Origin of the sequence: Acinetobacter gandensis, assembly GCF_001678755.1 — a bacterium.
Lineage (GTDB): Bacteria > Pseudomonadota > Gammaproteobacteria > Pseudomonadales > Moraxellaceae > Acinetobacter > Acinetobacter gandensis.
On record NZ_LZDS01000030.1, the window covers coordinates 1 to 57671 of the forward strand.

Genomic DNA, 57671 nt, shown 5'->3' on the forward strand with positions numbered 1-57671 from the left:
TGACTTAGGCTCATCTATTAGCGAAAGGTCCGAAGATCCCCTCCTTTCCCCCGTAGGGCGTATGCGGTATTAGCAGTCGTTTCCAACTGTTGTCCCCCACTAATAGGCAGATTCCTAAGCATTACTCACCCGTCCGCCGCTGAATCCAGGAGCAAGCTCCCTTCATCCGCTCGACTTGCATGTGTTAAGCCTGCCGCCAGCGTTCAATCTGAGCCATGATCAAACTCTTCAGTTTAAAATCAATAGTGCTTTATTCAAAACACCAAATCTGGCTCATCAATTTTCTGACATTAATTTCTCAAATAAACTTCGAGTAATTTCTACCATCAATCAATGAAAATAATTTCGACTGATCAACTAGTAAAAATCCACACAAGTTGTTCTTCATAATCTCTTAATGATCTTCTTGCTAATTCGTCACCAGCAAGCTAGGTCGGCTATATTACTCTCTATCTCTAGAAAGTCAACCAGTAATGAAAATTATTTTTAAACTTTCTTTCTAAAACCTAACTTAATCAATCTTAGCTAAGTCACTGTTTTATCAGAAGTTTTAATCTTCATCACCGCCGATGGATGTGCATTCTACAGCATTTCTTACCCAACGCAACACCTTTTTTGAATTAATTTACACATATGTCGGTTTTTTGGACACATATCTGATCTTTTGTATTATTATCACCCGATATACCCAATATTTTTTATAATTAAGCGTATATACACCACATTTTCATTAAATATTATTTACGACTCGGCATGGCTTATTTAAAAAAAATAGCTTTGATGATTGGTATTACATTCTGTATATCACTCTCACACGCTACTCCCGCTTCAAATATTTTTAACACGACATTTTCCATATTAAGTTATGCTAAGTGGGAAACCAATTCACCCAAGCTGTGTGTGATTAACAATTCTGGACTTATTGCAGACTTTAAACGAAATGCTCCCACGCATAGTAATTATAGAATCCAACCAATTTCCGTGAATGAAATTGCAAATAGTCATTGCCAAATTTTATTTTTTTCCAATCTCTCCGCAAAAGATGAACAAAGCATTTTAAACAATCATGTAAATTTTCCCGCCCTTTCCATTAGTAATAATAATATTGAATGTGAAAATGGTAGCGCCTTTTGCTTATATCGGAAAAATCAGGGTTATGCTTTCAAAATTAATATGGATAGTTTGACTCAATCCCAAGTACATATTGATCCTCGTGTTTTATTACTGGCCAAGTCATCGGAGTCAGCTGAATGAAACAACTCTATAATCCAATTACATTACATCAATTATTTACTCGCTCCCAACTAACCATATTTGCTTTAACATTTTCAATTTGTTCTGCTATTTTTTTGGTGATATCAACCTATACCATGCATACATATGCAAAAAATGGCTTAACAAATTTATCCAATGCGATTAATGAACGTATTCAGCCAGCTGTTGTTTTTAACGACCAAAGCACCATGAATCAAATTTTAAATGAATATACTCAGCAATACCCTATACGTTCTATTGAAATAAAAAACACTCAAAACACCCGACTTGCACACGCAGAACAAGCAGATATCAGTACTTTTTCAAGCCAATATATTTTAGATTATGTCTTTTTTAGTCAACCACTACGTTTAAACATCAATCACGACAAAAAGAATTATGGTGAATTAATTGTTTATGGTAATTCCTCAGACTTGGTGAGTTTCTTTCATAAGATACTTTTAGGACTGTTGCTCGGCTTCATTTTATTACTTGCTACAGTTTTCTGGTCTGTTAATTCTGTTTATCAATACCTAATGCAATCTATTCGCGCAATTGTTGAATCCGCACAAACAATTAGCATTAAAAAGAATTACAACATGCGAGTATCAAACTCCGATATTCAAGAGTTGCAAGCACTTAGTACAGCATTTAATGGTTTATTAAGCGAAATAGAGCAATCAAACCAAACCCTAATGTCTGAAAATGACAAGTTGCTACACTTATCTCGTCATGATGCACTCACAAAACTACCGAATCGCATCTATTTTTATGAAAAGCTTTTTGAACTTTTTGATCAAGATAAAGATGCAGCAGTTTTTTTCTTGGATATAAATGATTTTAAATCTGTAAATGATCAATTTGGTCATCTAGCTGGCGATGCTATATTACGTGCTTCTTCGCATTGCGTTAAACAAGCACTACCTAATGATGCATTTATTGCGCGACTAGGTGGGGATGAATTTGCGATTATTGTTAATGGACTGGATTCAGCGCAAGAACTAGAAATGTATTGCCGTAAAATTCATGACTGCTACACCTCAACGTTTGTGTTCGATCAACACCATATTTCTTTAAATGCAAGCATCGGTGTTGCTTTGGCACAAAAAGCTAAATCACCTGAAGATTTGATTGCAGATGCTGATCGCGCCATGTACAACGCGAAAAAAACCACCGATAATTGGTCGATTGCATCACAACAACACAGTGTATAGGAAAGGTTATGTATAAAAACGCATTTAAATTATTTTTCATTATTGCATTTACCGCTTCCTTAACTGCCTGCATGAGCTTGGGCAACTTAAGCTATAAACAAGCACGTATGCTAAAGAAAGAAGGTTTCGTTTTAACACAAGATGGTTGGTCTTTAGCTCTACCTGAAAAGTTATTATTTAATTTTGATGATTACCAAATTCAACCACATCAAAAAGCCAATCTAACCAAACTTGCAACCCAGTTAAATAAGTATGAACTTGATAAAATTAAATTTATTGGGCATACCGATAATGTAGGTCAAGCCAGTTACAACCAGCAACTCTCTGAAAAACGTGCGCAAAGCGTTGCTAACATTTTCTTAGAACATGGATATAAATCCAAAAATGTTCAAATTATTGGTCGCGGTGCAGATCAACCACTGGTTGCAAATGATAGTGAAGTAAATCGTGCCACTAACCGCCGTGTCAATGTCACTATTATTCCTTAAGTATCAGACATAAATATAAAAAGCCCTACTTAGGGCTTTTTTTCGAGCTTAGATTTATTATTAAATTTTAGACATAAAAAAACCGCTTAACGCGGTATCTTTAATTGACCATTTTCATTAAAAAATTGGTCGGAGCAGTAGGATTCGAACCTACGACCCCCTGGTCCCAAACCAGGTGCACTACCAGGCTGTGCTATGCTCCGAATTGGGGTGAATGATGGGATTCGAACCCACGACAACCGGAATCACAATCCGGGGCTCTACCAACTGAGCTACATCCACCGTCACAACAAGTTTTCAAGTTCTAGTATCAGAACACCATAAATGGCGCGCCTGACAGGATTCGAACCTGTGACCATCCGCTTAGAAGGCGGATGCTCTATCCAACTGAGCTACAGGCGCATTACCGATGACATAGAATCACGCGATTTTTGCCTTGAGAAATTGGTCGGAGCAGTAGGATTCGAACCTACGACCCCCTGGTCCCAAACCAGGTGCACTACCAGGCTGTGCTATGCTCCGTTTCATCTCAGCTTTCGCTGTATCGCATATCTTGCGGTACGGTGTGCATTCTAGGCGTGACGTCGATTGACGTCAACACCTATATTCAAAAAAAGATAAAAAATCATTTCAAGCGATTATTTATCAAGCATTTTAATCATTTTTCAAACAAATTTCAGCGTTTTAAACTGGCACTGAAATTCAACATACGATCTAAAGGTAATTTCGCACGTTCAGCCAATGCTGGATCCACGAATATTTCTTGATCGCCTTTTTGTAAAACTTCTAAAATTCCATCCAATTCATTCATCGCCATCCAAGGGCAATGCGCACATGAGCGACATGTTGCCCCCTCACCTGCTGTAGGAGCTTCAATTAGAATTTTATTCGGAACTGCCTGTTGCATTTTGTAGAAAATACCGCGATCTGTTGCAACAATTAATCGCTCGTGCGGTAAGGTTTGTGCGGCTTTGATTAATTGTGATGTACTGCCTACCGCGTCTGCAATATCAACCACAGATTCAGGTGACTCTGGATGCACTAATACAGCTGCATTTGGGTACAAAGCTTTCATATTCGCGATGCCTCGTGCACGAAATTCTTCATGCACAATGCAAGCCCCATCCCATAACAACATGTCAGCACCAGTTTTCTTTTGGATGTAGCGACCTAAATGCTGATCGGGTGCCCAAATAATTTTTTCACCGAGGCTATCTAAATGTTCAATGATTTCAACAGCACAGCTTGACGTCACCACCCAATCTGCACGTGCTTTCACGGCCGCAGAGGTATTGGCATACACCACCACGGTATGATCAGGATGTGCATCACAAAATTGTGTAAATTCATCCACCGGACAACCTAAATCGAGTGAACAAGTCGCCTCTAAAGTAGGCATCAGTACCGTCTTTTCCGGTGATAAAATTTTTGAAGTTTCCCCCATAAATTTAACACCGGCAACCACCAAAGTTGTTGCAGGATGGTCACGACCAAAACGTGCCATTTCAAGTGAATCAGAGACACAACCACCAGTTAATTCGGCCAACTCTTGTACTTCAGGATCACAATAATAGTGGGCAACAAGGACAGCATTACGCTTTTTGAGTTCTGCTTTGATTAATTCAAATTTTTCAAGTTTTGCGTCTTCAGTTAAACCATGTGCTTTGACCTCACCTAAACGATCTAGATGTGCCTGAACAATCGATTTTGCCTCATTTGCAATTAAGTTACTTGCATCATTCATAACAACGTCTTCTCTATCCTTAAAGCCTGCATATTTACAGGTGCTTTACAACTAACCGACATAGATGGCTTATGGCTATTTTTGACCGGTCATTAAAAAGTTCCAATTATAAAAAAGCCTCACAACGGAGGCTTTTCAAAAACATCAAATCACTTATGAACGGTAGTCTGCATTGATCTTCACATAGTCATATGACAGATCACAGGTATATACCGTATCTTTTTCATTGCCGCGCCCAAGATCAACACGAATCGTGATCTCTGATTTCGACATTTCTGCTGCACCCGCTTCTTCAGTATAGTCTGCAGCTGCACCACCATCTTTACAGATTTGCACATCACCTAACCAAACTTGAATTTTTTCAACATCAAGATTTGGCACACCTGCATAACCGATAGCTGCCAAAATACGTCCCCAGTTAGGATCAGATGCGAAAATTGCAGTTTTAACCAATGGCGAATGTGCAATGCTATATGCAATATCACAGCACTCTTGTGTATTTACACCACCTTCAACAGCAACAGTAATAAATTTGGTTGCACCCTCACCATCACGTATGATGAGCTGTGCGAGTCGTTTCATCACACGTGTTAAAACATCTAGTACCACAGCATAACGTGAATCTGATTCACTACTAATTTCAGCACCACCTGCTTGACCTGTCGCTATTAAGATACAAGAGTCGTTTGTTGATGTATCACCATCTACCGTAATACGGTTAAAAGACAGGTTTACTGTAGTTTTTAATAACTTTTGAACCAGCTCACGGCTGATCGGCACATCGGTTGCAACATAACTCAACATGGTCGCCATATTGGGACGAATCATGCCTGCACCTTTAGAAATACCGGTCATGGTGTATAGTACGCCATCAAGCTCGAACTGCTCAGACGCACCCTTCGGCGTCGTATCTGTAGTCATAATGCCTGTTGCCGCATCTAACCATGCATCTTCTTTCAAACTGTCTAATGCCGGCTGTAAACCTTGCACTAAACGTTCAATTGGTAACTGCTCACCGATTACACCAGTAGAAAATGGAAGCACTTCGGTCTGCTTTACCCCTGCAAGTTCTGCAAGTTTGGCACAAGTTGCTTCAGCATTGGTCATACCCAGTTTGCCTGTACCTGCATTTGCATTACCGGTATTAATTACAAGATAACGTGGATTACCAACTTGCAAATGTGCTTTAGATAAATGTACTGGCGCTGCACAGAATGCATTTTGCGTGAATACACCCGCAACATTAGAACCTTCAGCAAATTCAAAAATAACAAGGTCACGTCGGTTCTGATAGCGTACATACGCTTCTGCCGAACCAATTTTCACACCTTTCACCACATGCATCTGTGGCATAGATACGTCACCAACTGCCATTTTCAACGTCCAATATTACGAGTTATAAAAAAATACAGCTTAGTTCAAAATTGAGAAAAAATCGAGCATAAGCACTGTTTTGCTGCAATTTTATTAGCGCCAGTTATAAGCACAAAAAAACCAGTCAAAAGACTGGTTTTTAATACTTGCTGTAATTAGTTACGGGCAAGTTGCGATTGAGATGCTTCATTTAGCAAAGCTTGCTTCGCTTTTTGTTGACTTGCTGCAGACAATGCAGGGTTTTCAGCAACAATACGGTCAGCATTCGCTGCATTTGCTGCTGCAATTTTAGCTGTTTGCAAAACGATTGGACGATTTGGGTTTGCAAATGTATAGCGAATACCAGTACGTGGGCTTGCTACAGTCACTTGTCCATCAGTACCAACTTGTACTTGAGTTGATGTTGGCCCAATTGCCTGCTGAACTTTTTCTACAGAAGTGGTCTGAGGAGCGTTTGCAAATGCAAAAGTAGGCAGAGCCAAAGCAGCAATCATGAACGGTTTTAGTACTTTTTTCATTGTCTTTTCCGTTTTACGGTTATTGATACAGAAACTAAATAACATTTAATACGATGAACTGCAAATACTATTCAGGTCAGGGTAAAAAGTCTGTACAAAAAAACAGAGCCTCTTGGCTCTGTTTTTCTCTGTGTTTTAGATTTTACCGTGACACAATTTGTATTTCAGACCTGAACCACATGGACAAGGTGAATTACGGCTTTCAGGCGGAATAATCACTTGTTCTGCTGGGGTAAATTGTGCTTCAACAATGTCGTCACCGTTTGCTTCCGCCAATAAATTATCGAAATCATTATGTGATAACTGAAGATTCATCGATTCAGCTTGTGCCTGCTTTTGAGCTTCCATTTCTGCTAGCTCTTCAGCGGTTGGCACATGAATTCGAGATAAATCCGTCACGACGTCAGATTTGATAACCGCGAGCATATTTACGAATAAATTAAATGCTTCTTTTTTGTATTCTTGCTCAGGGTTTTTCTGTGCATAGCCGCGTAAATGAATCCCTTGACGTAAGTAATCCATGGCCGCCAAATGCTCTTTCCAATGACGATCCAGTGAATTCAACATGAAATGACGTTCAAGCATCGCTGCAGTTTCGTCACCCATTTGTGCACGACGTGAACGGTAGTGCTGAATCACTTCATCACTAATACGCTCAACCAAAGCTTCTTCATCTAAACGACGATCTTGTTCTAACCATTGTGAAATAGGCAATTCGATTGACATATCTTCACGTAGAGCTTTTTCGAGACCTTCAATATCCCACTGATCGTGAATCGATTCAGGTGGAATGTAGATTTCGATCATGCCTTTGGTTACATCATGAATCATCGACTCGATATAATCTTGTAAAGACGGTTCAACAAGAATTTCATCACGCTGAGAGTAAATAATCTTACGTTGCTCGTTATTCACGTCATCGTATTTCAATAGATTTTTACGAATATCGAAGTTACGTGCTTCAACTTTACGTTGGGCATTTTCAATTGAGCGAGACACCATTTTATGTTCAATGGCTTCGTCTTCTTTCAAGCCCATAGCACGCATCATTGCAACAACACGGTCACCCGCGAAAATACGCATCAAATCATCTTCAAGTGATAAGTAGAAGCGCGAAACACCTGGGTCACCTTGACGACCCGCACGACCACGCAACTGGTTATCAATACGACGAGATTCGTGACGCTCTGAACCAATAATGTGTAAACCGCCAGATGCCAATACTGCATCATGGTTGTCTTCCCACTCAGCTTTTAAACGTGCTTCATCTGCTGCTGTTGGTTCTTCAATTTTGGCCAATAACGCTTTCCAGTTACCGCCTAAAAGAATATCGGTACCACGACCAGCCATGTTAGTCGCAATGGTCACTGCACGTGGTGAACCTGCTTGCGCAATAATATCGGCTTCACGTTCGTGTTGTTTTGCATTCAGTACTTCATGTTGAATGCCCGCTTCTTTCAATTTATCTGAAAGAATTTCAGAGGCTTCAATTGTTGCTGTACCAATCAAAATTGGTGCAACACCTGCTTCATGCACACGTTGAATTTCTTGAATAATGGCGTTGTATTTGCCTTCACGATTTAAATAAATTAAGTCGTTTTGATCATTACGGATCATTGGACGATGGGTTGGAATAAGTACCACATCCAAACCATAAATTTCTTTCATTTCCGCAGCTTCAGTATCCGCAGTACCTGTCATACCCGATAGCTTTTTATATAAGCGGAAATAGTTCTGGAACGTTGTCGTTGCTAAAGTTTGGTTTTCAGGTTGAATTTCCAAACCTTCTTTTGCTTCAACTGCTTGGTGTAAGCCTTCAGACCAACGACGGCCCGGCATGGTACGACCAGTATTTTCATCGACAATGATTACTTCGCCATCATTGATAATGTAGTGCACGTTGCGTTGATATAAATAATGCGCGCGGATTGCAGCAGAAACGTGGTGCACCAAGTTCAAATTCGCAGATGAATACAGACTTTCACCTTCAGCCAACAGACCCATTTGAATCAATTCAGCTTCAACAGTTTCATAACCGACTTCGGTCATTTCTACAGAGCGTTGTTTTTCATCAATCCAGAAGTGACCGCCATCTGGCACTTTCTCTTCTTTCTGCGCATGCAATTTTGGTGGAATGCTATTAATTGCCGCATAGAGCTGAGATGAGTCTTCGCTTTGACCAGAAATGATCAACGGCGTACGTGCTTCATCAATTAAAATTGAATCGACTTCATCGATAATGGCATAGGTTAAGCTACGTTGCTTTTTCTCAGCCGCCGAGAACACCATATTGTCACGTAAATAATCAAAACCAAATTCGTTATTTGTACCGTAAGTGATGTCAGCACGATAAGCTTGCGCTTTTTCAGTTGGATCTTGCATTGAGTAAATAATACCAATGCTTAAGCCCAAGAATTCGAACAATGGACGGTTTAGCTCAGCATCACGTTGCGCCAAGTAATCGTTCACCGTAATGACGTGAACACCTTCGCCGCTAATTGCATTGAGATAACAAGCCAAGGTACCCATAAGGGTCTTACCTTCACCTGTACGCATTTCTGCAATTTTACCTTCGTGAAGTGTAATACCACCAATCAACTGAACGTCGTAATGGCGCATCCCCATGACACGTTTTGCAGCTTCACGACATACAGCAAAAGCTTCTGCTAATAATTTATCAAGGCTTTCACCTTTTTTATAACGTTCTTTGAATTCTTCGGTTTTTGCAGATAAGTCTGCATCGCTTAGAACAGATATCGTCGGCTCGAGCGCATTGATCTTCTCTACGATTTTACGCATGCGTTTGAGTTCGCGCTCATTTTTGGTACCGAAGATTCCTCCGATCAGACTTGCCAACATGAATTAACTCTCTAAATCTTGCTTGTCAAATGAATATGTTTTCTTAGTCGTTATTATGGTGCTAGAAATTCGAAGTACAAGGGTTTTGCACAAAAACCCTTTAAATATTCTGCGCGCGGGCTCTAGCCCCGAAGACTTAAGGCAAGCTAATGTAGCAAATTTTAAACATACAACATAGTGACTCAGACGAGTGAGCATTGATAAATTTCGATCATCAGCGTAGCTTGTTATGAAATAAATTCATAAAGAAATAAAAAACACTATTTTTCATCATAAAAAAATTACTGCATATTGAATCTCAAGTTAAACAGATTCAATAAATACGGGGATTTCCATGACGATTCGTTTAGGTGACATTGCACCAGATTTCACACAAGACTCAAGCGAAGGCATAATTAATTTTTATGATTTTTTAGGGGATAGCTGGGGAATTTTATTTTCACATCCTGCCGATTACACCCCAGTATGCACAACTGAACTTGGTTTTACGGCAAAACTTAAAGATGAGTTTAGCAAACGAGGTGTTAAAGCCATTGCATTGTCTGTTGATGATGTTGAGTCTCACAAAGGTTGGATTCAAGACATCAATACCACACAAAATACTACAGTTAATTTTCCAATCATTGCCGACCAAGACCGTAAAGTTTCTACGCTGTATGATTTTATCCACCCAAATGCCAGCGAAACACTAACAGTTCGTTCTTTGGTCATCATTGATCCAAACAAAAAAGTACGTTTAATTATTACCTACCCAGCGTCTACAGGTCGTAATTTCCACGAAATTTTACGCGTGGTAGATTCACTACAACTGACGGACAACCATAAAGTTGCTACACCTGCCAATTGGCAACATGGAGATGAAGTAGTGATTGTGCCTTCGCTAAAAGATGAAGAAGAAATTAAACAACGCTTCCCTAAAGGCTATAAAACTGTAACACCGTACCTTCGCTTAACACCACAACCTGAAACAAAATAAGACATTGTCTTATTTTGTCATAAGACAAGCGCAGTACATTTTAACTCAAGTATTTACGCCCATATAACTCATATACTTACAAGTACAGGACTAATATGACGAGCCATGTCCTGATTTGTTCAAGCCTGTCTGATGACGGGCTTTTTTATTTTGCGCAAAAAATCAAATTACAAAATCAAGTTGGCGTTTATTTCACAGTCCGTTTATAAATACGCCTAAACATCTTAAGAATAATTATTGTGATCTATAATATTCATCATTTGCACTGTGGAAGTATGTGCCCTGTTTGTGGTCCACTGTTTGGTCAGTTTACATTTCGTGCAAACCTCGTTTGTCATTGCCTACTGATCGAAACACACCATGGTCTAGTATTAATAGATACAGGAATTGGCCTACAAGACTACCAAAATCCACAAGCCAGATTAGGCAAAATCGTTTCACGTATCGGTGGGATTGAATATAACCAAGATCTTTCCGCAATTGCACAAATTCAAAAACTAGGTTTTAAACCTGAAGATGTACGACACATCATAGTTTCTCACTTAGACTTTGACCATGCCGGCGGTATTTCTGACTTTCCATATGCGACCGTACATGTACTGGCAAGTGAATATAATGCCACACAAAATTTAAAATCATTAAAAGCGAAGATTCGCTATCGAACCCAACAATTTCAACAACACCGTTATTGGAATTTTATCGAACCAAATACTACGGATAGTTGGTTTAATCTAACGCAGGCGCATGGCTTAAATCTATTCCAAGATGAAATTTTAATGATTCCACTGTTAGGTCATACCGCAGGCCACAGTGGTATTGCTATCAAGCAGCCTGATGGTTGGTTATTATTTTGCGGTGATGCCTATTATTCACATCAGCAACTTGATCCATCTTTTCATTCGGTCAGTCTAAATCAACTTGAACGTACCTTTGCAACAGATAATCAATTAAGACTTTCTAACCTCAGTAAAATTCAGCAACTTGCACAAGCTCAACCAGAGATTGAAATCATTTGTGCACATGATCCGATCGAATTGGCGCGTTATCAAAGGGTGAAAGGATGAATAAATTTGCCTGTATTTTACTGTCCAGTTGTACGCTCAGTGCTTGTATGACTTCCACGGCTCTACCAGAGCATGAACGTCCGCCCAACTGGGGAACGGTTCTATTGAAGGAGCATAATTTTTATCAAATTAGCCCAATGCTCTACCGAAGTGAACAGCCATCTAAAGAACTCGTACCGATACTAGAAGCACAAAACATTGATGTGATTATTAACTTACGTTCACGGCATATTGACCCAGAAATTGTACAAAGCCCAGCGGTGAATTATGTACACATTCCAATTTACACTTGGCAAATTAGTCGAGATGACTTACTGCAAGTGATGCAACATATACAGCAAGCAAAACAGAAAAATCAAAAAGTACTGATTCATTGTTATCACGGTTCAGACCGTACCGGTGTCAGCGTGGCGATGTACCGTATTATTTTTGAAGGTTGAACAATTGAAGCAGCCAAACAAGAAATGAAACATGGTGGTTATGGCTATCACCCCATTTGGAAAAACATCGATCCACTTTTAAATGCTGAAAATGTAAAATGGATTCAGCAAAAACTGCTGAATCCATCTTAAATACACCCAGTTAAACGCCTGTCTTAACGTTTATCGAGCGGTACCCAATCAATCACCCATGCAGATTTCATATTCAAACTTGCATCGTTATTAATTTTTTTACGTGTTGCATCAGCTGCATCACGGTTTTTAGATGGCCCCACCATAATTCGAATCCCTTTTGATGTTGGACTCTTGGTGACTTTATAACCTTTGGCACGTAGTTTTGCAGCCACAGCATCAGCATTGGCTTCATTTGCCGCAAGCGCCACTTGAACCATCCACTGCTTATCGCCATTTTCCAATAAATCACGGGCTTTTTCAGCTTCCGCTTTTTTCTTAGCTTCGGCTTTACGCTTTTCTTCAGCCTTTTCTTTTTCTTCAGCTTTACGTTTTTCTTCAGCTTTTTGCTTTTCAGCTGCGGCCTTTTTCTCAGCAGCTTTCTTCTCAGCTTCTGCATTTGCTTTACGTTCAGCTTCTTTTTTTGCTTCAGCTTGACGTTTTTCTTCAGCTTTTTGCTTTTCCGCCGCTAACCGAGCTTGATCAGACTTTTGCTGTGCTGACTGAGTCTCGGACTTTTTTTGAGCCGCCAATTTTTCCTCAGCGATACGCTTTTGTTTGGCTTTTTCATCTTCAATCAGTTCAGGTGGAATATTGTCTGAGCTTTGCTGCGCAGAACGGTGTGCATTTAAAGCCGCATATTCTTCTGCAGCTTTACGCGCAGCATCTGCTTCGGCTTGTTGTTGCATCGCTAAAAATTCAGCTGCACGTGCTTCTTGTTCCGCAACCGATTTTTCACGCGTACGACGTTGTTCTTCAAGCAAACGCTTTTCAGTTTCAACATCCACAGTCAAAGACGACATTTTTGAGCCTTGGCCCTGTTGTTGCACTTGAGCCATTTCAGGAGCTTGGTTCTGATTATGATGTATTTCTTCTTTGCCTTTCAGCAATAGCGCACCCAACAGCACACCACCACCTAATAAAACAACGCCACCCATCCAACGCTGTTTGTTATTCATTGACATTCTTCCAGATACTCCCATACCGCTTCTAAGGTATGAAATGAACCACATACCAGAATCAGCTGATTATTTTTTGATTCTTCAAGCGCTGACTTAAAAGCTAATTTTACACTGTCGTAATGTTGCACGACCTGATTCTGTAACGCGTCATCTAATTGTGTGATCTCAGCCGCACGCGGAACAGTTAATTGTGCAATTTTCCACATTCTTACGGTATCTTTCAATAAGTTAACGACAGAATTTATATCTTTATCAGTCAGCATTGAAAAAACGCTAATCACTTCTGAATACTGTTTATTGTAATGAAGGAAATTTCGCAATTGCTTTAACAAAAATTCAACACCGTGCGGATTGTGTCCAGCATCAAAAATCACCGTTTTTCCTGCAATTTCTCGTACTTCAAAACGACCTTGTAATTTGGCATTGATAATGCCTTGAGCAATCGCTTCTTGAGTCACTTCCAAGCCACTGAGCAATATAGCAGCCACGGCAGTAGAAATATTTTCCAGTGCCAAAGACCCAACCGGTAGTTTTAAGGTCGAACCAGAAGATGCAAACATCCAAGACTGACCGTCATTTGCATATTGATAGAAATAATCACGATTGAGCACATGCAAATGCGCATGGCAATCTTCTGTTTTTTTGCGGATAGCTTCAGGCAGTACTTGATCACCGCCAAATACCACAGGAATATCAGGACGAATAATACCGGCTTTTTCAAAAGCAATTTTTTCAATGGTGTCGCCAAGCCAATCGGTATGATCGAGACCAATATTGGTAATCACGGCAACATTTGGATCAACCACATTGACGACATCAAGCCGACCGCCCAGGCCAACTTCGAGTACCCAAACATCACAAGCACGTTGTTTAAAAATAACAAAAGCGGCCAAAGTGGTCGCTTCAAAGAAAGATAAACTTAAATCACATTCACGACGGGCCTGATCAACTACAACAAATGCATCAATCAGGGTTTGATCGTCCACTTCCATACCTTGAAGCTTTACACGTTCATTAAAACGGTAGATATGCGGTGATTGATATAAACCCACATTATAACCTTGCGCATTTAAAATGGCAGCCAATGTCGTTGTGGTTGAGCCTTTCCCATTGGTTCCAGCAACCGTCAAAACTTTGGCATCAGGCTGAGTTACGCCCAATCGTTCTGCAACAGGAATTACCCGCTCCAGTCCTAAATCAATACCCGTAACATGAACATGGCTCCAATAATCGAGCCATGTGTTTAAAGAATCAGTTGCAAGTGGTGCTGTGTTCAAGGCAAATTCATCAATTTCGCTACAATACGATAAACTGTATCACGTAATGCATGACGGTGGACAATTTGATCGACTACACCATGATCAAGCAAGTATTCTGCACGTTGGAACGGTTCTTCCAATTTTTCACGCACAGTTTGCTCAATAACGCGTTTACCTGCGAAACCAATCATTGCTTTTGGTTCAGCCAAATGCACATCACCTAACATTGCAAGAGATGCCGTTACACCGCCGTAAACTGGATGTGTTAATACCACTACATACGGAAGACCTGCATCTTTCATTTTTTGAATTGCAGCTGAAGTACGTGCCATTTGCATTAAAGACAACATGCCCTCTTGCATACGCGCACCGCCTGAAGCAGCAAAACAGATTAATGGTTGTTGTGATTTAATCGCAAGTTCAGCAGCCTGAACAAAACGGTCACCGACAACAGTACCCATTGAACCGCCCATGAAATCAAATTCAAATGCGGTTGCAATCATTGGAATGCCTTTAACCAAACCTTGCATCACCACAAGTGCTTCTGTTTCACCTGTTTTCTTTTGCGCTTCAGCCATACGATCTGGATAAGCTTTGCTATCAACAAATTTCAGCGGATCTTTGGCTTTAAATTCTTGACCCAATTCTGTTTGTACTTGGTCAAAGAACCAATTCAAACGATCGCGGGCTTTCATACGCAAATGTTCATCACATTGAGGACAAACATAAGCATTAAATGACATCGCAGTACGAGTCACCAAAGCATGACACTCAGGGCATTCAATTGTTGGCTCAGTAAATGTCGCCTTTAGTGCTTGTTGTTCATCCGGTACATGAATCCCGGGTACAACACGCTCAGTCCATGGCGTAGATGCGCTTAGAATTTTGCCTGTTTTTGCGTCTTGACTCATACTAACTCATCGAGCGCAGCTCGAAGCTCCTTCACTTTATTCACTGTTTCAATTACAGCTTGTTCTGGTGCTAAGTTTGCAAATTGTTTAACGAAGGCACTACCTACAATGACTGCATCAGCAGCTACACCCATTGCTTTCGCAGATGCAGCATCACTAATACCAAAACCAACACCGACAGGAACATCGGTATATGATTTAATTTTTTGAATACGTGCGGCAGCTTCGGCAACATCAAGTGTTGCAGCGCCTGTCACACCTTTCAAAGATACATAGTAGATAAAACCACTCGCCTGTTTCACAACATGCTGAATACGCTCATCCGTAGATGTCGGCGCAAGCAGGAAGATTTGATTCATATCGTATTTTTTCAATACAACATCAAGATCAGTAGCTTCTTCAGGTGGTAAGTCCACAAGTAACACGCCGTCTACACCACACTCATGTGCATAAGCTACGAATTTTTCATAGCCAATCACTTCGACAGGGTTTAAATATCCCATGAGTACTACGGGTGTTTCAGTATCGTTTTTACGGAACTCTTTCACCATGTTTAAAGCATCTAAAGTATTTGTGCCAGCTGCTAAAGCGCGTTCTGCAGCAAGTGCAATGACTGGGCCATCTGCCATCGGATCAGAAAATGGGAGACCAAGCTCAATCACATCAACACCAGCCTCAACCATTTGATGTAACAATGGAACAGTTACCTGTGGATGAGGGTCACCAGCCATAACATAAGAAACCAAGGCCTTACGCTGTTGAGATTTAAGCGTTCCAAATCGAGTGGCTAAACGTGACATAGGGTTATACTTTCCTTGAATGAATCAAAACTATGATGTGGGTTTTGTAGAAATACAAGACATCGCATTGTAACGCTATTTTTTACCCATTGAACAGGGTATACAATCTTCAGTCGGTATTTCTCATGCAAACATAATTTTCCAGAACAACCCGAAAGCATCATTTACCGATATTTCTGTTTTTTTCACAATGATCAAAGATGCCTAATTTCGGGATTTGATAAAATCCTAAGCATTTAGATTAACTTAATTTTATCTACAAAAAAATGTTATAAATAACAGGCTTAGCTTTTACATTTAAATTTTTCTTAAATAGCAAAACCTGCATTATACTAGCGCCATTCTTTTATTTTTTTATCTCCTATGTCCTCCGATTCACAAGCGAAAGTGCCAGCTCGTGCATTTGCGCTGCTCCCGCTTATTGTTTTTCTCGCCATTTTTTTAGGCAGTGGCATTTATCATTCCATGATTGGAACTGAGTTTGCCTTTTATCAAGTCAAGGCTCCAGTTGCCGCTTTACCTGCGATTGTATTGGCCGTTTTGCTCTATCGTGGCAAACTCAATGACGCCATTGACACCTTTTTGAAAGGTGCTAGCCATCCAAATCTCATACTAATGTTTATGGTATTTATGCTGGCAGGTGCTTTTGCCAGTGTCAGTAGCGCCATTGGTAGTGTGGATGCCACTGTACAATTAGGACTATCAATTATTCCACCCGAATTTGTACTGCCAATGCTGTTTCTCATTGCTGCGTTTATTGCAACAGCGATGGGTACCTCAATGGGAACCATTGCAGCTTGTGCTCCGATCGCTTTCGGTTTTAGCCAAGTAACAGAAATTGAAACCGTCTATGCCATTGGTGCTGTGGTTGGTGGTGCCATGTTTGGTGATAATCTCTCAATGATTTCAGATACCACCATTGCGGCAACCAGTAGTCAAAAAGTTCAGTTAAGAGATAAGTTCAAAGTCAATGTCTGGATCGCAGTGCCTGCCTCAATTGTGAGCTTAATTATTTACCTCATGATTAGTCAGGGCTCGCAAGCAGTGGAGTATAAAACTTTCGATGTTTGGCTTATCTTGCCGTATGTCGCCGTGTTTATTTTGGCATTTTCAAGATTACACGTTTTAGCCGTACTTGCACTGGGCGTGGTGATGTCAGGCTTGATTGGCTTAATTCAACAACCTGACTTTAATTTACTGGGTCTTAATAATTCAATTTATGATGGCTTCACCAGTATGTTTGAAGTTGCCCTGCTTTCGATGTTCTTGGGCGGCATTTCGGCCATTATGCAAAAAGAAGGTGGCTTGGAATGGTTAATTCAACGAATTTACAGCTTGACCCGATTATTTAAGGTGGGACAGCAACGCGCTGGCGAAATTGGCGTAAGTTTCTTGGTTATTTTCTCTAACTTGTTTGTTGCCAATAATACCGTTGCGATTATTTTATCGGGGGATATGGCGCGAGAAGTGGCTAAAGAATATGGTGTAGATCCTAAACGTGCAGCTGCCTTATTAGATATTTTTTCTTGTGTGGTGCAAGGGCTGATTCCCTATGGCGCGCAGTTATTATTGGCCTGTTCAATTGCCAAATTATCACCTGTCGAACTGATTGGTAGTGTGTATTACTGTTGGGTCTTGGCGCTATTTGCCATCTTAGCAATTATATTCCGCTTCCCTCGCTTTAAAACAGCAGCGTAATTTATAGTCATTCAAAGCGGTCAATTGACCGCTTTTTTTATGGCTCAGTGTTAAGGCTGTAATTGTTTCTTGCGCGCCAAGAGTGTCTGTCCACTATGCGACTTATATGCTCTGGCTAAAGCAGACTGATCTGAATACCCCAGTTGCGCAGCGATGTCTGTGAAGCTCATTTTTTGAAGCAGCAACTGTTCACAGCGCTTCATCCGTTCAGTTTCTAATAATTGTTTGAATGAGGTGCGTTGATCCTGCAATTGCCGTTGTAAGGTTCGCACTGACATATGCAATTCATAGGCTAACCATTCTATTTTCGGCGCTTGTTGTTGATGTCTTAAATATTCAGCAATGCTCTGCTGCATATATTGTAGTGGTTGAAAATGTTGTGGTCGTGCTGCAATCGCATCTTCAGCTTGTCGTAGCAACAATTGCATCAATGAAGGATCAGCCAACTCAGACTTCAAATCTAAACTGTCTGCATGTAACACAAAAGAATAATAAGCCGTTGAAAATTCAATTTGGCAGCTATAAAACTTTTCATAATGATAACGTGCCATTTGCGCGGCATGTGCAAACTGTATAACCAATAATTTTAAAGAAGCTGGAAATATTTGTTTGGCCAAATGCGCCATACATGCCGTGGTCAATTCATTCAACATTGAAAATTCAGGGTTATGCAATGGCCACGCTAAAATGATTTGTTTGCCCTGATGCGTCATGTGCATCGGCACAATTTCATCACCATCAATCACAAGTCGGCTAAAACGTACTACATTTTGCAAAGCCTCCGCGACACTTTCACTACGAGTCGCCATATAACCCAATACGCCAAAGTGCTCTGCACGAATATACTTCGCCATTTCAAATACTAACTGCGGGCAGTCCAAATGCTGCTGGGTCAGTTGCATAATGGTTTTAAAAAAAGAATAAGGGGATTGTGAATCGATGGGTAGCGAAAGCACATGCTGCAATTGCGCCACAAAAGGCGCTAAAAACTCAAGTTGAGTAAAGTCTTGCTCACGTTCATGCAAGTACATATTCCATAACTGGAAATAACCATTTGGGATATGAATTTCAGCCATCACCAACCCTCAAAGTCATCATTCTATTTTGACATTTAATATTTTCACTTTGGCGTAAAATGTATAAAAAATGGCAATATCTGTCAAAACAAAGTGACATTTCTCCGACATACTGCATTTAATACGAATCGCACAGAAAATAAATTATGAATGCAATCGTCCAATATCAAGTCGAACCTGTGGTTCGCACTAAACTCGATTTTAAGTTAAATGAAGCACCACGTTTTTGGTTTGGCGGTGATCCATTTCGTACTCGTATGTTTGATGCGCTGAGCCTCACCTTCCCAGATGGCGAGCGTTATTTTATTCAATGTGTACGTATGTTCCGCGACAAAATTCAAGATCCTGACTTACAACAACGTGTTGCAGATTTTATTAAGCAAGAAGCGCAACATGGTATGGCTCACGACAAAATGAACCAAGTCATGCGTGATCAAGGGATGCCCGTGGATGCTTTCATTCAGCGTTTAAACAAAATTTTTAAGTTTGAGCTAACGAAACGTTCACCACAGTACAACATTGCCATGACGGCAGCCGCAGAACATTTAACAGCCTTAATGGCAGAAACTTTCTTTAGCAAAAAAGAAACTCTACAAGACGCACATCCTTATGTCCGTGCTTTATTTGCATGGCATGCCATTGAAGAAATGGAACACCGTGATGTAGCCTTTGATGTGATGAAACACGTTGGTGATGTACCTGAGTTGACGCGTAAATTTGCACTCGCATTTACCACAGTAATGATGTTCGGTTTTACCACCTATCGTGCCGACGTCATGTTGAAATACGATGGTTTTAACCGTCGAGAACGTTTGCAAATGATGGCAAAAGGTTTGCCGTGGTTCTTTGGCAAAAAAGGCATGCTATCACGCATGCGTGGGCAATACTCAGATTGGTTTAATCCAAACTTCCATCCAAGTCAGCATCCTGTAATCGCGCAGTATGATGTTTGGGTCAAAACACTTGAAGAAACCGGCGATCCCATTGCTGCGGGTGAAGCATTTTGGCAGGCAGGAAGATAAATTCCGTTCACCCATCCATAAATAAGACCGTATCGAATACGGTCTTTTTTCTTTTAAGTGCTAACAATTTTAATGAAATCAATCACCACTTGGCATAATGCTGTTCGAGTAAACCATATTCATTCAAAAATACAATTTCCTCGCCATCTTTTAAAATGGTTCCGCTGACTTTGGCTTGCCACTGACTAAACTGACTACCGACTAAGCGAAGATTCAGATTTTCATAACGCCGCCAGCCCGTACTAACCATCAAATTTAAAGTGTTATCTAAAGAGCTAATGCTCCACAGGTTATCGCCTTGTTGCTGAAACAATACATCTGCCAGTGGATATAAACTACCGTTGACCCAAAGGCAATTTTCATTACCAAAGCTTTCATTCACCCCTGAAGCTAAGTTAATACCAATGCGACGGTTTTGACTGTCCCAAAAGTTACACGATAACCAGAACCAAGCTGTTTCTGGACGTAAAAAACCGCAGGTATCATCCAGCGATACAAACGTTCGCTCATGAAATTGAATGGTTTTGCCTTGCTTATTAATAAAAAAGCCTTCGCAACCTAAAGTTGTGAGCTTTTGGGTATATGTCCAACCATTGATGCCTGTTGGACTACACATACTTAGTGGGTCAGTCCCCGCACAAAAAACTCGCGCACTGAGTTTCAACTCACCATGTTTAGACATTTGGATATAGCGCACACCATTAGCATGTTGTATATCTAACTGCACACCCGATTTAATAAAATGGCTTTGGTTGAATAATGGTTGCTCATCTAAAACGGTATTTCTAGATAAAAAATTAATGGAATTCCATTCAAGTACGTCATTGGTTAAATGATCATATACATAGACAAAACCGTGCCCTGCCCATGCAATATCTGCAATTGCCAGGCCAATGGTATAATGTTCATGTTGAATACAACAAAATTTAAATTTTTTATATTTTAAACGCTTACGCCAACCATTCAGTGTCTTCCCATACGGTGTCTTATATTCATATTTACTTAAATCAATATGATTAGGGAGTTGACTGAAACGCCCATAATTGGGCTGTCCATTCGGCCGTATTAAATCCATATACGCCATTCCATTAAGGTTTAAATCGCTAAATCCTGATGATTATTATGCCTATTATTCAGTGCCTGAAAAGTCAATCCGTCTGTTTTCAGGCAAAAATCACAAAAAAATATAAATGCTGACTTTTTAGCTATTAATCACAACAAATGTTCATTTATTAAAATGTAATCATTTGACCATTGGCTTTGTATTACTGCATCAGTCGCCACAAGTTGAACATAACGACCATGCACATGATCAATAGCAATACAATCATCTACATCGAGCACACGGTCAGTATGTTGTTTTTGCCAATGTGCATCAAAATAAGTTTTGCCACGTTGTTTTGCGACCATGGCATTTTGCCCCGTCACTAAAACATAACAGTGCAATTCACCAAAATCTCGCGCATCATAGCCGCCTAAATTGATCAACCACAGTTTTTCATCCTGTACATTCGGTGCTGCATCGGTAAATTGTATGCGGTAGTGTGTCTGCTCTGTTTTTACAGTTTGAATTTGTGCCCAAGCATCAATATGCAGACCCTTTTGCTCACCAAACCATGCATTTCTCAGTTGTGGATAGACTTCTTCTAAAGAATCACCAACAGCAAGAATCACATCATGTACTTCAACATTGGCACGTGCATGTCGCCCTCCCAACATTACCACAAATAAACTAGACACAACCCCATCCTCGGTTCTAGACAGCATTCACCATCTGCAATATTTTCAATAAAATCAAACCACCTAAAGATAATAATGCATTATTAAAGAAGTGGATAAGTAAGACATGCCATATATTGCGCGTCCACAAATATATGATGTTTAAAAACAGACCTGCAACCATAAAACTTATTGTTGCGATCAGGTTGCCATCAAAATTATGGTAATGAATTAAGCCAAATAAAATTGAGTTCAGCAATACAAGCATGACGCGCCATAGCCAAGGCTGTACAAAAAGCTTATGTAGTAAGGTATAGCGGAAAATAATATCTTCTAGAAGTGCCGTAAATAATGGCCCAAGGCTAATAATCAATAAACTAAAAAAGGCAATACTATTAGGATCAATAGATGGCTTTTCTTCACCACTCGACCCCAACGGTAAAACACTGCGGGTTAAAGAAATCACCACCTGCAACACGATTGCGCCTATCACGACTAAAAGGCTAGAACGCCAAAAGGCCTGCTTATACTTTTGCCAATGCATAGACAGCATGCTTTTATACAGCCAACATACCGCAATAAATAAGATGCCCCGAAAAATTGAATCCCCTAAAGCAACCTGAACAGAAATACCAAAAAGTTGTTCTAGGATAAAGCTATTAAAAAATATCAGTGGGAGAATACACAGTGCTAAAGTATCACGCCATTGCCATGAAATGTGTTGAGGAAAGGATTCAGCTCGAACCAATTGAGTAAACGTCATTGTTATAAAATATTTCTTAAGCAGTAGAGTTTCATCATTATTGTGACGCAATATACACTTTTATTCTGCTAGGTTTTTGTAGGCAAATCCAAATAGTTTCTTCAGTGTTATAAAAAAATCGCACAGAATAGCTTCTGCGCGATTTTTTCTTCACCCTCTCCAAACCTCTCCCAAAGGAAGAGGCTGAAAAGCGAAATTACATCTCAACCATTTCAACGCCATCAATGCGAGCAACGGTCATCAAGTCTTTATCACCACGTCCTGAAACGGTGGCAATAATGATTTGGTCTTTATCCATAGTTGGCGCCAGCTTGGTCACATACGCCATTGCATGTGAGCTTTCTAGTGCAGGGATAATACCTTCAATTTGAGTTAAATCACGGAAGCCTTGCAATGCTTCATTGTCATTGATCGGCACGTAGTTCACACGGTGCATATCTTTTAAGAAGCTATGCTCAGGGCCTACACCTGGATAATCCAAACCTGCAGAAATCGAGTGAGTTTCAATGATCTGACCTTGTTCATCAGACATTAAGTAAGTACGGTTACCATGCAGCACACCGACATGACCTGCATTCAATGGTGCAGAGTGTTTGCCTGTTTCAATGCCGTAGCCTGCCGCTTCAACACCGTACATTTTTACATCTTCATCATTCAAGAATGGATAGAACAAGCCCATTGCATTTGAACCGCCGCCCACACATGCCACCAAGGCATCTGGTAAACGACCTGCTTGCTCTTGGATTTGTTTACGTGCTTCCCGACCAATGATCGATTGGAAATCACGTACCAATTGCGGATATGGGTGCGGACCTGCCACTGTACCAATCACATAATAAGTAGAGTCAACATTGGTTACCCAGTCACGCATCGCTTCGTTCATGGCATCTTTCAATGTTTTTGAACCGCTTTCCACAGGTACAACAGTCGCACCAAGCAAACGCATACGGTACACGTTCATCGCTTGACGTTTAACGTCTTCAGCACCCATGAACACCACACATTCAAGGCCTAAACGCGCTGCAATCGTTGCTGTAGCCACACCGTGTTGCCCTGCACCTGTTTCAGCAATAATACGTTTCTTACCTGAAAGTTTAGCAAGTAAAGCCTGACCAATCGTGTTGTTTACTTTATGCGAGCCTGTATGATTCAGGTCTTCACGTTTTAAGTAAATTTGCGCACCGCCCAGTTCTTTTGACCATCGTTCAGCATAATAAAGAGGACTAGGACGACCTACATAGTAGGCGAGATCACGGTCGAATTCTGCCAGAAACTTAGGATCATCCTTCATACGGAAATAAAGTTTTTCTAAGTCTTCTAATGCTGCCATTAGAGTTTCTGACACAAAACGTCCGCCATGGATACCGAAATGCCCGCGTTCATCTGGGAATTGGGTATAGTCAATCTTATTTTGCTGATCCACGTTGGACTCCTTGCATAAACTGTTCAATGAGTTTCTTGTCTTTGATACCTTTAGCGGACTCTACGCCTCCGCTGACATCAACTGCATAAGCATTGGTCGTCTTTATAGCGTCTTCAATATTGTCAGGCTTTAAACCGCCTGCCAAGATTAATGGAATATCGAGTTTGGGGAATTGAGTCCAGTCAAAACTGTGCCCTGTTCCACCTTTGAGTTCAGGATGCCATGCATCCAAAAGCACTGCACTTGCCCCAGCGTTCTGATACTGCTGTATTTCAGCAATCACATCCATGTCTGGTTTCATTTGAATGGCTTTATACCAGCGGCGGCCAACCTGCTGCGAAATCTGCTTGCATTGTTCAGGCGTTTCATCACCATGAAACTGCAAAATATCAACAGGCGCTTGTTTTAAAATCTCGGCAATTTCATCCTGCGATGCATTCACAAATAAACCCACAGTTTGCACATACGCAGGGACATGCTGAACCAATTCAGCAGCCTGCACTGCCGTTACACTGCGTGGACTGGGCGCAAAGAAGACAAATCCGATGGCATCTGCGCCAGCTTGGACTACAGACTGGATATCTTGAATACGTGTGATTCCGCAAATTTTGGCACGGGTTCGCATATTATTGTGGCTCTAACTCCGCCCTATTCATAGCCTATCTATAAATATGAGGGGCGAATCATTGTAATGCAATTTTCATGCATTGCGTAAAGTTCATCCTGAATATTTATTTACATCCGTTGTTTAAGACTCATACAAACTTTATACTGCGCTCAACTTGCTGCAAGTTGAGCTTAGGCTTAGGGAAGCTGGTGAGAATCCAGCACTGCCCCCGCAACGGTAAAATGAACCTCATATCTTTATAAACACCTTCAATTCATGAAGGAGTTTACACCACTGCATTGTTACGGGAAGGTGGATATGCCAATATTGTTTTAAGCAATATTTATATTTAAGTCCGGATACCTGCTTGCTGCGTTCTTCAACTCAATCATTCACGTGGGGTGAATGTATGGAGCAAAGTATGTCTACTCTTTTTCAGCCTACAGCATTAGTGGGCGCAATCGCTATTGCAATGGGTTTTTCAACAAATACTGTGGCTGCTGACGCAGTTGAAAATAAAGCTTCCACAACTTTAGATACCATCGTTGTTACCGCTTCACGCAGTGAAGAAAATATTAATGATGTCCCTGCACGTATTTCAATTATCGAACCTAAAATTGTTGAGCAATCACCAATTGCGGAACTACCACACTTATTGATGAGTGATGCCGCGATTAACATGGTTCAAAGTGGTGGTTATGGTCAAGTTTCATCTATTTTCTTACGTGGTACAAACTCAAACCAAACTTTAGTGTTACGTGATGGTGTTCGTTTAAATACAGCGACAACAGGTGCGCCATCTTTAGCATTTATCGATACCACTGATATTAAACAAATTGAAGTCCTCAAAGGACCTGCTTCTGTGCTTTATGGTACAGATGCGATTGGTGGTGTGATTCAACTTGTTTCAAAAACACCTGAAAATACCAGTGCTTTTGTGACTGGCGAGATGGGTGAAAATGGCACCTACAAAACCATCGCTGGAGCAGATGTTGCAGAAGATGGTTTCTATGCTCAAATTCGTGGTCAACGTTTAGAAACTGACGGCACACAAGTCACTGACTGGAAAAATAGCAAAGTTAAAACTGCTGATTATGATCAAAAAGGTTTTAGTGCCAAAGTTGGTGTGGAAAAAGAAGACTATGCGCTTTCTGTAGATTATCAACAAAATAAAGGCTCTACAGGCTATATCGACTGTAGTGCTTATGATGCGAACTATAACTGTTCAGGCTTAAAAAATCTTTCTCAAGATTTTAAAAATGAAATCGTGAATGTTAAAGGTCGTGTCAATATCGCCTCTGATATTTCTGTGAATGCACGTTTATCACAATTTAAAGATGATATTGATCAAAATGATGTGAACTATGATGGGTCATACGATTTTATTCATAGCAAAACTCAAGAAGCTGAATTGTATGGTAAATGGCAATTCACCCAACATCAAAATATCTTGTTAGGCACAACCTACCAAACTATTAAAGGCGATGTGATTTCCTTTACAGCTCCTTACAAAGGGGACGTGGATTCACAAGGTTATTATATTCAACATCAGTATAAAAATAATGGCTTAGATACCCAAGTTGGCTTACGTGTTGAAGACAACGAAAAATATGGAACACATACAGTAGGTCAAGCTGCTGTTCGTTACAAAATCCTGCCATTAACCAGTGTTTATGCCAATATTGGTACGGCATTTAGATCGCCAACACTCAATGAATTGTATAGTTCTTATGGCACTGCTGATTTAAAACCTGAAGAAAGCACATCTTATGAAATTGGTGTAGATCAAAAATTAGCTTATGGCTTAAGTACTGGTTTATCTTTATATCGCACAGAAGTTGATGATTTAATTGACTACAATGCAGCGAATAAAAATAAATTTGGCAATGTAAAAGAAGCTAAATTCCAAGGTGGTGAAAGCTATTTGGCTTGGCAACAAGACCAATGGTTTGCAAAAGCAGCCTATAACTACGTGAAAGCTGAAAATGAAAAAACAGGCAAAGAGTTAAATCGTCGTCCTCGTCAAAGCTTTACATTAACCGCAGGACTTCAAAACGAAATTTATGGAATCAGCGGTGCTTTATCATCTAAATCACATGCACAAGATTACCAACGTGAAAATCCTGGCTACGTGACAGTAGATTTCAATGCATATTGGAACGTGAATCCAAACGTAAAAGTCTTTACCAATATTGAAAATGTCGGTGATGTGAAATACAAAACTGCATCGTATGGTGGTGGTTACTACTATGTGAATGGTGGTCGTTTAGCTTCTGCAGGTGTGACATTTAAATACTGATTTTTAGTTAATCAGTTTCATCAATAGAACGCAGAAAACTTTGAGGATAATGTCATGACTATGGCATTATCCTTTTTTATGACAGACCCGAAATTTTCATCATTTTAAGGACAAGACATGGGCCACCGCTTAAGTAAAATTTATACCCGCACAGGCGATTCAGGTACGACAGGTCTTGGCGACGGATCACGCGTAGCCAAAGATGATTTACGTATTGAAGCCTTAGGAGATGTCGATGAACTCAATTCAAGCATTGGTATTCTGCGTTCGCACATCGCACTTAGCAGTATTGAAGACAAAGCGACTTGGGATAAATCCCTCAGCCTGATTCAGCATTGGTTATTCGACCTTGGCGGTGAAGTCTGCATTCCAAACTTCAACTTGGTACAACCTGTGTCAATTGAGTTTTTGGAAAATGACATTGACCGTATGAATGAAGCGCTGCCAATGCTCAAAGACTTTATCCTGCCATCAGGAACATTGGTGTGCAGCTTTGCCCATCAAGCGCGTGCAGTTTGCCGCCGTGCAGAACGTCGTTTAATGGCTGTACATAACCGTGACCAGAACATTCAAGCACCGTCATTGCAGCTTTTGAACCGACTTTCAGACTGGTTATTTGTCGCATCAAGAACTTTACAGCGCGCCGAAGGTGGTTCTGAAGTGTTATGGCAAAAGAATATTAATGACACGATTGATCAATAAGTATTGGATCAAAACATTGCTCAAATCCTTTGACCAATTAAAAGTCTATTTTACATTGAAATAAATTGAAACATTTCGTCCGATCATTCTTGTAATTCAAAATGATCGGCTCAAAATAATAGTGTCATCTCCCTGTCATGCTTACAGGACACTATGTTTTTATCTTTCAATTTTGCAGGCCCTTTATGCGCATAATCGGACACCGTGGCGCTCGTGGCGAAGCACCTGAAAACACCCTTGGTGGTTTTCAATATATTCAAGATTTAGGCATACGCGCAGTTGAATTTGATGTGCGACAGCTAAAAGATCGCGCCTTGATTGTGATGCATGACGATCAATTCATCCGTACCACCGGCCAAGATAAGTATCTCTATGAATGCGAAAGTTCTGAACTAGAACCGTATAACCATGCAGTGACATGGTCTGAATGGAATAAAGTTGAGCCAACACCTTTATTAGATCAAACGCTGAAGATCATCCATAACTTTGATCATATAGAAGTTGAGGTGAAAGCGGTGAAAAACCAAGATGAAGCAGATCAACTTACAGCGGTTTTGCAACATCAGCTAAAAGGTTTCGAACAATCTGCGGTGATTACCAGTTTTGACCCCAAAATTCATTACGCCCTCAACACGCAGAAGTCTCATTTCAAACATGGTTTATTGATTGAAGATAACGTCCAATTTAAAGCGATTGATCAAGCCCTAGCTTTAGGATGTTGTCAAATTGGCTGGATGAATCAACTGGCAACGAAAGAAATGATTCGAGCGACGCAACAAGCAAACCTGAATATCAGTGTTTGGACTGTCAATGATATTGAACGTGCGAAAGAATTAAAGGATTTAGGTATAAACGGTTTAATTACCGATTTTCCGAAATTAATGATGCAGCATTTTTAATACTGCATCATTCTACTAATCATACCTATGCATACTTGTACTGAAAGGATTATTTACGCTCAAGGACAAGTAGCGTCTGACCACGACTATTCTGCATAGTCATACGTTTACCCTGTATTTGAAATTGCGTGACTGCTTGTAGCACATCGGACAGTTCGGCCTCTTGTGCCAAGGCAGAATCACAACTTAAATATCCTGCACGCGCATTCAGATCAATGCTGCCTTTCACAGTATCCATCACATAGTTGCCCTCTATACGATTACACCCCGTATTGCCTTGAATTTGTTTAAATTGTGAATTAAATAATAGATAGGGGATACTGTGAAAAAACTTCGCCTTGTTTCCTGATATTTGCACAATGTCCCATTGCACATCTTGAATCCCATCAGACAATCGGGTGACTTTTAAAGGACGTTCCAACGAACTGCTTGATGACTTAGTAGTCATTCCAGAAGGCGTGGAACTTTGACATGCTGCCAACCCTATAACGCTACTTAACACACCATAAACCATGTGTTTTTTAAGTATTTTCAGCAGTTTTTTATGCTTATTTTGCTGATATTTATGCATGTTCATCTTCCCTTTAAAAAGTCAGAAAACTTCAGTCTTATTATGTTACTGTTTAGTACAATACAACTGTACAATAACAGTGGTTAAATCGGGTTTTACCGTGCTAATATGCTGTACAACTCTAATCCCTTAAAAAAATAAAGGGATTAACCTCAATAATACCTCCCAAGGTTTCAGGAGTGCTGTTGGAGATGAATGCTCCCCTACCCAAAGCCCCAATGAACTGGATCGCGATTTTTGCATTGGTGTTCTTACCAATTGTTGCTGTTATCGCTATTCCGTTATATGCCATGAATCATGATTTTAGTGCTGCTGCATGGATCAGTATGATTATCTTACTCGGCGTTAGCAGTTTAGGAATCACGGCGGGCTACCACCGCTTATGGGCACATCGTGCTTATGAAGCAACTCTACCATTAAAAATCATTTTAATGCTGATGGGTACTTTTGCAGTTCAAAATAGTATTTTATTTTGGGCTTCAGGCCACCGTACACATCACCGTCATGTTGATGATGTGGATCAAGATCCATACTCAATCAACCGTGGTTTTTGGTATGCACATATTGGTTGGATGCTTCGTGATTATCCAGCAGCAGCACCAAACTATAAAAATGCACCTGACTTATTAAAAGATAAAGTCGTGATGTTCCAAGACAAATATTACATCCCTTTAGTGATTGCCGTTCACGCAGCTATTTTGTTACCAATTGGTTGGGCTGTGGGCGATATGTGGGGCGTATTGTTATTGAGCGGTTTAATGCGTTTAATCTTAAGCCATCACGTAACTTTCTTTATTAACTCACTTTGCCATATGTGGGGCAAACGTCCGTATACTGATGAAAATACAGCACGCGACAACTTTGTTCTAGCTATTGCTACTTGGGGTGAGGGTTATCATAACTATCACCACATTTTCCAATACGACTACCGTAATGGTGTTAAGTGGTGGCAATATGACCCAACTAAATGGTTAATTTGGTCATGTTCTAAATTAGGTTTGGCAAAGAACTTACGCCGTATTCCAAGCTTTAATATTAAAAAAGCTGAGTTGGCCATGAAGTTTAAATATGCTGAACAAGACCTTGCGATTTATGGTCTGAATATGACCGATGACATCGCCACAGCAAAACAACGTATTTCTCAAGAATATGATGCGTTTTCGCAAACCTTGAATGACTGGGCGAAATTAAAAGAACAGGAAATTCAAGCGAAGAAAACCGCCGTTGCTGAAAAAATCCATCAAATGGATGACAAGTTAAAGCTTGAGTTCCAACAAGTTGAGCAACGTCTTTCACATCACCGTGAAACACTGAATCAATTGATGCGTAACTTGAAGAAAAAAACGGTTTAAGCAGTTCTGCTACTTCTTGTTCACACAACAAAGCCTCCTGATGGAGGCTTTGTTCATTTTAAAGCTACAGTTTTCATAGCGCACTTTGCTATAGTAAAACTCATTTCAAATGTATTTTCGCACTTATGCAATTCAATACTCGATATTCGACACTTAGTCCTAAACTGTATCATCACCAACTCCCTTCCCCATTAAAAGGTGCAAAAGCGGGGCATTTTAATGCTGCTTTGGCTGAACAGTTACAATGGTCGAATGAAGATAAAGCTCAATGGGTAGAGATTTGCAGTGGGCAAAAAACATTTGAGGAATTTGAGCCTCTAGCGATGGTCTATGCTGGTCATCAGTTTGGTCAATGGGCCGGTCAACTTGGTGATGGACGCGGTTTACTGATTGCTCAAATCCTCAATAAGCAAGGTCAAACAATAGATCTCCATCTCAAAGGTGCAGGTTCTACGCCTTATTCACGCATGGGTGATGGCCGTGCAGTGCTACGTTCAGTAGTTCGTGAATATCTTGCAGGACATGCGCTGAACAGCTTAGGTATTGCATCAAGTAATGCCGTGGGTTTTACCAGCTCTGAGCAAGGTGTGCAGCGTGAAAAACTCGAGCTTGGCGCGATGATGCTACGTACATCAGACTGTCATATTCGTTTGGGACATTTTGAATGGATCAGTCAGTATCAGGGTGATTTACTACCTGAATTCACGCAAAAATGCATTGAATGGCACTACCCTGAATGCTTGGATGCCGAACAACCGATTTTAGCTTTTGCCACTCAAGTCATTCAGCGTACCGCAGTGATGATTGCCAAATGGCAGCTCATTGGTTTCGCACATGGCGTGATGAATACTGACAATCTGAATATTACTGGTTCAACGCTCGATTTTGGACCTTATGGATTTATGGAGCGCTTCCGCCCAAACTGGATCAACAACCATTCGGATTACCAAGGCCGCTATACCTATCAGCAGCAGCCGAGTATTGGGCATTGGAATTTATGGCAATGGCTGAATAATCTCGTTCCGCTCTGCCCTGCGAATTATGACAAAGAACAATGGAAAGACGATTTAGCCCAATGCTTAGAGCATTTTGAACTGACCTTCTTGGAACATTATAAATTGGGCTTAGCTCAGAAAATGGGTTTGCCAAGTTTCCATCAAGACAGCTTTGACTGCGCCATGGCCTTTTTGCGTATTCTGCAAAGTGAACAGCTGGATTACACGCAAAGCTTTATTCGTCTGCAAAATCATGAATATGAAGCCATTAAAGATGACTGCTTAGACCGCCACGCCTTTGAAGGTTTCTTGGCCCAATATGAAAGTATCCGTGAGCATCAGGACACCGATGCTTTAGATGCTGAAATGGCAAAGGCCAATCCGCATTATATTTTGCGAAATCACATGGCGCAAAAAGCCATTGAACTGGCAGAGCGTAATGATTTTTCAGAAATAGAGCGTTTGTTTACATTGCTCAGTCAGCCCTTTAGCAAACAGCCTGAACTGGAAACAAAAGAAGATTTAGGCCCCTTGCCAAGTGATGTGCCTGAAGTGATGGTGAGCTGTTCATCTTAAACATTTATCCACAAATTCATGCTTCAATCGAAGCAAAATTGTGGATAATTTAGACATTATCCACAATTGAAAAAAAGATGGACTGCGAAAGCATTTCATCCTTTAAAAAATAATGACAAGAAAACGTATCGCCATTTTTAGTTTCGCTACCCTCTTCTGTATTGTGGCGGCCTACCTTGCCTATCAAAAATTTGAAAAATATCTACCTACACCTGCCAATACACTAGCCTTTCCACAAGAACTAAGCGATGCGCAAATTCAAAAAATTCGCACAGAAACGCCAATCGACAATATTCAGGTACATAAAGCTCAACGTTATTTGGAATTAAAACATCAGGATCAGGTCATTCGGCGTTACCCGATGCGTTTGGGCTTTCAACCGCTTGGACATAAAGTTCAAGAGGGTGATGGAAAAACACCTGAAGGCATCTATATGATTGACTGGCGCAATCCGCAAAGCGCATTTTATAAATCTTTGCATATCTCTTACCCCAATGCTGTCGATAAACAGAAGGCTAAAAATCTAGAGGTTTCTGCAGGTGGTGACATTATGATTCATGGTTCGGCGACCAGTTTACAAATGAAAGCTGCACCACAACTGATGACGTATTTCCCACAAAAAGATTGGACTTGGGGCTGTATTGCAGTGCGCAATATTGATATGGATGAAATTTGGCAACTGGTGAATAATGATACAGAGATTCATATTCATCCTTAATATTAAATACAGTCTTTATTTTTTGAGCGATTCTAGATGATTTCATTACACACTGTAGCTGAAAAGACAGCCTTAGCCCTGCCTGAAACCACGTGCAGCCAGCCATTTGGTGAAGGCTGTGATGTGTTTAAAGTCATGGATAAGGTGTTTATGCTGAGTTTTCATTTGGAAGGCAAAGCGGCCGTTAATTTAAAGGTGCTGCCGGACAATGGCGTGATGCTCAGAGATATTTATCCCTTTATTCGTGCTGGCTGGCATATGAATAAGCAGCATTGGATTTCTGTATTTGCAGATAAAGAATTGGAAGAAGAACTTCTGCAGGATTTGGTGCTAAATTCTTATGACTTAGTGGTGTCTAAGCTAAATAAGGGACAACGGCAGAGGATTGAATTGTTGAGGAATATTTAGGTATTCTTTCTCTATCTCATTAAATTTTTTTCAACGAAGATATATTAAAAAGACTGAGAACCGTATCTAGGCTTTTTCATTTCATATAACAGCTATTATGCTAAATGGAGTTTAAAATTGGACGTATGATGCTATAAACGGGCAATCTATGATTCACTCTAAATAAGAGAAAATAATTTTGAAATTAATTAATTATTTACAGCAATTAAACCAAAAATCTTCTGAAGATATATTGTTTGTGGAAGAGCCTTGGACAATTGAAGCAAATACCCAAATTGTTACAGCTGAACGAGATCAAACAGTAATTAATATTAATGGGAAAAGATATACATATTTTTTAGAAATTTTTATAATTAATGAATTATTTGAAGATCTTGACGAAGAAAATATGACCTTCGAAAAAAAGTGCCAACGTATTATTGAATATGCTACTAATGATGCTTAAAGAGATAGAAAGTTTTTCAAAAGTAAAGTGCCTCTAAAATTCATATAGTACACCTTATATAAATTCTTATTTTTTTAATTTATATCAACACCTTAGAAAAAAATCTTTAGTTTATAAGACGCTCGAAAGATTTTTAAATGAACACTTAAGATATATGCCTATTTCTCAAATATTTATTCAATGGCGATATTTAACGGAACAAAATTAAAACTACTAAACTTCAAAAGGCTCTTCCCTAAGCCTTCATGGTATTAAACCTTCTTTGCTTGAATCACTTTAAACAGCACAAACAACAGTAAAATCCATAGCGGCTGCATCAACACCGACAGCATAAACCCCTGATTCCACATGATGTACAAAATCATCAGCATAAACACCAAAACAAAATAGTTGGTGAACGGCGCCAATAAGGCAGGAAACTTAGTTTGTATGCCCTGCTGCTTCATCGCTTTTCTAAACTTCAAATGAATCAAGCTGATCAGCATCCAATTCAGCACCGCAGCGCTCACCACGATATAAATCAAATAACTCAATGCTTTTTCAGGTAAGAAATAATTCAGCAGCACACAGCCAAAAATCAGCAAAGCAGAAAATAAAACCGCCGCAATCGGCGTACCGTGTTTATTCACCTGTTTAAAGGCTTTTGGCGCATTGCCCTGTTCTGCCAAACCGAGCAGCATGCGGCTATTGGCATACATGCCGCTATTACAGACCGAAACGGATGCCGTCAAAATAATAAAATTCAGCAAATGCGCCGCCCAATCAATCCCCATCTGATTAAAAATCATCACAAAAGGACTATGATCCAAACCGCCAAGTTTCAACTGGTTCCACGGCACTAACGACAGCAATACCGCCAAAGAACAGATATAAAATAAGAACACGCGGATTACGGTCTGATTCACCGCTTTCGGGATATTTTGATCAGGATTTTCAGTTTCTGCCGCCGCCATGCTGATTAATTCAATGCCGCCAAAAGCAAACATCATAAAGGCTAGCATGTAGAATAAGCCTTCAAAACCGTGCGGGAAGAAGCCGCCATGTACCCATAAATTACTAATCGAAGCGGTAGAGTCTGCGCCTGCTGTAAGTAGCAGATATATACCAAAAATAATCATGGCAACAATCGCCACAACTTTAATCATCGACAGCCAAAATTCAGATTCTGCATACAGTTTGACATTGGCTAAATTGGCTAGCGTAATCACAGCAAAAAACACCAGAACTGAAACCCAAGCAGGCACATGCGGCCACCAGTAATTGACATATTTGCCTATCGCAGTCAGCTCGGTCATCACCACTAAAATGTAGAGAATCCAGTAGTTCCAGCCCGTTAAAAAGCCAGCAAACTTGCCCCAATATTTAAAAGCAAAATGACTGAATGAACCTGTGACTGGCTCTTGTACAATCATCTCGCCCAACTGGCGCATAATCAGAAAAGCAATCAAGCCACCAATCAAATAGCCCAGAATTATCGATGGTCCAGCCGACTCAATAATATGCGCAGAGCCTAAAAATAGCCCTGTCCCGATTGCGCCACCCATTGCAATCAGCTGAATATGACGGTTCTTTAATCGGCGCTGCAGTTGAGGCATTTCGCTGCTCACAACACGTTCTCATCTTATAAAAAAGTGGATTGTAGCCTGTGCAGCTCTTTGCAGCCAAATATTCGCAGATCATTTCTGTATGAATCATTATGGAATACAGCGCGTGAGCTGCATTTCTCCATAGCACTTGGTCAAATTGATAGGATGGACAATACGGGCCATAAGATTCCACTCGAACAGCCGGAAGCTTTAGCCGCCAGTATACTAAAGTGGCTGAATATATTGTCCCTTTAAATATAAACAGCCCTCAATAGAGAGCTGCTTTTTAGCATTCACTTCACTTGATGGATGATTGATAGTGAATGCAGAACGTCAAACCTATTTATTCATGCTGCGGTGTCATGTAAATTTTTTATTTACGCTGTGGCACTTCAGCCCACCGTGCATAACTCTTCGTGCTTTTCAGCACAGTGCCCGCTTGTTTTGCAGCTGCGCCACTATAGTCCTGAGAGAAACTATCCGAATTTTCATCAAAACTCGCACCATCAAATAATGGGAAAGTTCCGGCTTTTTTCTGTATCACCACATCATCAATCATCCAACCGCGGAAACCGTTATAAAGTTGATCGACCGTTTTGAATTGGAATTTCAGTTGAACATTGGCCTTGCCTGCATATTCATCCAATGAAATTGCTTCTTGCTGAACAGCAGCCGGCGCGAGGTTAAAGCCTAAATTACTGTATGGAATCGGCGCGCGCTCATATGCAGAGGACGGATCTGCCAGCGGGTTTAATCGAGCCAAGGTCTTAAAGCTGTTGCCACCGTCGGTAGAAACTAAAATATTCATCAAATCGAACCCTTGATTATTTGGATTGACCGACTCAATTTCCCACCATGTTTTAAAGCTTAAACTCAAAGGCGCCTGATATTGGCTTAGATTAATGACAGGTGAAATCAATTCTCCCCTATTATCATACTGCGAGGTGCCGCCATCAAACTCTAGAGCCGTGGATGAATCACTTAAAGCGCCAATAAAATTGCCATTTACTTTGTCACCATACCAATATGCTGTATTGCCTTGCAGTGGCTCAGGTACCTTGCCTTGACTTTGGTCATTTGGTGCTAAGCGCACACGCTGATTCACTTGATTATTACGAATATTGTGACCTTTGTTTAGCAACTGCCAATCGACATTAGCCACACTTGGTTGCGACCTTGTCCATGCATTGCGGGTTGCAGAGTCCACTTCAAAAGTTTCACGCCATACCACATCTGCAGATGCTGTTTCGGGCAGCACTTCAAATTGATATCCTGATGCAGAAGAAGCAATGACTGTGACTTTTTTGGTTATGCTATTGAATCCTGCACCGCTTATGGTGAGGGTGGCATTTTTCAATGCTTCAAGCAGCGCATTGGATACGTTAAATGAAAGCGTAAAATATCCATTGGCATCTGTCACAGCACTGACAAATGCGCCATTGGTCGCTGTACCGCCAGACAATGACACTTGCGCATTCGCCAAAGGCTTTCCTTTAAAAATCACTTGACCAGAGAATGTTCCGACCACGGCATCATTGACTGGCGCATCACTTAGTGTCTGACAGTCTTGATCTAAGCAGTTGAGAACCACATTCAACACAATGCTCTTATTGGTATTTTTAGGATGGATCAAGAATGCCGAAACTACAGACTGTCCATTTTTAGTGACCAAAACATAATATGTCCCTGCAGCCAATTTAGGCAGTTTAACGATGCCTTGAGCATTGGCAAGGTAACTTTGACCTTTAAAATGAGTTGCTGTCGGTAAACTATTGATCGGTGGAAAGAGCTGCTCAGAATCATCTGCTGTAATTGTATTCGTTGCTATTTTCAGACTGCCTGCTTGTACTTTTTGCCATTCTTCATCACTTAAAATCTGAATCGACGCAGCATTTAAAGCAAGATTATTCACATCTAATAAAGTCAGCTCTTCTACGCTTTTTTGTACCATAGCATCGGCGACTGGCTCTGGCGGTACGCTTCCTGTCTCATCACGATCACTACCACCACATGCCGTTAAACCCAAGACACCCGTGACCATTATTATTTTTACAAAAGCGCTATTTTTCATCTGTTCTGCCCTCTGGCTGTTCCATTTTTAAAAATTGTTATCTCTACATTGAACTTTGCCAGCTCAAACATACTGGTAAATATTCCAGCAAAATAATAACCAATTTTAATAAAATGCGCAAATTTCGCATTTTTATATCTTTATGGCTTTTGTTCTTCTTGTTTTTAAAATTAATGTAGTTATACACGTAGAAAAAAAACAGGCCGAAGCCTGTCCTTTTAGTATTTACAATATATTTTAATCTTCTGGATATTCAAAACGGTAGCCAACGCCATACACGGCTTGAATCCACTCATGACGGTTGCCGGTTTCCGCAGCATCTGAAATCTTACGACGTAAATTTTTAATATGACTATCAATCACACGGTCAGCCACTTCAAAACTGTCTGGGTTAATATGATCAAGCAATTGCGCACGTGAATACACCTGCCCTACATGCTCTAAAAACAACTCTAGTAAACGAAACTCTGTTGGCGTTAAGCTCAACGCTTTTTGTTGATACCAAATACGCTGCTGTGCTTTGTCCATACGGAATAAATCATTGGCCTCAGGTTCAGCTTTGCGATCTAAACGGCGCAGAACTGCTTGTACACGTGCCACCAATTCTTTCGGGCTAAATGGCTTACAGACGTAATCATCAGCACCCATATTCAACCCCAACACACGGTCGATTTCTTCAGTTCGTGCAGTCACCATAATAATTGGCAGATCAGACTGCTCACGAACTTTACGGCAAATGGTTAAGCCATCCATACGCGGCACCATCAAATCCAAAATCATTAAACTGGGTTTACGCTGCGTGAAACTCTCATAAGCATCTTGCCCATCATGAAACATGCTGACTTCAAAGCCTGCTGCTTCTAGATAATCCCGCACCAACTGTGCAAGTTCTACTTCATCTTCAACCAACATGATATGTTTCATGCATGCTTCCTTTTATTGTTTCATCTGTTTTGGGAAGGTTAATTTGCAGCGCAAACCACCCAATGGAGAATGATCAAAGCTCAATTCTCCACCTAATGCTCTAGCAATTTTAACTGACAATGCTAAGCCTAATCCTGTTCCACCTGTGGCGCGTGTACGCGAATCATCCACTCGGTAAAAACGTTCACCCAAACGAGCCAATTGCTCATCGGTTAGGCCAAATGGGCTGTCATCAACATATACCGTCCACTGTTGATCATCTTGTTCAGTATGCACATGTACTTCACCACCGGCTTCAGTATAGCGAATACTATTACCTAGCAAGTTGACCATAATCTGTTTAAAACGGTCTATATCTAATTGTAATGTTGAGCCGTCACCTGAAGCGGTAATTTTCAGTTGTGCTTTTTCAAATTTCGGTTTAAAGCTTTCGACTTCCTGCACAATGACATCCCACGGATTAATCGTAGTGAGATAACAATTTAATTGCTGTGCCTCAGCTTGCGCCAAATCAGCCAAATCTTTGGTCAATTTTTTCAGACTACTGACTTGATTCAACATCGAAGCAAAATGTTCAGGCGTTGGTTTGCGGATGCCATCTTGCATCGCTTCAATCTGTGCCTGTAATACTGCTAAAGGTGTTTTTAATTCATGTGAAGTATCCGCCACCCATTGACGACGTGAAGTTTCATGCTGATCTAGAATAACCGCTAATTCATTCAGTTCATTGGACAAATCACCTAATTCATCATTACGATTCACCGCAACTTGATACTGATAATTACCTTTGGTTAATTCACGTGTCCCCATCAACAAACGTTGAATCGGTTTTTTGAAATAGGTCGCTAAAAGCAAAGCTGCAATCAAACTGGCAATAAACGTCAGCGCATAGACCAATAATAAATAGCGCGTTTGCTTACTAAAGAAATTAATACTTAGGGCATCATCTTGTTCTAATACAGGTTTTAACCCGAGATATCCAACAACTTCATTATTCACCATAATTGGCCGATATGAAATTTCCTCATCTGTAGGCTCACCCACCACAAACTGACGGTTTGCATCATATAAAGATAAGCGTGAACTTAGCCCCAATCGATCTGGCATCGAAATAAACTGCTTTTTGGTCGTTGCAGGTCTTTCAACAACTTGTGACTGCGTAGATTGATTTTCCTTTTTTTGTTCCGCAGAGCGGTACATATTTTGATTTGAACTTAATGGAAACTTTAAGCCTTCAAAAGGTTGAAATGCTGAAGGTAAATTCTTTTCGAGCCAATAAAGTTCTTGGGCTTTTTCTTCCGCAGTTTGTCTAGGATCAGCCAACATCGCTGTAGAATTTACTAAATTATGATCCTGAAAATAGCGCTGTTGCAGCGCAATGTCATATTGACGACGTAACCACCAGCGTGACAAACGGTCATAATCATCAGGTGCTGCCTTACCTTCAATTTGCAGAATTTGCGCCTGAATCGCATTGCCCCAATCGTGATACAGCGCATAGACATCGGCTAAATTTTCGATGACATGATCGAGTTTTTGCATCTCAACATCTGCAACATACTTAGTGAAATTACGCTGCATGTTCCAATGCAACACACCTAAACTGACTGTCGTAATGACGAGCGTCGTCAACAACACAGTAAGAAATAAGCGTAAGGCAATCGGGACACGACGGATTTTCAAAAGAGAACTCTCATTTTTCTTCTATATTCATTATTGTAACGAACAGCGAAGTAAAAAACTCTCCATTGTTTCTACATCTTTATTATTTAATCTTTAACCATCAAGTAAACACATGATCTACTGGTGAAAGACAATGAATAATATGACAAAAATGGCTTTAGTCGGTGCAAGCGTATTGAGCATGGGCGCATTAACAGCATGCCAATCAACATCTACACCAAAAGATGCTGAACATGGTCGTATGATGAAACAACATCACGGTGATCAAGATCGCCGTATGTCTCCAGAACAACGTGAGCATTTTAAAAAAATGCGTATTGAACAGCGTCAAGTCTTTGCAGAAATGCAAAAAGCTTGTGATGGTAAAGCTGTTGGCAGCGCAGTACAGGTTAAAGCCGGTGACAAAGCGATTGATGGCACATGTACCATGACGTTCAATGCTGATCGCAAAGCCATGAAGCAAGAAATGAAAAATGCACGTGGCGAACATAAACCAATGCGGGGCGGTGAGCACCGTCCAATGCGTGGAGACATGCGTGGTCAGATGCAACGCGGTGAGCCATTGACTGATGCAAAACGTGCAGAGCTGACTAAACAGTTTGATCAGCGTTTAGCAGAACGCCAAGCCAAACAACAAGCGATTATGAAAGCATGCCAAGGCAAAACCGATGGCAGCGCGGTTGCGATTAAAGTTGGCGAACAGCAGATCAATGGTCAATGTAAAGTGCGTTTCCAACCCAAAGCCCCTGTTGCACCAACAACTGCACCTGTAAAATAAGCATTCACAACTGATCTATTCATTTCTCAGAAAAAAGGCACTCATAAGAGTGCCTTTTTGTTGGACATATATTTTTACGCTTTTTGACTATTTGTGTCATTCATTTTCATCTAAACGCGTTTACACTCAATACACTTAGCATTTTCAAGGGATATTTCTTTGACTTTACAGTCACTAACTTATACACCTCAAATGCTTGTACCCAATAAGAAGATGTTGCACGATTAGAACCATTCCAATACGTGTCATTGAAGACACGTTCAAATGTTTATTTAGGATTACTAACGCTGGTAGAAACCAGTATTGAGGAAAACGATATGCCACAATACAAAGCGCCCTTACGTGATATGCAATTTGTTCTGCATGAACTTTTAAAAGCAGAAGATCACTATGCACAACTGCCTGCATTTTCTGACACCGTAAGTCGTGAGTTGGTTGACCAATATCTAGAAGCTGCTGCTGACTTCTGTGAAAATGAACTTTCTCCTCTTAACCAAGTCGGCGACCGTGAAGGTTGTACTTGGAATGATGGCGTTGTAACAACACCAACTGGTTTTAAAGAAGCGTATCAAAAATATATCGAACTTGGTTTCCCATCTTTGTCTGCTGAAGAACAGTATGGCGGTCAAGGTCTACCTGTTTCACTAGGTAACATCATTTCTGAAATGGTGGGTACGTCGAACTGGGCTTGGGGTATGTATCCTGGTCTATCTCATGGTGCTGTACGTACTTTAGAACACCACGGTTCACAAGAACAAAAAGACGCTTACCTGCCTAAACTTGTTTCAGGTGAATGGACAGGTACCATGTGCTTAACAGAATCTCATGCAGGTTCTGACTTAGGTATTATCCGTTCTAAAGCTGAGCCGCAAGCGGATGGCAGCTATGCAATTTCTGGCGAGAAAATCTTTATCTCTGCTGGTGAACACGACATGGCTGAAAACATCATCCACATCGTACTTGCTCGTCTTCCTGGTGCACCAAAAGGCACGAAAGGTATTTCATTATTCATCGTTCCTAAGTTCAACCTCAATGCTGACGGCACTGTAGGAGAACGCAACGCAGTACGTTGTGGTTCGATTGAACACAAAATGGGTATCCATGGTAACGCGACTTGTGTCATCAACTTTGATAACGCAAAAGGCTTCTTGATTGGTCCTGAAAACCGCGGTCTAAACTGCATGTTCACATTCATGAACACTGCACGTATCGGTACTGCTGTACAAGGCCTTTCAGCTTCTGAAGGCGCTTTCCAAGGTGCGCTTGCTTATGCAAAAGACCGTTTGGCAATGCGTTCACTTTCAGGCCCTAAAGCTCCTGAAAAAGAAGCAGATCCAATTATCGTTCACCCTGCTGTACGCAACATGCTCATGACGCAAAAATCATTTGCTGAAGCTGGTCGTGCTCTGGTTTACTTATTGTCTTTCCATGCCGATATCGTGGAACAAGGTGCAACTGAAGAAGAACGTAAATTCTCTGACAACATCTTGTCATTATTAACTCCAATTGCTAAAGCATTCTTAACTGAAACAGGTTCAGAATCTGCTAAACATGGTGTTCAAGTATTCGGCGGCCATGGTTTTATTTCAGAACACGGTATGGAGCAAATCGTACGTGATACACGTATCTCTTGCTTGTACGAAGGTACGACTGAAATTCAAGCGATTGACTTGTTAGGCCGTAAAGTATTGGGTACTCAAGGTGCAATGTTGAAAGACTTCACCAAGATCATCCATAAATTTGTTGAAGCCAACAAAGACAACGCTGCCATGAAAGAATTTGTTGAGCCGCTTGCTGCGCTTAACAAAGAATGGGGCGACCTAACCATGCAGATTGGTATGAAAGCAATGCAAAACCCAGAAGAAGTGGGTGCTGCTGCGGTCGATTACCTGTACTTCTCTGGTTATGTAACGCTTGCTTACCTATGGGCTCGTATGGCGTTAGTTGCACAAGAAACTTTAGCTGCAGGAACAACAGATGTTGATTTCTACAATGCAAAAGTAACGACTGCTCGCTTCTACTTCAAGAAAATCTTACCGCGCGTTCGCTCTCATGTAGAAGTGATCGCAGGTGGCCTAGATCCTCTTATGGCATTGGATGCAGAACACTTTGCATTCTAATGTGAATATCTAAAACATATTCAAAAAATTGTACTCTTGAGTGCAGAAATAGAGAAAGGACGGTCATAGCATTGGCAGTCCTTTTTCTTTATAAATAGTCCCATAATTTTACTTTGGTCAATTTTCTCCACGCTTTGTGCCGATACAAATTGCCCCAAGTCCACAGATTCAAACAATAAACAGGTGAACGAACATGCCAATTTATAATGCACCGCTTGCAGATATGAAATTCATCTTAAATGATGTTTTTAAAGCAGAACAATTCTGGCAAAACAACGAAAATCTTGCTCACGTTGATGCTGCAACTGCAGAAGCCATTCTTGAAGAAATGGCAAAATTTGCGCAAAACGTCACTCATCCTTTAAACCGCACAGGTGATGAAGAAGGCGCAACCTATAGCAATGGCAATGTCACGACTCCTGCTGGTTTCAAAGAAGCATTTAAACAATATGCAGAAGGCGGCTGGATTGGTCTAGGCGCAGACGAAGAATGGGGCGGTCAAGGCATGCCGAAAATGCTGACTGTTCTGTCTGATGAAATGCTGTTTGCAACTAACCCATCATTCATGCTCTACCCACTTCTTTCTGTAGGTGCAGGCATGGCGTTAAACAGCTATGCATCACAAGAGCAAAAAGAAACTTATTTGCCAAAAATGTACACAGGTGAATGGTCAGGCACGATGTGCTTAACTGAGCCGCATGCAGGTACAGACTTAGGCATTATTAAAACTAAAGCTGAACGTAATGAAGACGGTACTTATAACATTACAGGTACGAAAATTTTCATCACTGGCGGTGACCACGACCTTTCTGAAAATATCATTCACTTAGTTTTAGCGAAAACGCCGGATGCGCCTGCGGGCTCACGCGGTATTTCACTATTCATCGTACCTAAATTCTTGGTAAATACAGACGGTTCTCTAGGTGAGCGCAATGCTGCAGGCCCTGGTTCTATTGAACATAAAATGGGGATCAAAGCGTCTGCAACATGTGTGATGAACTTTGATGGCGCGAAAGGCTACCTCGTTGGTAAAGAGAACGAAGGTCTTGCTGCAATGTTCGTGATGATGAACTACGAACGTCTGTCTATGGGTATTCAAGGCCTAGGTGCTTCTGAATTTGCTTATCAAAATGCAGCGCAATATGCGACTGACCGTTTACAAGGCCGTAGCGCTTCTGGCGTTCAATCGCCTGCAAAACCTGCAGACAGCATCTTAGTTCATGGTGATGTACGTCGTATGTTGCTGAACGCACGTGCCAACAATGAAGCATCTCGTGCATTTGCGGTTTATGTCGGTCAACAATTAGACATTACCAAGTTCTCTACGGATCCAGAAGCAGTCAAAGCAGCCAATAATCGTGTTGCGCTGTTAACACCTATTGCTAAAGCGTATTTAACAGATACAGCTTTTCAAGCAACACTCGATGCCCAAATGGTGTTTGGTGGTCATGGCTTCATTCGTGAATGGGGTATGGAACAATGTATCCGTGACCTGCGTATTGCACAGATTTACGAAGGGACCAACGGTGTTCAATCGCAAGACTTAATTGGTCGTAAAACCATTAAGTGCAATGGTGAATTCATTGCTGAATATATCCAAGAAATCCGCGATTTTGCCAATAACTTAGATGCCAGCTTGAACTACATCAAAGATGCAACATTAGATGCAGCAGCTGAAGTTGAAGCTGTGACTCAATATGTACTTGAAGCTGCTCGTGAAAACATTGAGTTCCCGAACTCAGCAGCAGTTGATTACCTACATGCTGTAGGCCTACTCAGCTTTGCCTATATGTTTGCCCGCATTGCAGATGCAGCAAAAGACAAAGATGGCGAGTTCTACCAAAACAAACTTGCACTAACCCTTTACTTCACGCAGCGTATTTTACCTGAATTGGCATTACGCATTGCTAAAGTAAAAGCAGGTTCTGAAGTGATCATGAACTTCTCTGAAGATTACTTTACCAACCAAGCTTAATTAGCTACACAAAATCAAAAATGCCCGATTTATCGGGCATTTTTTTATTTATTTACTACTCTTATTAAATAACCACTGAATAGGATTCTTTAAGCAAAAATAATAAACGTAACAACTTATTCATAATCTTCCAATTCCATTCGATATGTAAAACAAGGATGGAACTGATCGTCTAGCATTGGAAATTGCGCCCAATGCGTTTTATCTTTATCTAATTTAAATCCGGCCTTAATTAAGACATTTTGTGATGCTAAATGTTCCTCAGCACAAAACGATGAAATAACATTCGTGACATGATTCTGCTTTAAATACTTAATTCCCCCAATTAAAGCCTCAGTCATATAACCACAACCATGAAAGTTCACTCCTAGCCCAAAATGTATTTCCCCATGGTTTTCTTGATTGAAGAAATACAGTAAGCCCATCGCTAACTGCGTATTCTTATCACTAATCACCCATGCAAAATCAGGATTGTGTGTCGACCAACAATGATCTGCCCACTTTTCTAAAACATTCTTGGTCTGTTGAATCGTTACATGTGGCAACCGCTGCAGATAACGAGTTGCCTCTATATTCGAAAAATATGTATCAAATAATGAAATTTCATCTCCTAGCTGATACTTTCTCAAGCATAAACGTTCAGTTTCAATCCTATTGGGCATGATTCTTTAGTCTGTTATTTCATGGGATAAAATTTTTTGATTGACTCCGCCATTTCAGCATTCGACCTTTCCAAAGCTTTTGCCACATTTATCACATCTACAGCGCTTCGGTTTTGACTGACTTTAAATTTCCCGATCATCGACTGAATATCGATTTCAATCGCTACAATTTTTTCCAGTTGCTCCGCAATAAAATCATTAGGCGCATCGCCCATTTTCCACGGCATTGGCTGATTAGCTTCATGCATTCGTGTCAACCTTGCCAACACACCCCTTAAATATTTGTCGTCGTCAAGTTTAAGAATTTCACCTTTTACATGCACCACACGGTAATTCCATGTCGGAACGACACGATGATGCTCTTGCTTTCCTTCATACCAATTTGGCGAAATATAAGCATCTTCAGCCTGAAAAATAACATAGACATGTGCTGACTGATTCAATATTTCAAACATTGGATTGGCTTTGGCAATGTGCCCACGTAATACACCAAACCCACCCTGCTGCATTTCATACTCTAAAGGCAGATGATTCACCTCAAGTGTACCATCGGCAGCTGTCATAACCACCGTTGCAAGCGGGTATTGCTGAATGAGTTCGACTAAATCATCCAATTGATCATGCTTAAAATGTGTAGGTAAATACATCTTGTTATTCGGTTAGATCAACAAAAATTAAGCTTCAACTTAACATTAAAATCAGATATTTATCTAAAAATTTTTTTTGTCATATTCCTTTAATGTGCATGAAATTTGCTTAGTATTTAATGAACATTCAAGTGATATACACAGGAGGAAAAAGATGACACACCGTGATCCCAAAGTAGAAAAAGTTGAAGCCCTCCTTGACCGTTTTGGCAATCTTGCAGTGGAAGGTTTCCACTACATCGCTTTATTTGTGATTGGCTGTATGATCATTTGGTCTGCGGGCCATACTATTTTTGAAATTATTACGATTAAACAGTTCGCCACAATTGATGATATTTTGCTGTTATTTATCTATCTTGAACTGGGAGCCATGGTCGGAATTTACTTCAAGACCAACCATATGCCTGTACGCTTTTTAATTTATATTGCTATTACTGCCCTAACCCGCTTGCTCATTGCGGATATTCAACATGACCATAAAGCAGATATGGGCTTGGTCATTACCACAGGTTCGATTCTAATTTTAGCTGTGGCCATTTTGATTGTGCGCTATGCCTCTTGGACTTATCCATCGGTGATCCGCGATAAGCATTCCGAAAAGCCACTGCCTGAAGGAAAAACTCCTCGCCCACAAGATGATGAATTGGCTTAAACACTAAATCGTTCCCTCTCCTTTTAGGAGACGAGTAGCATTGCTACGCAAGGGAGAGGTTATAAACCTTATCTATTTGGCACCAATACATAGCGACCATTTTCAAAAATCCAGTACATTCCATTGGGTGGTGCTGGTAAACCTAAACGCTGCCAATCACTGATAAAAGTATAGGTTGAACTCGAAATACTCGCGCTGGCAGGATCACCATTCACCCAGCTATAACTTTGTGAATTTTGGATAATCGTAGTCGGTGCTTGATATTGAATACTTATGCCATTTTGCACCTGTGGTGGATATGGACGGTTTGGATAATTGGGATATTGAGGGCGATGAGGATAGTTCGGGTAATGCTGCGGGTAATTGGGAGCATGCTGTGGATAGCTTTGACCATGTTGGGGATAACCAGGCCGATTCATAGCAGGTGGACGCTTAGTGGTATCCACACCTTGATAGTTTGACCATTTGTTTTCCGCAAAAGTACTGGCTGAAGTCATTATCAGCATCACACCTGCCATTGCATAGAATAATGTTGCTTTCACTCAAGCTCTCCTTCACGGTATATAGATTAAGTATAGAACCCATTTTAGGAGAAAAAATGAATAAAAATCCATCAAATGCAAGAATTTGTTAATTTTCCGACCAAGCTGATCGCACCTTCAAGCTAGCCTGTTTTTCATTGGATTGTGCTAAGATTGATTTTATTTCGTAGTGGATCAAATGCTGTGTCTGAATTAAGTTTTGACCGACTTCATCAATTTTTTTCGAAAGTACCAAGTATCCAAGAAGCCTTAATCGACTCCTACGGCACTGATGGCAAAAATGCGTGGTGGTTCAAATTTCAAATTAATGTAGATCACCCTTTAGCATGGCAAACCGTTCAAGAATTGGGTCATGTATTGAACTATATTTCTAAAAATGAACGCTTACCGACTCAATTTTTACCGGTTTCTCCGCCACCATATATGAATGGCGAAGCAAAACAATTCTTGTCTTGGGTGATTCAATGTAACCATGCTGACTTTCCACCAGACGTAATTTGCGACTGGTTAGAAGCTCGTTTACCTCAACCGGTAGAAGATGCTGATAAATGGAAAATCAAAACGGATATTAAAGAATTAGATCAAATGTCAGATAAAGATTTGGATACTTTAGTTCCGCCAAATCCTGATCCGAAGAATTAATAATTACTGAATATACCTCTCCCTTGCGTAGCAGTGCTACTCATCTTCTGAAATGAGAGGGAATTCCTTCCCCCTTTGGGGGGGAAGGTTAGGATGAGGGGAAAATTAAAAAGTAGACAATCCACTCCATTCCATAAAGCGATACATCGCGTATTTCAAGGTCGATTCATCTGCATATTTACTATAATCGACACTCATTTGTTTACCATCTAGATTTAACCAAGCTGTATTAAAGTACTGTGATGCATCTTTAAAAACTTGAGCATCGTTCAAACCAATCACACGTAAATCTGTTTCTAAATTATAGTTTTTCAAGTTACGCGCGGTGAAATTTGCCGAACCTAAAATCATATCGGCTTGATAAGCAGTACGTTTTAAAATCATCTTGCTATGACATTGTTCACCTTGGGTATTACACCAACGTACATCAATGCCAGCATCATGTAATTCAGATGCCACAGGTCGATTTGGAATGCCATTTTTGGTGCGTCCAAAAGCATCTTTATTCGGATCGAGTAGGACACGCACTTTCACACCACGTTCATGAGCAGCAATTAGTGCTTTAATAATTTTACGTTCAGATAAATAGAACATGGCAATATCAATTTCTGTACCCGATTTTTGTGCCGTATTAATCATATCTAATACGCCATCATAAATGGCTTTTTCAGTCAGCACCTGTACTTGAGGCTCAGTTTTCGCAGCTTCAACATCTTTAATCACCACAAAAGGTATATTGCCTTTCGACATCATGCCGACTGCTTGCTCGGTTTTTAATAGGTCAATTGCAGTCATTCCCTTCACAGTCAGAGCAACATTCGAATGTCGTGAACTTCCATCGTGCGGGTTCATTGAGGTCACAAGACCTTTCCAGCCATCGATGGTATCTACCACCAAAGTTTTTCGGTGATTCGCTTTAAAGTTAAACAGATCCATATAGCTGCGAATCGTCACTTTTTCCGTACCTAATGGATTCGGTAACCAACCTTTTTGTGGGTTATTGCCAATATCTTGACAACATATGTACCAAAAACCTGACCATGCTGGGTTGGATGCACGAAGCGGTACCAAATTGGTTTCGATTAACTCAATTCCACCTTGACGCAATTGACGATAATGTTCCGGTTGAATGCCGCCATAGACGGAGTTCACTGGATCAGTAATGACAAAAATTTCAACTTGTGGTGATAATCGACGCTTAATAATCAGCGCATCAGTTAATTCTTGCGTAAGCTGCTCATGTTCAAGTTGAGAGTCGCCCACTTGCTGATTAAACAAGAACATATCCATCACAATGGTGGATTGCGCTTCCTCAATCATTTTTAGCATTTCTTTAAAAATACGATGCTCTTGTTGCTGCTTACCTTGCGCATCAATATAAGTCTGATCCGTTAAAAAATTGACTTGTGTATGACGTAACTTACCGGTGTAATCCAGCCCTTCGGGTAATGGCTTCAAAGTGTGATAACTCGCTGAAGCTAAATACCCTAAAGCCAATAATCCAATCACTACACTGACATAGCGGCGACGTGACCAATTCAGTTTGTTATGTATTCGTTGAATAATGCGCATAAGAAAAAACCTAGTCCAATACGCTCAGACTAGGTTCTATTCATTGATTTTTCAAGAGGATTTCTGTGACTTCAGCTTGATTAGAACACCTTACTCAGTCACATTTAGCTTAAAAACCAAATTCTAGCCCCACAGTAAAATTGCGTCCTACTTGTGGAATATTGGCTAAGAATGAACTGTGTGAATAAACATCTTCATCCAATAAGTTGTTGGCTTTGAAGTACACACGGTAATCATTACGGTCTTTTAACTGACCGCTATAAGCGACACCTAAATTAACCATGTTATAACCGTCAGTTTCTTGTTCATACGCCGTGATTTTATCTTGCTTAAAGACATGTGCATATTCTGCCTGGCCTGACCAACCATCCGCAAAGTCGACATCAACTTTCGTGCCTAAACGGCCAGCTGGTACGCGTGGTGCATTTTCACCATCAATTTTGCCACGCACATAATCACCAAATACACTCAGTTTATACATGTCATTCACTGCATAACCCACTTGCGCTTCAGCACCATAGAATTTAGCTTTATCTTGCGTGTAATCAACTAAGCGGAAGTTTTCAAAGTTATCTTTGGTTGCAGCATAAATATAGTTATCGTACCAATTGTGATACACATGTACATGGTAGTCCAATTGGTCTTTTTCGTAATGGAAACCCACTTCTATATTATTGGATTTTTCCACATCCAGATTTTCATTTCCGCGTTCATAGGTATTGGTCGCAAAGTGCTTACCATTTGCATAGAGCTCTTGTGCCAATGGTAAGCGTTCTTGATGCGAACCAACCAGTGACAATTTATAGTTTGGTGTAAATTCCCAGTTCACAGCACCTGAGTAGGAAATACCATAATCGTCATAATCTTTTTGTTTTGAATCAATCTCAATTTTTTGCTGATCGACACGGGCACCCAACTCGACATGAAAATTGCCGAATTGTTTATGCTCTAAACCAAACACACTCCATTTTTGCGTTTTGTTTGGGCTCATCAATGATTCTTCACCACTGATATTGAGCTTTTGTTGATTGTACTGGGTACCGATTACCCCTTCCCATTCAGCAATTGGGTTATGGACCAATTCTAAACGGCCATCATAACCTTTACTTTTAAAGGTCGTTGCTGCGGTGTTACCTTCAATTTCATCATGTTTATAGTCCGTATAACTCGCATGCGCACGTAGTTTTTGGAATCCTGCAAACGGCTCAGCCAATTCAGTACGGAAATCATAACGTTCAGATTTTAAATCGACCCACGGACCAGCAGCATCATGGTCATGATCGTGGTCGTCATGGGCAGAATGGTCATGTTCATCGCTGTGATCATGATTGTCATGCCCGTCACAATGTAAATGATCATCATGTGGATGACAGCTTTCATATTCATGGCTATGACCAGGCAAACCATATTGATCCTGACGATTCGTATAAGACAGACCCGCAAAACCACGCTCATGAATCCATGAAGCACCAATCGTTACATTTTCGCCTTCAGCAAAAGTATTACCCACACGACGTTCTTTTTCTAACTCACCCTCATGATCATGGAAATAATTGGGTGCAATATAGTCATTGGCTTTACGCTTTGATCCCTCAACTCGCAGTGCAAAATTTTCTCCTAGCGCAGCAGTGACACCTGCACTCGCTAATTTTTCGTCACTACCTGAGTTATAACGTAGCCCAACCTGCCCCTCTAAACCATTTTCAGGCATCTGCGTTGGAATTTTTTGATCGGTAACATTCACCAACCCACCAACCGTCCCAGCTGCATATAATAAAGTGGATGGCCCACGAATCACTTCAACTTGTTTGGCTAAAATTGGATCAACGGTAACGGCATGATCGGGTGACAGCGTTGAAACATCGGCGGTTTCAGATGCATGCTCCAACACTTTGACACGTGGCCCATCTTGCCCACGTATTACAGGTCGACTTGAGCCTGCACCAAACTGATTTGAATACACTCCAGGTTGTCCGGCAATGGCATCGCCAATAGTGACTCCACCTTGTGCCAAATCTTTATGCTTAATAATGTTATCTGCAACCGCAAAATCTGCGGCACTTTGATTTAAAGGATGAACCTGAACATTAATCGCCTCTAAAGTTTGTACCTGTTGTTGCTGATCATCAGCATAAATATTGGGTGCAATCACTGCAAAAATTGAGATTGTGATTAAATTCTTATGAAAGGACATTTGGAGAGACTCAAATCTGGCTAATTTTGAATAATGTTATAATATAACATTTCATTGTTTTTGCAATAAAAAACAATTGAACATCTTCAAATCAGTTACACTGCGCTATACATAACCTTGTATTTATTGATAAATTTATTCGAATTCAATGCCTTTCACTCTTTCTCATGCCGTGTTAGCCCCACCGATTTCTAAACTGACTGGAAACCGGTTGCCGATTGCTGCTCTCGCGATTGGTACCATGGTGCCGGATTTATTTCGCTTATTTACCAATGCTGATTACGCCGGCTCACATCAGTGGTCAGGTTTCATTTTTCCCAATTTAGTACTCGGATTGATCTTCTGTTTCATTTGGTACGCTATTTATCGTCCTGTGATATTCGCTTTTTTTGGTTTAAATAAACCGTTAAACATTGATGGCGTAAATCGCTTTTGCGGTTTTATCATAAGCATCATCCTCGCATTGCTGATTGGTACAGCCACGCATATTATTTGGGATGGTCTCACACATGTGGATTTCCGTACGTTTGCCTTTAAAGACACCTTGATGCAACCCATTTCCTTTTTTGACAGAAATTATCCTTTACACCGAGTTTTGCAAATTGGTCTGTCTGCCTTAGCCCTGCCTGTATTGGCATGGATGATCTATCGTCATCACATACAATATCGCAGTACAGCCAATGTGCATAAGAGTATTAAAATTTATGTATATGGCTTATTTACAGTGTCACTTCTCACTGGTGTCATGAGTTATTTTTATTTTGCAGATAGTGTTTATTCAGATGCTTTTGTACATGACTTATATGCCTACATCGGAAAGTCGATTAATTATTTTTTTCGCGCATTCTTAAGTACTTTTAGTCTTGGATGTCTTATTTTCCTTTTATTAAAAGTAACAACGAATATTTTTTCAAAAACAAACTCATAAATCGTTTCAGAATCTCTCAATGCAAGGATTTTTGTTCTATAAAGCCGAAGTCCTTGTGACAAAATAGCCAAAAAGAGGCATAATCCTCTATTCGAATAAAAGCGGTGCGCTGTTTACGCATTCGCTGACCTTAACCCATATAGTTGGATTTCTAACGCTATGATGCGAACTCATTACTGCGGTTCTTTAACCGAAGCTCAAATTGACCAAACCGTTACATTATGCGGTTGGGTACATCGTCGCCGTGACCACGGTGGTGTAATCTTCCTTGACATGCGTGACCGTGACGGTCTTGTTCAAGTGGTTATTGACCCAGATACTCCAGAAGCTTTCGCAACTGCAGACAAATCACGTTCAGAATTCGTATTAAAAATTACAGGCCGTGTACGTCGTCGTTACGAAGGTACTGAAAACGCGAATATCGTGAGTGGTCAAATTGAAGTACTTGGTAAAGAAATTGAAGTTCTTGCTGCTTCTGAGACTCCTCCATTCCCATTGAATGACGAAAATACCAACATTTCTGAAGAAGTACGTTTGAAATATCGTTTCCTTGATATTCGTCGTCCAGAAATGTTAGATCGTCTACGTTTCCGTTCTAAATTAACCAACCTTATTCGTAACTATTTCGAAGAAAATGGTTTCTTAGACGTTGAAACTCCGATTTTGACTCGTGCTACGCCTGAAGGCGCACGTGACTATTTAGTGCCAAGTCGTGTTTCTAACGGTAGCTTCTACGCACTTCCACAATCTCCACAGCTATTTAAACAGTTGTTGATGGTTGGCGGTATTGATCGTTACTACCAAATTGCTAAATGTTTCCGTGATGAAGACTTACGTGCTGACCGTCAGCCTGAATTCACACAAATCGACGTTGAAACATCGTTCATGAGTGACGATGACATCATGGATTTGATGGAACGTTTAACCGTTAAGATGTTCAAAGAACTTCTAAACGTTGAATTCGACAAATTCCCTCGCATGACTTATGCAGATGCAATGCGTGACTATGCATCTGACAAACCAGATATGCGTATTCCTTTGAAACTTGTTGACGTTGCAGACATGATGCAAGACGTTGAGTTCAAAGTATTCGCAGGCCCTGCTAAAGATCCTAAAGGCCGTATCGTTGCGCTTCGCGTACCAGGTGCTGGCGCGCTTCCACGTAGCCAAATCGACGAATACACTAAATTCGTGGGTATCTATGGCGCGAAAGGTTTGGCTTACATCAAAGTCAACGAGCTTGAAAAAGGCATTGAAGGTCTTCAATCTCCAATCGTTAAATTCATCGAGCCAATTGTGCTTGATCTATTGAAACGTGTTGGCGCTGAAAATGGCGATATCGTATTCTTTGGTGCAGACAAAGCAAAAGTTGTAAATGATGCAATGGGTGCTTTACGTATTAAAGTCGGTCATGACATGAAGCTTGCAACTTGCGAGTGGGCTCCACTTTGGGTTGTTGACTTCCCAATGTTCGAAGAAACTGATGACGGCAAATGGACTTCTGTTCACCACCCATTCACGCTGCCAAAATCAAGCGTTGAAGAAGTGAAAAACAACCCAGGTGCTGCATTGTCTGTTGCTTACGATATGGTATTGAACGGTACTGAAATCGGTGGTGGTTCATTGCGTATCTTCAACCTAGAAATGCAAAAAGCGATCTTTGAAGCGCTTGGTATTGGTGAAGAAGAAGCAGAAGAGAAATTCAGCTTCTTACTTAACGCGTTGAAATTCGGTGCGCCTCCTCACGGTGGTTTGGCATTCGGTCTTGACCGTCTAGTGATGTTGATGACTGGTGCATCTTCAATCCGTGACGTGATTGCATTCCCGAAAACTAAAACTGCGGAATGTCCTTTAACTCAAGCGCCTGCGCCAGTTGAAGTGAACCAATTACGTGACCTTGGTATTCGTTTACGCGAAAAACCAAAAGCTGAAGAAGCTAAATAATTTTTACTTCCTTTTTCTCTCTTTGAGAGAAAAAGGAAGTAAAAGAAAGCCCTGCAAGAGCAGGGCTTTTTTTATTTCAATACACATTGCAACGAAATAAAACATAAAAACTTTTTTTGATTTACTTTGCTAATAGCAAAACTCTTGAACTACGCTATGATGCATTCACAAATAGTTTTATGCGTATATTATCGCCGCTTTTATTTATTTTGTTTTTAGATTCAGATCCTTTTGTACTATTTCACTGAACAAGTCCGGTCTCTTGGCAAAATTTATTTTATTCCATGCTGTAAATTTTGAGACCTTGTGATCCATGTACTTTATGTTCAAAATCATCGCGCTATTGCCACTTTGGCTGTTACAAAACTTGGCCTTGATGATCGCGTTTATTCTTAATCTATTTAATTCATCGATCAAACGTATCACTAGTATCAATATTCAACTGGCCTACCCAGACTTGTCCGAGACAGCGCAGAGACAGCTCGTCAGCCAAAGTATCCGAAGCCAATGCCTGACCTATATTGAATTTATTAAATGTTGGGGGATGCCGCCAAGTTATAGCCTGAGCTTATTGAAAAACATCTATGGTGCCCATGTTTTAACCGAGGCACTGGCAAATAAAAAAGGTGTGATCGTGGTGGTTCCTCATTTTGGCTGCTGGGAATTACTCAATGCATGGCTGAATCTGTATACAGAACCCATGATTATGTATAAACCAAATAAAAATAAAGGTATAAACCGATATCTTTTAGAAGCACGAGAAAAGTTTAACGCAACACTCGTTCCTACAGATGAAACAGGGATCCGTGCCATTTTTAAGCATTTGAAACAAGGTGGCCTAACAGTCATTTTACCAGACCATTTACCAAAACCTTCAGGCGGCATTTATTCCAATTTTTTTGGGCAAAATACTTTATCAATGACGCTTGTTTCTAAACTCGCTGCAAAAACACAATGTAATGTCATTGGTTTAAGTTGTATTCGACAACCTAACCTACGGTACTTTGATGTGCATTGCCAAACCTTAGCAGACGAGATTTTATCTAAAGACTTACAATGCTCTGTCGACACGCTTAACATTGCCATGCAAGACATCATTGACCAAGCACCAGAACAATACATCTGGTCTTACAAACGCTTTCGTGTGTGCTTTGGTAACATCAATATGTACCGTAAATAAGGTGATCTAAGTAAAACTAGGCATTAACATTTCTATATCACTGGCTTGGATTAATCTTATTCAATTGAGATCAATTATCGACAGTGGCATAATAGCTACAATTTCCACTTTAAGTGATTCTCCTATGGCTATGCGTCCTGAAGTCCGTCGTCGTGCAATCGTATTGATTGTTTTTTCTGTCGTACAATGGCTGTTCATGCGCTACATCTTAGCCAACGAATTATTCAACTTAACCACCTATAACCGAATTGTTTTGTTCTGCGTGAGTAGTCTTGCAGGTGCATTATTAATTTTTGTCGGTTTAATTTATATGGTTTTAAAAGGTAATGCTGATCGCACTGAAGATTAATTCAGTGCTCTCTCGATTGTTTCCAAACTGATCACGTGCTGTGCTGTATTCCAAATTTCATTGCATTCTTGCCATTTCGCATGACTTACAAAATGTAATTCATCTAAACGAATAAATACCCCTTGTGCAGCATAAAGCTGTGCAAGGGTATCAATTGCTGTTGAACGGATCGAATAATAATTCTCAAAACACCAGCCCTGCTCATACTGAAAAAGCTCTAAAATCGTATCGTATTTCAAAATTTGAAAACCCATACGTTCAATCGCTTGAATAATATTTTCACTCAAATATCGATGTGGAGCATAGTAAACATGTCGATGAGCAAGTTGCTGTTTCAAAGACTTTAAAATATTTAAATATTCAACTTCGGACTTTATATAAGTTCCAACAAGGTTAGAACCAATCACTAAGTCGTAACCAGCCTTAGTTTTAAGTTTGCTAGCACGCTTTTTAAATATTCGATAATCATTAATCGTTACTTTGTGCTCAGTAACTAAATCTTCATATAAGGTAAAAAGTTGAATTTTTCTTAAAACTTCAGGGTTTTGCTTAATCCCCAATAATGGCTGCGAACGATCCTTTCTATAATATGAACCTTTGTTCAGATGATCCACAATCATACGGGTTTCATTACCATCATCAATTAACCAATAGTTCTTTATGGTTAAACTATTCATTAAATGCAATGGAATATGGTGAATCATCCCGGTGAATAGATCATCATATTGATTACGAACTGAAAAATGTTTTTTTAGTTGAAAGGCATAAAGTTTCTTTTTCCAGCCCATAAAAGGCTGATAGATAATGCGACTCCATCCATCACATATTTTCAACATATTCTGCATCATGTCATAATCGCGAATCGCGCCATAGACAATCAATAAGTCATTTACCTCACCTTCCACAGAAAAGCGCTGCATTGCTTCATATGCATTAAATAGTTGTAAAGGGGTACGAACAATAAACAATCGTTTTCTCATGGTGAATGCACTATATTAAAAGGCGAATTTTTATCTTAAGCTCATCATTAATTACACATTATTTTGCCTTGCGCAATTTTTAAAATTGAACGATAGGAAATATTCTTGAAACACTTTTTCATTCTCAATGATACACGTACCAATCTTCACCACGGTTGTGAAGTCGTAATGAATAATTTGTATGGTTTAATCCTGAAAAATAATCCTGGTGCTAAATTTTCAAGATTATGCACGGGTCAGACCATTTCAGAAGAAAAATGGCTCGAACTACTAAAAGATATCGACATTGTAATTATCAATGGCGAAGGTACATTACATGATGCAGCACCCTTTGGTGAATTTTTATTAACCCTTGGACAAATTGCCAAACAACAGCAGAAAAAAGTGTACTTAGTAAACAGCACTTGGGAAAATAATCCTCAGTCCTGGCATGAACTTATTCAAGATTTTGATGGGCTATATGTCCGAGATAGAAAAAGTCTTGAAACTTTGCAGCAATTTCATTCAAATTGTGAATATGCAGCCGACCTCACTTTTTATTCAAAATATCAAAATCAAAATGCAGAAGTGGCGTTGCAGCAAACATCCCTCCCAGCATCTGTTTTCGTTAATGATTCAGTTTATAGTCATGTCAGCGATGCACTCTTTAAATATGCAAAAGACCATAATTTTAGTTATCACCCAATTACACGTGAACTGCCACTAGCAGCGGATGCAATTGGATATAATCCCAAAAAAATGAAGAAATTAAAACAATATAATCTTCTTTCTAAACTATCATTTGGGCTGTATAAACCTCGTCGTTATTATCAAGACTTTGATTACTGTATCGATGCAACAGATGAATTTAAACAAAAAATGTTGAGCAGCGATTTAGTCATAACAGGCCGTTACCACTGCCTCTGCTTCTGCTTACAAATGCAAATTCCTGTTCT

Annotated in this window: 50 protein-coding genes, 4 tRNA genes, 1 rRNA gene, 1 pseudogene, 1 riboswitch and 1 other annotated feature (1 of these 58 running past the window's edge); of the genes and pseudogenes, 26 read left to right on the plus strand and 30 right to left on the minus strand. The window is 40.3% G+C overall.

Translation table 11 applies throughout. The annotated features are described in order from the left end of the window. Nucleotides 1–235, minus strand: a 16S ribosomal RNA gene (locus tag A9J31_RS14635); the annotation flags it as partial. Nucleotides 236–753: 518 nt separating this feature from the next. On the opposite strand from A9J31_RS14635, the gene yfiR reads away from it, so the two are divergent. The 3 genes from yfiR to yfiB are packed head-to-tail and all read left to right on the plus strand — an operon-like array spanning nucleotide 754 to nucleotide 2956. Next, the gene (gene yfiR, locus A9J31_RS14640; RefSeq protein WP_067767643.1) at nucleotides 754–1254 is read left to right on the plus strand and encodes a regulatory sequestration protein YfiR; all 501 of its coding nucleotides are present in this window, start codon (nucleotides 754–756) and stop codon (nucleotides 1252–1254) included. Then, nucleotides 1251–2468: a diguanylate cyclase DgcN/YfiN gene (gene dgcN / locus A9J31_RS14645; RefSeq protein ID WP_067767646.1), complete on the plus strand. Its 1218-nt coding sequence runs from the start codon at nucleotides 1251–1253 to the stop codon at nucleotides 2466–2468. The genes yfiR and dgcN overlap by 4 nt, the downstream gene beginning before the upstream one ends. An 8-nt stretch (nucleotides 2469–2476) precedes the next feature. Then, nucleotides 2477–2956: an outer membrane lipoprotein YfiB gene (yfiB, locus tag A9J31_RS14650; protein WP_067767649.1), complete on the plus strand. Its 480-nt coding sequence runs from the start codon at nucleotides 2477–2479 to the stop codon at nucleotides 2954–2956. A 126-nt stretch (nucleotides 2957–3082) separates the two neighbouring features. Here yfiB and A9J31_RS14655 read toward each other — a convergent pair. The 8 genes from A9J31_RS14655 to secA form a co-directional block, all read right to left on the minus strand. Further along, nucleotides 3083–3159 (minus strand) — tRNA-Pro (locus tag A9J31_RS14655). Nucleotides 3160–3162: 3 nt separating this feature from the next. Continuing rightward, nucleotides 3163–3238 (minus strand) — tRNA-His (locus A9J31_RS14660). A gap of 43 nt (nucleotides 3239–3281) precedes the next feature. Then, nucleotides 3282–3358, minus strand: a tRNA-Arg gene (locus A9J31_RS14665). Between the two features lie 43 nt (nucleotides 3359–3401). Beyond that, nucleotides 3402–3478, minus strand: a tRNA-Pro gene (locus A9J31_RS14670). A 154-nt stretch (nucleotides 3479–3632) separates the two neighbouring features. Continuing rightward, the gene (nadA, locus tag A9J31_RS14675) at nucleotides 3633–4700 is read right to left on the minus strand and encodes a quinolinate synthase NadA (RefSeq protein WP_067767652.1); all 1068 of its coding nucleotides are present in this window, start codon (nucleotides 4698–4700) and stop codon (nucleotides 3633–3635) included. Between the two features lie 153 nt (nucleotides 4701–4853). Beyond that, a complete protein-coding gene (argJ, locus tag A9J31_RS14680) occupies nucleotides 4854–6074 on the minus strand; it encodes a bifunctional glutamate N-acetyltransferase/amino-acid acetyltransferase ArgJ (RefSeq protein ID WP_067767655.1) in 1221 nt (406 codons plus the stop codon). Between the two features lie 155 nt (nucleotides 6075–6229). Further along, nucleotides 6230–6592: a hypothetical protein gene (locus A9J31_RS14685; protein ID WP_067767977.1), complete on the minus strand. Its 363-nt coding sequence runs from the start codon at nucleotides 6590–6592 to the stop codon at nucleotides 6230–6232. Nucleotides 6593–6727: 135 nt separating this feature from the next. Beyond that, complete coding sequence (gene secA / locus A9J31_RS14690) at nucleotides 6728–9451, minus strand: preprotein translocase subunit SecA (RefSeq protein WP_067767657.1); 2724 nt, start codon at nucleotides 9449–9451, stop codon at nucleotides 6728–6730. A gap of 334 nt (nucleotides 9452–9785) precedes the next feature. On the opposite strand from secA, the gene A9J31_RS14695 reads away from it, so the two are divergent. From A9J31_RS14695 to A9J31_RS14705, 3 genes and pseudogenes are all read left to right on the plus strand, one after another. Next, complete coding sequence (locus A9J31_RS14695) at nucleotides 9786–10427, plus strand: peroxiredoxin (RefSeq protein ID WP_067767660.1); 642 nt, start codon at nucleotides 9786–9788, stop codon at nucleotides 10425–10427. A gap of 239 nt (nucleotides 10428–10666) precedes the next feature. Continuing rightward, nucleotides 10667–11491 (plus strand): MBL fold metallo-hydrolase, encoded by an 825-nt coding sequence (locus A9J31_RS14700; RefSeq protein ID WP_067767663.1) that lies wholly within the window; start codon nucleotides 10667–10669, stop codon nucleotides 11489–11491. After that, nucleotides 11488–12063, plus strand: a pseudogene (locus A9J31_RS14705) (dual specificity protein phosphatase family protein). Before A9J31_RS14700 ends, A9J31_RS14705 begins: the two are co-directional and overlap by 4 nt. A gap of 23 nt (nucleotides 12064–12086) precedes the next feature. Here the strand turns inward: A9J31_RS14705 and A9J31_RS14710 are convergent. From A9J31_RS14710 to trpA, 4 genes are read right to left on the minus strand one after another with little or no spacing between them, the layout of a single operon-like run. Continuing rightward, complete coding sequence (locus tag A9J31_RS14710) at nucleotides 12087–13067, minus strand: SPOR domain-containing protein (RefSeq protein ID WP_411691730.1); 981 nt, start codon at nucleotides 13065–13067, stop codon at nucleotides 12087–12089. Then, a complete protein-coding gene (gene folC / locus A9J31_RS14715) occupies nucleotides 13058–14341 on the minus strand; it encodes a bifunctional tetrahydrofolate synthase/dihydrofolate synthase (RefSeq protein WP_067767669.1) in 1284 nt (427 codons plus the stop codon). Before folC ends, A9J31_RS14710 begins: the two co-directional genes overlap by 10 nt. Beyond that, the gene (accD, locus tag A9J31_RS14720) at nucleotides 14338–15234 is read right to left on the minus strand and encodes an acetyl-CoA carboxylase, carboxyltransferase subunit beta (RefSeq protein ID WP_067767671.1); all 897 of its coding nucleotides are present in this window, start codon (nucleotides 15232–15234) and stop codon (nucleotides 14338–14340) included. Before accD ends, folC begins: the two co-directional genes overlap by 4 nt. Further along, the gene (gene trpA, locus A9J31_RS14725; protein WP_067767674.1) at nucleotides 15231–16034 is read right to left on the minus strand and encodes a tryptophan synthase subunit alpha; all 804 of its coding nucleotides are present in this window, start codon (nucleotides 16032–16034) and stop codon (nucleotides 15231–15233) included. The genes accD and trpA overlap by 4 nt, the downstream gene beginning before the upstream one ends. Before the next feature lie 363 nt (nucleotides 16035–16397). On the opposite strand from trpA, the gene A9J31_RS14730 reads away from it, so the two are divergent. After that, nucleotides 16398–17732 carry a Na+/H+ antiporter NhaC family protein gene (locus tag A9J31_RS14730; protein WP_067767677.1) on the plus strand — a complete coding sequence of 445 codons (1335 nt, stop codon included), beginning with the start codon at nucleotides 16398–16400 and terminating at the stop codon, nucleotides 17730–17732. A 50-nt stretch (nucleotides 17733–17782) separates the two neighbouring features. Here A9J31_RS14730 and A9J31_RS14735 read toward each other — a convergent pair whose 3' ends face one another. Continuing rightward, on the minus strand, nucleotides 17783–18808 hold the full coding sequence (locus A9J31_RS14735; RefSeq protein WP_067767681.1) for an AraC family transcriptional regulator: 1026 nt from the start codon (nucleotides 18806–18808) through the stop codon (nucleotides 17783–17785). Between the two features lie 146 nt (nucleotides 18809–18954). On the opposite strand from A9J31_RS14735, the gene A9J31_RS14740 reads away from it, so the two are divergent. Continuing rightward, the gene (locus tag A9J31_RS14740) at nucleotides 18955–19830 is read left to right on the plus strand and encodes a metal-dependent hydrolase (RefSeq protein ID WP_067767684.1); all 876 of its coding nucleotides are present in this window, start codon (nucleotides 18955–18957) and stop codon (nucleotides 19828–19830) included. Nucleotides 19831–19912: 82 nt separating this feature from the next. On the opposite strand, the gene A9J31_RS14745 is transcribed toward A9J31_RS14740, so the two are convergent. The 5 genes from A9J31_RS14745 to A9J31_RS14765 all read right to left on the minus strand — a co-directional run bounded on the left by A9J31_RS14745 (nucleotide 19913) and on the right by A9J31_RS14765 (nucleotide 24360). Then, the gene (locus A9J31_RS14745) at nucleotides 19913–20905 is read right to left on the minus strand and encodes a DUF2804 domain-containing protein (protein WP_067767686.1); all 993 of its coding nucleotides are present in this window, start codon (nucleotides 20903–20905) and stop codon (nucleotides 19913–19915) included. A 137-nt stretch (nucleotides 20906–21042) separates the two neighbouring features. After that, nucleotides 21043–21570, minus strand: a complete 528-nt coding sequence (locus A9J31_RS14750) for a DUF1543 domain-containing protein (protein WP_067767981.1) — start codon at nucleotides 21568–21570, stop codon at nucleotides 21043–21045. 16 nt (nucleotides 21571–21586) lie between these two features. Continuing rightward, nucleotides 21587–22312 (minus strand): CPBP family intramembrane glutamic endopeptidase, encoded by a 726-nt coding sequence (locus A9J31_RS14755; protein ID WP_067767689.1) that lies wholly within the window; start codon nucleotides 22310–22312, stop codon nucleotides 21587–21589. Nucleotides 22313–22508: 196 nt separating this feature from the next. Beyond that, nucleotides 22509–23735, minus strand: a complete 1227-nt coding sequence (gene trpB, locus A9J31_RS14760; protein ID WP_067767692.1) for a tryptophan synthase subunit beta — start codon at nucleotides 23733–23735, stop codon at nucleotides 22509–22511. Further along, the gene (locus A9J31_RS14765; RefSeq protein WP_067767694.1) at nucleotides 23719–24360 is read right to left on the minus strand and encodes a phosphoribosylanthranilate isomerase; all 642 of its coding nucleotides are present in this window, start codon (nucleotides 24358–24360) and stop codon (nucleotides 23719–23721) included. The genes trpB and A9J31_RS14765 overlap by 17 nt, the downstream gene beginning before the upstream one ends. Nucleotides 24361–24507: 147 nt before the next feature. Continuing rightward, nucleotides 24508–24727, plus strand: a riboswitch (cobalamin riboswitch). A 36-nt stretch (nucleotides 24728–24763) separates the two neighbouring features. On the opposite strand from A9J31_RS14765, the gene A9J31_RS14770 reads away from it, so the two are divergent. From A9J31_RS14770 to A9J31_RS14780, 3 genes are all read left to right on the plus strand, one after another. Beyond that, complete coding sequence (locus tag A9J31_RS14770) at nucleotides 24764–26641, plus strand: TonB-dependent receptor plug domain-containing protein (RefSeq protein WP_081410347.1); 1878 nt, start codon at nucleotides 24764–24766, stop codon at nucleotides 26639–26641. Between the two features lie 117 nt (nucleotides 26642–26758). Further along, nucleotides 26759–27343, plus strand: a complete 585-nt coding sequence (locus A9J31_RS14775) for a cob(I)yrinic acid a,c-diamide adenosyltransferase (RefSeq protein ID WP_067767700.1) — start codon at nucleotides 26759–26761, stop codon at nucleotides 27341–27343. Nucleotides 27344–27528: 185 nt separating this feature from the next. After that, complete coding sequence (locus A9J31_RS14780; RefSeq protein WP_067767703.1) at nucleotides 27529–28242, plus strand: glycerophosphodiester phosphodiesterase; 714 nt, start codon at nucleotides 27529–27531, stop codon at nucleotides 28240–28242. Between the two features lie 49 nt (nucleotides 28243–28291). Here A9J31_RS14780 and A9J31_RS14785 read toward each other — a convergent pair whose 3' ends face one another. Further along, nucleotides 28292–28813 carry an META domain-containing protein gene (locus tag A9J31_RS14785; protein WP_162270498.1) on the minus strand — a complete coding sequence of 174 codons (522 nt, stop codon included), beginning with the start codon at nucleotides 28811–28813 and terminating at the stop codon, nucleotides 28292–28294. 191 nt (nucleotides 28814–29004) lie between these two features. Here A9J31_RS14785 and A9J31_RS14790 point away from each other — a divergent pair, with 191 nt between their 5' ends. The 5 genes from A9J31_RS14790 to A9J31_RS14810 all read left to right on the plus strand — a co-directional run bounded on the left by A9J31_RS14790 (nucleotide 29005) and on the right by A9J31_RS14810 (nucleotide 33307). Next, a complete protein-coding gene (locus A9J31_RS14790; protein WP_067767706.1) occupies nucleotides 29005–30165 on the plus strand; it encodes an acyl-CoA desaturase in 1161 nt (386 codons plus the stop codon). A gap of 125 nt (nucleotides 30166–30290) precedes the next feature. Beyond that, complete coding sequence (locus A9J31_RS14795) at nucleotides 30291–31736, plus strand: protein adenylyltransferase SelO (RefSeq protein ID WP_067767709.1); 1446 nt, start codon at nucleotides 30291–30293, stop codon at nucleotides 31734–31736. A 112-nt stretch (nucleotides 31737–31848) separates the two neighbouring features. Further along, on the plus strand, nucleotides 31849–32454 hold the full coding sequence (locus A9J31_RS14800; protein WP_067767712.1) for a L,D-transpeptidase family protein: 606 nt from the start codon (nucleotides 31849–31851) through the stop codon (nucleotides 32452–32454). Between the two features lie 36 nt (nucleotides 32455–32490). Further along, on the plus strand, nucleotides 32491–32862 hold the full coding sequence (locus A9J31_RS14805; protein ID WP_067767715.1) for an MmcQ/YjbR family DNA-binding protein: 372 nt from the start codon (nucleotides 32491–32493) through the stop codon (nucleotides 32860–32862). 178 nt (nucleotides 32863–33040) lie between these two features. Further along, the gene (locus A9J31_RS14810) at nucleotides 33041–33307 is read left to right on the plus strand and encodes a hypothetical protein (RefSeq protein ID WP_067767718.1); all 267 of its coding nucleotides are present in this window, start codon (nucleotides 33041–33043) and stop codon (nucleotides 33305–33307) included. Nucleotides 33308–33558: 251 nt separating this feature from the next. On the opposite strand, the gene A9J31_RS14815 is transcribed toward A9J31_RS14810, so the two are convergent. The 4 genes from A9J31_RS14815 to baeS all read right to left on the minus strand — a co-directional run bounded on the left by A9J31_RS14815 (nucleotide 33559) and on the right by baeS (nucleotide 39571). Then, nucleotides 33559–34914, minus strand: a complete 1356-nt coding sequence (locus A9J31_RS14815) for an amino acid permease (protein ID WP_067767721.1) — start codon at nucleotides 34912–34914, stop codon at nucleotides 33559–33561. Nucleotides 34915–35266: 352 nt separating this feature from the next. Beyond that, complete coding sequence (locus tag A9J31_RS14820; protein ID WP_067767724.1) at nucleotides 35267–36964, minus strand: hypothetical protein; 1698 nt, start codon at nucleotides 36962–36964, stop codon at nucleotides 35267–35269. A 237-nt stretch (nucleotides 36965–37201) separates the two neighbouring features. Further along, on the minus strand, nucleotides 37202–37888 hold the full coding sequence (locus A9J31_RS14825) for a response regulator (RefSeq protein WP_067767727.1): 687 nt from the start codon (nucleotides 37886–37888) through the stop codon (nucleotides 37202–37204). A 12-nt stretch (nucleotides 37889–37900) separates the two neighbouring features. Continuing rightward, nucleotides 37901–39571: a sensor histidine kinase efflux regulator BaeS gene (baeS, locus tag A9J31_RS14830; protein WP_067767730.1), complete on the minus strand. Its 1671-nt coding sequence runs from the start codon at nucleotides 39569–39571 to the stop codon at nucleotides 37901–37903. Between the two features lie 133 nt (nucleotides 39572–39704). Here baeS and A9J31_RS14835 point away from each other — a divergent pair, with 133 nt between their 5' ends. From A9J31_RS14835 to A9J31_RS14845, 3 genes are all read left to right on the plus strand, one after another. Continuing rightward, nucleotides 39705–40349 carry a hypothetical protein gene (locus A9J31_RS14835; RefSeq protein ID WP_067767733.1) on the plus strand — a complete coding sequence of 215 codons (645 nt, stop codon included), beginning with the start codon at nucleotides 39705–39707 and terminating at the stop codon, nucleotides 40347–40349. A 317-nt stretch (nucleotides 40350–40666) separates the two neighbouring features. Then, the gene (locus A9J31_RS14840) at nucleotides 40667–42469 is read left to right on the plus strand and encodes an acyl-CoA dehydrogenase C-terminal domain-containing protein (RefSeq protein WP_067767735.1); all 1803 of its coding nucleotides are present in this window, start codon (nucleotides 40667–40669) and stop codon (nucleotides 42467–42469) included. Nucleotides 42470–42662: 193 nt separating this feature from the next. Continuing rightward, nucleotides 42663–44444 carry an acyl-CoA dehydrogenase C-terminal domain-containing protein gene (locus tag A9J31_RS14845; RefSeq protein WP_067767738.1) on the plus strand — a complete coding sequence of 594 codons (1782 nt, stop codon included), beginning with the start codon at nucleotides 42663–42665 and terminating at the stop codon, nucleotides 44442–44444. A gap of 116 nt (nucleotides 44445–44560) precedes the next feature. Here the strand turns inward: A9J31_RS14845 and A9J31_RS14850 are convergent, their stop codons facing one another. Together A9J31_RS14850 and A9J31_RS14855 are read right to left on the minus strand one after the other, a co-directional pair. Next, entirely contained in the window at nucleotides 44561–45073 is a 513-nt protein-coding gene (locus A9J31_RS14850) for a GNAT family N-acetyltransferase (RefSeq protein ID WP_162270499.1), read from the minus strand. A gap of 47 nt (nucleotides 45074–45120) precedes the next feature. Further along, nucleotides 45121–45753 (minus strand): FMN-binding negative transcriptional regulator, encoded by a 633-nt coding sequence (locus A9J31_RS14855; protein WP_067767744.1) that lies wholly within the window; start codon nucleotides 45751–45753, stop codon nucleotides 45121–45123. Between the two features lie 154 nt (nucleotides 45754–45907). On the opposite strand from A9J31_RS14855, the gene A9J31_RS14860 reads away from it, so the two are divergent. Beyond that, complete coding sequence (locus A9J31_RS14860; protein ID WP_067767747.1) at nucleotides 45908–46405, plus strand: phosphate-starvation-inducible protein PsiE; 498 nt, start codon at nucleotides 45908–45910, stop codon at nucleotides 46403–46405. A 68-nt stretch (nucleotides 46406–46473) separates the two neighbouring features. Here the strand turns inward: A9J31_RS14860 and A9J31_RS14865 are convergent, their stop codons facing one another. Next, the gene (locus A9J31_RS14865) at nucleotides 46474–46947 is read right to left on the minus strand and encodes an RcnB family protein (RefSeq protein ID WP_067767750.1); all 474 of its coding nucleotides are present in this window, start codon (nucleotides 46945–46947) and stop codon (nucleotides 46474–46476) included. A 183-nt stretch (nucleotides 46948–47130) separates the two neighbouring features. Between A9J31_RS14865 and A9J31_RS14870 the strand changes: the two genes are divergently transcribed. Beyond that, a complete protein-coding gene (locus A9J31_RS14870; protein WP_067767987.1) occupies nucleotides 47131–47589 on the plus strand; it encodes a hypothetical protein in 459 nt (152 codons plus the stop codon). Nucleotides 47590–47694: 105 nt separating this feature from the next. Here the strand turns inward: A9J31_RS14870 and A9J31_RS14875 are convergent, their stop codons facing one another. Both A9J31_RS14875 and znuD read right to left on the minus strand, forming a co-directional pair. Beyond that, on the minus strand, nucleotides 47695–49161 hold the full coding sequence (locus A9J31_RS14875) for a phospholipase D family protein (protein ID WP_067767753.1): 1467 nt from the start codon (nucleotides 49159–49161) through the stop codon (nucleotides 47695–47697). Nucleotides 49162–49270: 109 nt separating this feature from the next. After that, nucleotides 49271–51355 (minus strand): zinc piracy TonB-dependent receptor ZnuD, encoded by a 2085-nt coding sequence (gene znuD, locus A9J31_RS14880; protein WP_067767756.1) that lies wholly within the window; start codon nucleotides 51353–51355, stop codon nucleotides 49271–49273. 148 nt (nucleotides 51356–51503) lie between these two features. Between znuD and A9J31_RS14885 the strand changes: the two genes are divergently transcribed. The 4 genes from A9J31_RS14885 to A9J31_RS14900 all read left to right on the plus strand — a co-directional run bounded on the left by A9J31_RS14885 (nucleotide 51504) and on the right by A9J31_RS14900 (nucleotide 55756). Beyond that, complete coding sequence (locus A9J31_RS14885) at nucleotides 51504–52283, plus strand: DUF4184 family protein (RefSeq protein WP_067767759.1); 780 nt, start codon at nucleotides 51504–51506, stop codon at nucleotides 52281–52283. 159 nt (nucleotides 52284–52442) lie between these two features. Beyond that, a complete protein-coding gene (gene aspS / locus A9J31_RS14890; RefSeq protein WP_067767762.1) occupies nucleotides 52443–54227 on the plus strand; it encodes an aspartate--tRNA ligase in 1785 nt (594 codons plus the stop codon). After that, nucleotides 54216–54302: a sequence feature (Phe leader region), on the plus strand. Its footprint overlaps the gene before it by 12 nt. 238 nt (nucleotides 54303–54540) lie before the next feature. Beyond that, nucleotides 54541–55407, plus strand: a complete 867-nt coding sequence (locus A9J31_RS14895) for a lysophospholipid acyltransferase family protein (RefSeq protein ID WP_067767765.1) — start codon at nucleotides 54541–54543, stop codon at nucleotides 55405–55407. Nucleotides 55408–55531: 124 nt separating this feature from the next. Next, the gene (locus A9J31_RS14900; RefSeq protein ID WP_067767767.1) at nucleotides 55532–55756 is read left to right on the plus strand and encodes a hypothetical protein; all 225 of its coding nucleotides are present in this window, start codon (nucleotides 55532–55534) and stop codon (nucleotides 55754–55756) included. On the opposite strand, the gene A9J31_RS14905 is transcribed toward A9J31_RS14900, so the two are convergent. Then, nucleotides 55753–56736, minus strand: a complete 984-nt coding sequence (locus A9J31_RS14905) for a hypothetical protein (protein WP_067767770.1) — start codon at nucleotides 56734–56736, stop codon at nucleotides 55753–55755. The two genes, A9J31_RS14900 and A9J31_RS14905, sit on opposite strands and share 4 nt — an antisense overlap. 105 nt (nucleotides 56737–56841) lie before the next feature. On the opposite strand from A9J31_RS14905, the gene A9J31_RS14910 reads away from it, so the two are divergent. Beyond that, on the plus strand, nucleotides 56842–57671 hold the 5' portion of the coding sequence (locus A9J31_RS14910; RefSeq protein WP_067767773.1) for a polysaccharide pyruvyl transferase family protein. The gene runs 208 nt beyond the window's last position; the window shows 830 of its 1038 coding nt (coding positions 1–830); it begins with the start codon at nucleotides 56842–56844; its stop codon lies beyond the right edge, outside the window.

Bases quoted from the DNA above. Each gene is read 5' to 3' on its own strand.
- A9J31_RS14835 (WP_067767733.1), top strand. From the start codon at position 39,705: ATGAATAATATGACAAAAATGGCTTTAGTCGGTGCAAGCGTATTGAGC.
- argJ (WP_067767655.1), bottom strand. From the start codon at position 6,074: ATGGCAGTTGGTGACGTATCTATGCCACAGATGCATGTGGTGAAAGGT.
- A9J31_RS14770 (WP_081410347.1), top strand. From the start codon at position 24,764: ATGTCTACTCTTTTTCAGCCTACAGCATTAGTGGGCGCAATCGCTATT.
- trpA (WP_067767674.1), bottom strand. From the start codon at position 16,034: ATGTCACGTTTAGCCACTCGATTTGGAACGCTTAAATCTCAACAGCGT.
- A9J31_RS14685 (WP_067767977.1), bottom strand. From the start codon at position 6,592: ATGAAAAAAGTACTAAAACCGTTCATGATTGCTGCTTTGGCTCTGCCT.
- A9J31_RS14710 (WP_411691730.1), bottom strand. From the start codon at position 13,067: ATGTCAATGAATAACAAACAGCGTTGGATGGGTGGCGTTGTTTTATTA.
- yfiB (WP_067767649.1), top strand. From the start codon at position 2,477: ATGTATAAAAACGCATTTAAATTATTTTTCATTATTGCATTTACCGCT.
- A9J31_RS14745 (WP_067767686.1), bottom strand. From the start codon at position 20,905: ATGGATTTAATACGGCCGAATGGACAGCCCAATTATGGGCGTTTCAGT.
- A9J31_RS14795 (WP_067767709.1), top strand. From the start codon at position 30,291: ATGCAATTCAATACTCGATATTCGACACTTAGTCCTAAACTGTATCAT.
- A9J31_RS14895 (WP_067767765.1), top strand. From the start codon at position 54,541: ATGTACTTTATGTTCAAAATCATCGCGCTATTGCCACTTTGGCTGTTA.
- A9J31_RS14695 (WP_067767660.1), top strand. From the start codon at position 9,786: ATGACGATTCGTTTAGGTGACATTGCACCAGATTTCACACAAGACTCA.
- A9J31_RS14885 (WP_067767759.1), top strand. From the start codon at position 51,504: ATGCCTTTCACTCTTTCTCATGCCGTGTTAGCCCCACCGATTTCTAAA.
- nadA (WP_067767652.1), bottom strand. From the start codon at position 4,700: ATGAATGATGCAAGTAACTTAATTGCAAATGAGGCAAAATCGATTGTT.
- dgcN (WP_067767646.1), top strand. From the start codon at position 1,251: ATGAAACAACTCTATAATCCAATTACATTACATCAATTATTTACTCGC.
- secA (WP_067767657.1), bottom strand. From the start codon at position 9,451: ATGTTGGCAAGTCTGATCGGAGGAATCTTCGGTACCAAAAATGAGCGC.
- A9J31_RS14860 (WP_067767747.1), top strand. From the start codon at position 45,908: ATGACACACCGTGATCCCAAAGTAGAAAAAGTTGAAGCCCTCCTTGAC.
- A9J31_RS14805 (WP_067767715.1), top strand. From the start codon at position 32,491: ATGATTTCATTACACACTGTAGCTGAAAAGACAGCCTTAGCCCTGCCT.
- A9J31_RS14755 (WP_067767689.1), bottom strand. From the start codon at position 22,312: ATGACGTTTACTCAATTGGTTCGAGCTGAATCCTTTCCTCAACACATT.
- A9J31_RS14790 (WP_067767706.1), top strand. From the start codon at position 29,005: ATGAATGCTCCCCTACCCAAAGCCCCAATGAACTGGATCGCGATTTTT.
- A9J31_RS14820 (WP_067767724.1), bottom strand. From the start codon at position 36,964: ATGAAAAATAGCGCTTTTGTAAAAATAATAATGGTCACGGGTGTCTTG.
- aspS (WP_067767762.1), top strand. From the start codon at position 52,443: ATGATGCGAACTCATTACTGCGGTTCTTTAACCGAAGCTCAAATTGAC.
- A9J31_RS14905 (WP_067767770.1), bottom strand. From the start codon at position 56,736: ATGAGAAAACGATTGTTTATTGTTCGTACCCCTTTACAACTATTTAAT.
- A9J31_RS14840 (WP_067767735.1), top strand. From the start codon at position 40,667: ATGCCACAATACAAAGCGCCCTTACGTGATATGCAATTTGTTCTGCAT.
- A9J31_RS14875 (WP_067767753.1), bottom strand. From the start codon at position 49,161: ATGCGCATTATTCAACGAATACATAACAAACTGAATTGGTCACGTCGC.
- A9J31_RS14765 (WP_067767694.1), bottom strand. From the start codon at position 24,360: ATGCGAACCCGTGCCAAAATTTGCGGAATCACACGTATTCAAGATATC.
- A9J31_RS14730 (WP_067767677.1), top strand. From the start codon at position 16,398: ATGTCCTCCGATTCACAAGCGAAAGTGCCAGCTCGTGCATTTGCGCTG.
- A9J31_RS14900 (WP_067767767.1), top strand. From the start codon at position 55,532: ATGGCTATGCGTCCTGAAGTCCGTCGTCGTGCAATCGTATTGATTGTT.
- A9J31_RS14785 (WP_162270498.1), bottom strand. From the start codon at position 28,813: ATGCATAAATATCAGCAAAATAAGCATAAAAAACTGCTGAAAATACTT.
- A9J31_RS14740 (WP_067767684.1), top strand. From the start codon at position 18,955: ATGAATGCAATCGTCCAATATCAAGTCGAACCTGTGGTTCGCACTAAA.
- A9J31_RS14855 (WP_067767744.1), bottom strand. From the start codon at position 45,753: ATGTATTTACCTACACATTTTAAGCATGATCAATTGGATGATTTAGTC.
- A9J31_RS14775 (WP_067767700.1), top strand. From the start codon at position 26,759: ATGGGCCACCGCTTAAGTAAAATTTATACCCGCACAGGCGATTCAGGT.
- yfiR (WP_067767643.1), top strand. From the start codon at position 754: ATGGCTTATTTAAAAAAAATAGCTTTGATGATTGGTATTACATTCTGT.
- accD (WP_067767671.1), bottom strand. From the start codon at position 15,234: ATGAGTCAAGACGCAAAAACAGGCAAAATTCTAAGCGCATCTACGCCA.
- A9J31_RS14780 (WP_067767703.1), top strand. From the start codon at position 27,529: ATGCGCATAATCGGACACCGTGGCGCTCGTGGCGAAGCACCTGAAAAC.
- A9J31_RS14825 (WP_067767727.1), bottom strand. From the start codon at position 37,888: ATGAAACATATCATGTTGGTTGAAGATGAAGTAGAACTTGCACAGTTG.
- A9J31_RS14800 (WP_067767712.1), top strand. From the start codon at position 31,849: ATGACAAGAAAACGTATCGCCATTTTTAGTTTCGCTACCCTCTTCTGT.
- znuD (WP_067767756.1), bottom strand. From the start codon at position 51,355: ATGTCCTTTCATAAGAATTTAATCACAATCTCAATTTTTGCAGTGATT.
- A9J31_RS14735 (WP_067767681.1), bottom strand. From the start codon at position 18,808: ATGGCTGAAATTCATATCCCAAATGGTTATTTCCAGTTATGGAATATG.
- A9J31_RS14845 (WP_067767738.1), top strand. From the start codon at position 42,663: ATGCCAATTTATAATGCACCGCTTGCAGATATGAAATTCATCTTAAAT.